The sequence below is a fragment of the Pseudomonas coleopterorum genome (assembly GCF_900105555.1).
Classification (GTDB): Bacteria; Pseudomonadota; Gammaproteobacteria; order Pseudomonadales; family Pseudomonadaceae; genus Aquipseudomonas; species Aquipseudomonas coleopterorum.
On record NZ_FNTZ01000001.1, the window covers coordinates 2,344,023 to 2,400,130 of the forward strand.

The 56,108-nt window shown below is 62.9% G+C and carries 54 protein-coding genes and 1 tRNA gene (2 of these 55 cut by a window edge); 30 read left to right on the forward strand and 25 right to left on the reverse strand.

All coding sequences use genetic code 11. The annotated features are described in order from the left end of the window. The 4 genes from BLV18_RS10510 to BLV18_RS10525 all read left to right on the forward strand — a co-directional run. Positions 1–773 carry the 3' portion of a sugar phosphate isomerase/epimerase family protein gene (locus tag BLV18_RS10510; protein ID WP_090358343.1) on the forward strand. 10 nt of this gene lie to the left of the window's left edge, so 773 of the gene's 783 nt are visible here — the last part of the coding sequence; the start codon falls outside the window, past its left edge; it ends in the stop codon at positions 771–773. Then, positions 766–1,707, forward strand: coding sequence for a sugar kinase (locus BLV18_RS10515; protein ID WP_090358345.1), 942 nt, complete (start codon positions 766–768; stop codon positions 1,705–1,707). Before BLV18_RS10510 ends, BLV18_RS10515 begins: the two co-directional genes overlap by 8 nt. Positions 1,708–1,788: 81 nt before the next feature. Then, positions 1,789–3,093 (forward strand): MFS transporter, encoded by a 1,305-nt coding sequence (locus BLV18_RS10520; RefSeq protein ID WP_090358347.1) that lies wholly within the window; start codon positions 1,789–1,791, stop codon positions 3,091–3,093. A 141-nt stretch (positions 3,094–3,234) separates the two neighbouring features. Then, positions 3,235–3,510, forward strand: a complete 276-nt coding sequence (locus BLV18_RS10525) for a DUF1652 domain-containing protein (RefSeq protein WP_049859541.1) — start codon at positions 3,235–3,237, stop codon at positions 3,508–3,510. On the opposite strand, the gene BLV18_RS10530 is transcribed toward BLV18_RS10525, so the two are convergent. From BLV18_RS10530 to BLV18_RS10540, 3 genes are all read right to left on the reverse strand, one after another. Beyond that, on the reverse strand, positions 3,497–4,561 hold the full coding sequence (locus BLV18_RS10530; protein WP_244156844.1) for a hypothetical protein: 1,065 nt from the start codon (positions 4,559–4,561) through the stop codon (positions 3,497–3,499). The genes BLV18_RS10525 and BLV18_RS10530 overlap by 14 nt on opposite strands. Beyond that, entirely contained in the window at positions 4,554–5,624 is a 1,071-nt protein-coding gene (locus tag BLV18_RS10535; RefSeq protein WP_244156846.1) for a glycosyltransferase family 4 protein, read from the reverse strand. The genes BLV18_RS10530 and BLV18_RS10535 overlap by 8 nt, the downstream gene beginning before the upstream one ends. A gap of 189 nt (positions 5,625–5,813) precedes the next feature. Then, on the reverse strand, positions 5,814–6,866 hold the full coding sequence (locus tag BLV18_RS10540; protein ID WP_049859820.1) for an NAD(P)-dependent alcohol dehydrogenase: 1,053 nt from the start codon (positions 6,864–6,866) through the stop codon (positions 5,814–5,816). A 170-nt stretch (positions 6,867–7,036) separates the two neighbouring features. On the opposite strand from BLV18_RS10540, the gene BLV18_RS10545 reads away from it, so the two are divergent. Continuing rightward, positions 7,037–7,921, forward strand: coding sequence for an AraC family transcriptional regulator (locus BLV18_RS10545; RefSeq protein ID WP_090358354.1), 885 nt, complete (start codon positions 7,037–7,039; stop codon positions 7,919–7,921). A 500-nt stretch (positions 7,922–8,421) separates the two neighbouring features. Here the strand turns inward: BLV18_RS10545 and gntR are convergent, their stop codons facing one another. After that, positions 8,422–9,438, reverse strand: coding sequence for an HTH-type transcriptional regulator GntR (gntR, locus tag BLV18_RS10550; RefSeq protein WP_090358356.1), 1,017 nt, complete (start codon positions 9,436–9,438; stop codon positions 8,422–8,424). Between the two features lie 181 nt (positions 9,439–9,619). Between gntR and BLV18_RS10555 the strand changes: the two genes are divergently transcribed. Beyond that, positions 9,620–10,150, forward strand: a complete 531-nt coding sequence (locus BLV18_RS10555) for a gluconokinase (protein ID WP_049859536.1) — start codon at positions 9,620–9,622, stop codon at positions 10,148–10,150. A gap of 105 nt (positions 10,151–10,255) precedes the next feature. Then, positions 10,256–11,608, forward strand: a complete 1,353-nt coding sequence (locus BLV18_RS10560; RefSeq protein WP_056842757.1) for a GntP family permease — start codon at positions 10,256–10,258, stop codon at positions 11,606–11,608. Between the two features lie 80 nt (positions 11,609–11,688). Here the strand turns inward: BLV18_RS10560 and araH are convergent, their stop codons facing one another. The 3 genes from araH to BLV18_RS10575 all read right to left on the reverse strand — a co-directional run bounded on the left by araH (position 11,689) and on the right by BLV18_RS10575 (position 15,253). Continuing rightward, positions 11,689–12,654: an L-arabinose ABC transporter permease AraH gene (araH, locus tag BLV18_RS10565; protein ID WP_043189427.1), complete on the reverse strand. Its 966-nt coding sequence runs from the start codon at positions 12,652–12,654 to the stop codon at positions 11,689–11,691. 21 nt (positions 12,655–12,675) lie between these two features. Further along, complete coding sequence (gene araG / locus BLV18_RS10570; RefSeq protein ID WP_090358358.1) at positions 12,676–14,175, reverse strand: L-arabinose ABC transporter ATP-binding protein AraG; 1,500 nt, start codon at positions 14,173–14,175, stop codon at positions 12,676–12,678. Between the two features lie 76 nt (positions 14,176–14,251). Continuing rightward, positions 14,252–15,253: a substrate-binding domain-containing protein gene (locus BLV18_RS10575; RefSeq protein ID WP_090358360.1), complete on the reverse strand. Its 1,002-nt coding sequence runs from the start codon at positions 15,251–15,253 to the stop codon at positions 14,252–14,254. Positions 15,254–15,545: 292 nt separating this feature from the next. Here BLV18_RS10575 and BLV18_RS10580 point away from each other — a divergent pair, with 292 nt between their 5' ends. Further along, positions 15,546–16,697 (forward strand): aldose epimerase family protein, encoded by a 1,152-nt coding sequence (locus tag BLV18_RS10580; RefSeq protein ID WP_167375932.1) that lies wholly within the window; start codon positions 15,546–15,548, stop codon positions 16,695–16,697. Positions 16,698–17,018: 321 nt separating this feature from the next. Then, complete coding sequence (locus BLV18_RS10585) at positions 17,019–18,314, forward strand: MFS transporter (RefSeq protein ID WP_090358362.1); 1,296 nt, start codon at positions 17,019–17,021, stop codon at positions 18,312–18,314. Here BLV18_RS10585 and BLV18_RS10590 read toward each other — a convergent pair whose 3' ends face one another. The 3 genes from BLV18_RS10590 to BLV18_RS22605 all read right to left on the reverse strand — a co-directional run bounded on the left by BLV18_RS10590 (position 18,315) and on the right by BLV18_RS22605 (position 19,066). Further along, on the reverse strand, positions 18,315–18,584 hold the full coding sequence (locus tag BLV18_RS10590) for a DUF1652 domain-containing protein (RefSeq protein ID WP_090358364.1): 270 nt from the start codon (positions 18,582–18,584) through the stop codon (positions 18,315–18,317). Between the two features lie 141 nt (positions 18,585–18,725). Beyond that, positions 18,726–18,893, reverse strand: coding sequence for a DUF6021 family protein (locus tag BLV18_RS22355; protein ID WP_167375933.1), 168 nt, complete (start codon positions 18,891–18,893; stop codon positions 18,726–18,728). A 47-nt stretch (positions 18,894–18,940) separates the two neighbouring features. Next, complete coding sequence (locus BLV18_RS22605) at positions 18,941–19,066, reverse strand: hypothetical protein (protein WP_090358366.1); 126 nt, start codon at positions 19,064–19,066, stop codon at positions 18,941–18,943. Between the two features lie 184 nt (positions 19,067–19,250). On the opposite strand from BLV18_RS22605, the gene BLV18_RS10600 reads away from it, so the two are divergent. Both BLV18_RS10600 and BLV18_RS10605 read left to right on the forward strand, forming a co-directional pair. Next, a complete protein-coding gene (locus BLV18_RS10600; protein ID WP_090358368.1) occupies positions 19,251–20,537 on the forward strand; it encodes a DUF2254 domain-containing protein in 1,287 nt (428 codons plus the stop codon). Positions 20,538–20,658: 121 nt separating this feature from the next. Then, a complete protein-coding gene (locus BLV18_RS10605; RefSeq protein WP_090358371.1) occupies positions 20,659–21,198 on the forward strand; it encodes a hypothetical protein in 540 nt (179 codons plus the stop codon). A 100-nt stretch (positions 21,199–21,298) separates the two neighbouring features. Here the strand turns inward: BLV18_RS10605 and BLV18_RS10610 are convergent, their stop codons facing one another. Beyond that, positions 21,299–21,547, reverse strand: a complete 249-nt coding sequence (locus tag BLV18_RS10610; protein ID WP_043189409.1) for a CsbD family protein — start codon at positions 21,545–21,547, stop codon at positions 21,299–21,301. 160 nt (positions 21,548–21,707) lie between these two features. After that, positions 21,708–22,385 (reverse strand): glycosyltransferase family 2 protein, encoded by a 678-nt coding sequence (locus BLV18_RS10615; protein ID WP_049859527.1) that lies wholly within the window; start codon positions 22,383–22,385, stop codon positions 21,708–21,710. Positions 22,386–22,628: 243 nt separating this feature from the next. Here BLV18_RS10615 and BLV18_RS10620 point away from each other — a divergent pair, with 243 nt between their 5' ends. Beyond that, complete coding sequence (locus tag BLV18_RS10620; protein WP_090358373.1) at positions 22,629–23,279, forward strand: DUF2238 domain-containing protein; 651 nt, start codon at positions 22,629–22,631, stop codon at positions 23,277–23,279. Positions 23,280–23,292: 13 nt separating this feature from the next. Here BLV18_RS10620 and BLV18_RS22360 read toward each other — a convergent pair whose 3' ends face one another. Together BLV18_RS22360 and BLV18_RS10625 are read right to left on the reverse strand one after the other, a co-directional pair. Beyond that, on the reverse strand, positions 23,293–23,460 hold the full coding sequence (locus tag BLV18_RS22360) for a hypothetical protein (RefSeq protein ID WP_167375934.1): 168 nt from the start codon (positions 23,458–23,460) through the stop codon (positions 23,293–23,295). 91 nt (positions 23,461–23,551) lie between these two features. Continuing rightward, positions 23,552–23,642: transfer RNA gene (locus BLV18_RS10625), tRNA-Ser, on the reverse strand. 142 nt (positions 23,643–23,784) lie between these two features. On the opposite strand from BLV18_RS10625, the gene BLV18_RS10630 reads away from it, so the two are divergent. Next, on the forward strand, positions 23,785–24,456 hold the full coding sequence (locus BLV18_RS10630) for a Bax inhibitor-1/YccA family protein (RefSeq protein ID WP_043189407.1): 672 nt from the start codon (positions 23,785–23,787) through the stop codon (positions 24,454–24,456). A 159-nt stretch (positions 24,457–24,615) separates the two neighbouring features. After that, positions 24,616–25,980 (forward strand): nucleobase:cation symporter-2 family protein, encoded by a 1,365-nt coding sequence (locus BLV18_RS10635; RefSeq protein WP_090358376.1) that lies wholly within the window; start codon positions 24,616–24,618, stop codon positions 25,978–25,980. 11 nt (positions 25,981–25,991) lie between these two features. On the opposite strand, the gene BLV18_RS10640 is transcribed toward BLV18_RS10635, so the two are convergent. Continuing rightward, positions 25,992–26,858 carry a site-specific integrase gene (locus BLV18_RS10640; protein ID WP_236707060.1) on the reverse strand — a complete coding sequence of 289 codons (867 nt, stop codon included), beginning with the start codon at positions 26,856–26,858 and terminating at the stop codon, positions 25,992–25,994. A gap of 140 nt (positions 26,859–26,998) precedes the next feature. Next, complete coding sequence (locus BLV18_RS10645) at positions 26,999–27,406, reverse strand: SRPBCC family protein (RefSeq protein WP_090358380.1); 408 nt, start codon at positions 27,404–27,406, stop codon at positions 26,999–27,001. Between the two features lie 219 nt (positions 27,407–27,625). Between BLV18_RS10645 and BLV18_RS10650 the strand changes: the two genes are divergently transcribed. Further along, positions 27,626–28,825: a DUF8534 domain-containing protein gene (locus BLV18_RS10650; RefSeq protein WP_090358382.1), complete on the forward strand. Its 1,200-nt coding sequence runs from the start codon at positions 27,626–27,628 to the stop codon at positions 28,823–28,825. Positions 28,826–28,846: 21 nt separating this feature from the next. Here the strand turns inward: BLV18_RS10650 and BLV18_RS10655 are convergent, their stop codons facing one another. Beyond that, positions 28,847–29,980, reverse strand: coding sequence for a glycerate kinase (locus BLV18_RS10655; RefSeq protein WP_090358384.1), 1,134 nt, complete (start codon positions 29,978–29,980; stop codon positions 28,847–28,849). 225 nt (positions 29,981–30,205) lie between these two features. Between BLV18_RS10655 and BLV18_RS10660 the strand changes: the two genes are divergently transcribed. Next, positions 30,206–32,473, forward strand: coding sequence for a heavy metal translocating P-type ATPase (locus tag BLV18_RS10660; protein WP_090358385.1), 2,268 nt, complete (start codon positions 30,206–30,208; stop codon positions 32,471–32,473). On the opposite strand, the gene BLV18_RS10665 is transcribed toward BLV18_RS10660, so the two are convergent. From BLV18_RS10665 to BLV18_RS10675, 3 genes are all read right to left on the reverse strand, one after another. Then, the gene (locus BLV18_RS10665) at positions 32,468–33,436 is read right to left on the reverse strand and encodes an XdhC family protein (RefSeq protein WP_090358389.1); all 969 of its coding nucleotides are present in this window, start codon (positions 33,434–33,436) and stop codon (positions 32,468–32,470) included. The genes BLV18_RS10660 and BLV18_RS10665 overlap by 6 nt on opposite strands. Before the next feature lie 174 nt (positions 33,437–33,610). Further along, positions 33,611–34,012: a hydroxyisourate hydrolase gene (gene uraH / locus BLV18_RS10670; protein ID WP_090358391.1), complete on the reverse strand. Its 402-nt coding sequence runs from the start codon at positions 34,010–34,012 to the stop codon at positions 33,611–33,613. 14 nt (positions 34,013–34,026) lie between these two features. Next, positions 34,027–34,494 (reverse strand): GlcG/HbpS family heme-binding protein, encoded by a 468-nt coding sequence (locus BLV18_RS10675; RefSeq protein WP_090358393.1) that lies wholly within the window; start codon positions 34,492–34,494, stop codon positions 34,027–34,029. A gap of 134 nt (positions 34,495–34,628) precedes the next feature. Between BLV18_RS10675 and BLV18_RS10680 the strand changes: the two genes are divergently transcribed. The 3 genes from BLV18_RS10680 to BLV18_RS10690 all read left to right on the forward strand — a co-directional run bounded on the left by BLV18_RS10680 (position 34,629) and on the right by BLV18_RS10690 (position 37,345). Next, the gene (locus BLV18_RS10680) at positions 34,629–35,303 is read left to right on the forward strand and encodes a heavy metal response regulator transcription factor (protein ID WP_090358395.1); all 675 of its coding nucleotides are present in this window, start codon (positions 34,629–34,631) and stop codon (positions 35,301–35,303) included. Beyond that, positions 35,296–36,720 carry a heavy metal sensor histidine kinase gene (locus tag BLV18_RS10685; protein WP_090358397.1) on the forward strand — a complete coding sequence of 475 codons (1,425 nt, stop codon included), beginning with the start codon at positions 35,296–35,298 and terminating at the stop codon, positions 36,718–36,720. Before BLV18_RS10680 ends, BLV18_RS10685 begins: the two co-directional genes overlap by 8 nt. A 94-nt stretch (positions 36,721–36,814) precedes the next feature. Next, entirely contained in the window at positions 36,815–37,345 is a 531-nt protein-coding gene (locus tag BLV18_RS10690) for a Dps family protein (protein WP_043189385.1), read from the forward strand. Between the two features lie 47 nt (positions 37,346–37,392). Here the strand turns inward: BLV18_RS10690 and BLV18_RS10695 are convergent, their stop codons facing one another. The 4 genes from BLV18_RS10695 to BLV18_RS10710 form a co-directional block, all read right to left on the reverse strand. After that, a complete protein-coding gene (locus BLV18_RS10695) occupies positions 37,393–37,869 on the reverse strand; it encodes a copper chaperone PCu(A)C (RefSeq protein WP_090358399.1) in 477 nt (158 codons plus the stop codon). Beyond that, positions 37,869–38,474 carry an SCO family protein gene (locus BLV18_RS10700; protein ID WP_049859513.1) on the reverse strand — a complete coding sequence of 202 codons (606 nt, stop codon included), beginning with the start codon at positions 38,472–38,474 and terminating at the stop codon, positions 37,869–37,871. The genes BLV18_RS10695 and BLV18_RS10700 overlap by 1 nt, the downstream gene beginning before the upstream one ends. A gap of 206 nt (positions 38,475–38,680) precedes the next feature. Beyond that, positions 38,681–39,589 (reverse strand): glutaminase B, encoded by a 909-nt coding sequence (gene glsB / locus BLV18_RS10705; RefSeq protein ID WP_049859512.1) that lies wholly within the window; start codon positions 39,587–39,589, stop codon positions 38,681–38,683. Positions 39,590–39,826: 237 nt separating this feature from the next. Next, positions 39,827–41,638, reverse strand: a complete 1,812-nt coding sequence (locus BLV18_RS10710) for an ABC transporter ATP-binding protein (protein WP_090358402.1) — start codon at positions 41,636–41,638, stop codon at positions 39,827–39,829. Positions 41,639–41,756: 118 nt separating this feature from the next. Between BLV18_RS10710 and BLV18_RS10715 the strand changes: the two genes are divergently transcribed. From BLV18_RS10715 to BLV18_RS10725, 3 genes are all read left to right on the forward strand, one after another. Next, on the forward strand, positions 41,757–42,830 hold the full coding sequence (locus BLV18_RS10715) for an FUSC family protein (protein WP_090358403.1): 1,074 nt from the start codon (positions 41,757–41,759) through the stop codon (positions 42,828–42,830). A gap of 115 nt (positions 42,831–42,945) precedes the next feature. Further along, on the forward strand, positions 42,946–43,251 hold the full coding sequence (locus BLV18_RS10720) for a DUF6482 family protein (RefSeq protein ID WP_049859509.1): 306 nt from the start codon (positions 42,946–42,948) through the stop codon (positions 43,249–43,251). Positions 43,252–43,428: 177 nt separating this feature from the next. Continuing rightward, positions 43,429–44,559: a lactonase family protein gene (locus BLV18_RS10725; protein WP_090358404.1), complete on the forward strand. Its 1,131-nt coding sequence runs from the start codon at positions 43,429–43,431 to the stop codon at positions 44,557–44,559. Positions 44,560–44,568: 9 nt separating this feature from the next. On the opposite strand, the gene pcsA is transcribed toward BLV18_RS10725, so the two are convergent. After that, entirely contained in the window at positions 44,569–45,288 is a 720-nt protein-coding gene (gene pcsA / locus BLV18_RS10730) for a phosphatidylcholine synthase (protein ID WP_049859507.1), read from the reverse strand. A gap of 413 nt (positions 45,289–45,701) precedes the next feature. On the opposite strand from pcsA, the gene ppnN reads away from it, so the two are divergent. The 8 genes from ppnN to BLV18_RS10780 all read left to right on the forward strand — a co-directional run. Beyond that, entirely contained in the window at positions 45,702–47,075 is a 1,374-nt protein-coding gene (gene ppnN, locus BLV18_RS10740) for a nucleotide 5'-monophosphate nucleosidase PpnN (RefSeq protein WP_090358408.1), read from the forward strand. A 255-nt stretch (positions 47,076–47,330) separates the two neighbouring features. Further along, complete coding sequence (locus BLV18_RS10750; protein WP_090358412.1) at positions 47,331–48,089, forward strand: enoyl-CoA hydratase/isomerase family protein; 759 nt, start codon at positions 47,331–47,333, stop codon at positions 48,087–48,089. Positions 48,090–49,306: 1,217 nt separating this feature from the next. After that, positions 49,307–50,371, forward strand: coding sequence for an ABC transporter substrate-binding protein (locus BLV18_RS10755; RefSeq protein WP_090358414.1), 1,065 nt, complete (start codon positions 49,307–49,309; stop codon positions 50,369–50,371). Between the two features lie 12 nt (positions 50,372–50,383). After that, entirely contained in the window at positions 50,384–51,448 is a 1,065-nt protein-coding gene (locus BLV18_RS10760) for an ABC transporter ATP-binding protein (RefSeq protein ID WP_090358417.1), read from the forward strand. Next, complete coding sequence (locus tag BLV18_RS10765) at positions 51,445–53,148, forward strand: ABC transporter permease subunit (protein WP_090358419.1); 1,704 nt, start codon at positions 51,445–51,447, stop codon at positions 53,146–53,148. The genes BLV18_RS10760 and BLV18_RS10765 overlap by 4 nt, the downstream gene beginning before the upstream one ends. 3 nt (positions 53,149–53,151) lie before the next feature. Beyond that, positions 53,152–54,693, forward strand: a complete 1,542-nt coding sequence (locus tag BLV18_RS10770; RefSeq protein WP_090358421.1) for an AMP-binding protein — start codon at positions 53,152–53,154, stop codon at positions 54,691–54,693. 104 nt (positions 54,694–54,797) lie between these two features. Then, positions 54,798–55,595: an IclR family transcriptional regulator gene (locus tag BLV18_RS10775; protein ID WP_201782759.1), complete on the forward strand. Its 798-nt coding sequence runs from the start codon at positions 54,798–54,800 to the stop codon at positions 55,593–55,595. Positions 55,596–55,715: 120 nt separating this feature from the next. Further along, positions 55,716–56,108: the 5' portion of a substrate-binding domain-containing protein gene (locus tag BLV18_RS10780; RefSeq protein ID WP_090358423.1), read on the forward strand. 918 nt of this gene lie beyond the right edge of the window; only the first 393 of its 1,311 coding nucleotides appear in the window; the start codon lies at positions 55,716–55,718; its stop codon lies beyond the right edge, outside the window.

The window sequence follows — 56,108 nt, forward strand, 5'->3', positions numbered from 1 at the left end:
ATCCCGTCTCCATCAGCCTTTCCAGCTTCGGCGCGGACTCTGTCCGTGCGCAGGGTCAGGCCAGTCTGGCGCCGTTGGTTGCCCAGAGCGGCGCCAGCTACCTGGAACTGCGCGAAGAATTGTTCGACCACTTCGATGCACCTGCCCTGCGCAGCGCAATCGTCGACCAGGGGCTGACCTGCGTCTATTCCTCGCCGCTCGAGCTGTGGCAGCCCGGCCAGGCCGCACCCAATCCACAGCTGCAAGAGGCACTCGCCCGAGCCGTTGCCTGCGATGCAGTGTGGCTCAAGGTGTCGCTGGGCTTCTATTCAGCCATCAGCGACCTGAATCTGCTGCACCAGCAACTGCGCGACCAGCCCGTGCGCCTGCTGATCGAGAACGACCAGACCGCCCAGGGCGGGCGAATCGATCCCTTGGTCAAGTTCTTCACCGCGATCGCCGAACAGGGGCTGCCCGTGGGCATGACCTTCGACATCGGCAACTGGCAATGGCAGCAACAATCGGTGTCGAGTGCGGCGCTGCAACTGGGCCGTTTCGTCGAGTACATCCACTGCAAGGCAGTACAGCGCACGGCGACCGGCAAACTGGTCGCCACACCGCCCGAGCTGACCGACCTGCACCAGTGGTCGCGCCTGCTGCGCCACATGGCGCCGGGCCTGGTACGGACCATCGAGTACCCGTTGCAGGGCGCCGATCTGCTGGCTGTCAGCCAGGTACAAGTGGCAACCCTGGCAGCGCTCAGCCAGGCCGCCCAGGAGGTGGCCCATGGCTGAGTTCGACGTGCTGAGCTTCGGCGAAACCATGGCCATGTTCGTCGCCGAGCAGACCGGCGACCTGGCCGATGTCACCCGCTTTCACAAGCGCATCGCCGGGGCCGACAACAACGTCGCCATCGGCCTGTCGCGCCTGGGTTTCAACGTCGCGTGGCTCAGCCGCGTGGGCGATGACTCGCTGGGCCGTTTCATCGTTGCGGCCCTGCAGCGCGAAGGCCTGGATTGCAGCCACGTCGCCGTGGATCCGCAACACCCCACCGGCTTCCAGTTCAAGTCGCTGCAAGACGATGGCCGCGACCCCTGCGTGGAATATTTCCGCCGCGGATCGGCCGCCAGCCACATGGGCATTGCCGACGTGCCTGCGCGATTGCTCGATGCCCGGCACCTGCATGCCACCGGCATCCCCCCGGCACTGTCGCCGAGCATGAACGCCTTGACCCGAGGCTTGATGACCGCGATGCGTTCGGCAGGCCGCAGCGTTTCGTTCGACCCCAACCTGCGCCCGTCACTGTGGCCCAGCCAGGCCAAAATGATCGAGCAGATCAACAGCCTCGCTGCCCTTGCCGACTGGGTGCTGCCAGGTCTGGCCGAAGGGCAGCTGCTGACCGGGCAAGAACGCTGCGAAGACATCGCCCGCTTCTACCTGGACCTGGGCGTGCAAGCGGTGGTGATCAAGCTGGGCGCGGACGGTGCCTTTTATTGCAGCGCCCAGCAGCAGGGCTACGTGGCCGGACGCCCAGTGGACAAGGTCGTCGACACGGTCGGTGCCGGTGACGGTTTCGCCGTCGGTGTCATCAGTGCCTTGCTCGAAGGCCGCGACCTGCCTCGGGCCGCCGCCCGCGGCAACTGGGTCGGCAGCCTGGCGGTGCAGAGCCCCGGCGACATGGAAGGCCTGCCGACCCGCGCCGCGCTGACGGCGGACGAACACCGATGACCTGAACACACACCACCCCAGACCGTTGATTCAGCACCCTCTACCTGTTGCGACAATTACAAAATGCTCAGGAGTCAGATCATGCAGAGCCAGACCGCGAAACTCGCCAGCCGTCGCTGGTGGTACATCATGCCGATCGTTTTCATCACCTACAGCTTGGCCTATCTGGACCGGGCCAACTATGGTTTCGCCGCCGCCTCGGGCATGGCCGCCGACCTGAACATCACGCCGGGGCTGTCCTCGCTGCTCGGTGCCCTGTTCTTCCTGGGTTACTTCTTCTTCCAGGTACCCGGCGCCATCTACGCGCAACGACACAGCGTCAAGCAACTGATCTTCGTCAGCCTGATCCTCTGGGGCAGTTTGGCGACCCTGACCGGCGTGGTGTCCAGCGCCTACTGGCTGATCGTGATCCGCTTCATGCTCGGGGTGGTCGAAGCCGTGGTCATGCCAGCGATGCTGGTATACCTGTGCCACTGGTTCACCCGTGCGGAACGCTCACGGGCCAACACCTTCCTGATCCTCGGCAACCCGGTGACGATGCTGTGGATGTCGGTGGTGTCCGGTTATCTGATCCAGCATTACAGCTGGCGCTGGATGTTCATCATCGAAGGGCTGCCGGCGGTGATCTGGGCATTCATCTGGTGGCGCCTGGCCGACGACCGCCCGGCGCAGGCCAAATGGCTCAACCAACAGGAAAAAGATGACCTGCAAGCCGCCTTGGCCGCCGAACAGGTGGGCCTCAAGCCGGTGAAGAACTATGCCGAAGCCTTCCGCTCGGGCAAGGTGATCACGCTGTCGCTGCAGTTTTTTCTGTGGAGCGTGGGCGTCTACGGCTTCGTGCTGTGGCTGCCCTCGATTCTCAAGCAGGGCGCGCAGATGGACATGATCGAAGCCGGCTGGCTGTCGTCCCTGCCCTACCTGGCAGCGGTGATCGGCATGTTGGTGGTGAGCTGGTTTTCCGACCGTCTGCAAAAGCGCAAACGCTTCGTCTGGCCGCCACTGCTGCTGGCCGCGCTGGCCTTCTATGGTTCTTACGCGCTGGGCAGCGAACACTTCTGGTGGTCCTATGCGCTGCTGGTGATCGCCGGGGCCTGCATGTACGCGCCCTACGGGCCTTTCTTCGCCATCGTGCCGGAAATCCTCCCGGCCAACGTGGCTGGCGATGCCATGGCGCTCATCAACAGCATGGGCGCCCTGGGCTCGTTCGCCGGTTCCTACCTGGTCGGCTATCTGAACGCCAGCACGGGCAACCCCGGCGCGTCGTACCTGTTGATGAGCGGCGCCTTGCTGCTTTCGGCCCTGTTGACCCTGCTGCTCAAGCCCAGCGGCTGTGATCTGGAGGTAAAACAATCGACGACGGCAGGCCTGAAACCCTGCAAACACTGACCCAGATCATGAAACTCGATGAAATCATTCTGGAATCGCGGCAAACCACACAGCTGTCATCCAAGGGGTGCTACGTTTAATACTCCAAACGCAGCACTCGACAGGCCATCGGTCCGGATAGCCTGTCCCACGGCAGGCGACATGCGACAGGTGGGCGCGATGAACAAGATGACATTCCCCAATGCGTGCCAGGTGATGCGCTGGCACTTTCACCCCATGGGTTTCGAGGGCAGCATGGATGCGCCCAGCAGCATGGTCGCCCGGCTGTTCGATCGCAGCAGCGGCGAAACGCTGCTGACCATCGCCGGTCTGCCCTGCGCGGCCGTCATGAACGCCGCCGACGTGGAGCGCATCATCGAGGCGGTGGAAGCCGAACTCGAGGCCTTCATTCCGCCTCAGGCGCTCAAGGCGGGCTGAGGGCTGTGCCGAAATGACTCCGCACAGTGGCCTGAATGATCCCGGCGGCGGCCTGCGCGGCCTGGTCATTGAGCAGCGCCTGCCAGGCGCTGGGCCCGGGCAGATGCCGGGCTCGCTTCAGCAGGGCCGGCCAGTCCTGCGCAGCCGGCACGCCGTCCACTCCCAGTGCCACCCCCAACCGCTTCAGTTGCATGGCCTGCAGACGTTGCTCATCGAACGGACGCTGCTCGGCGATCGCGATCAGGCGTCCACCCAGGTGGGCCACTTCGGCAACGACGTTATCGCCCGCACTGCCCACCACGATCTCGGCGCGCAGCAACTCGGGCAATGGATCGGCCAACTGCCCCAACAGCGTCAGGTTGACGGGTAATGACAGGTCACTGCTTGGCAGCGGCCCGGCCACGCGAAATCGGTACTGCGGACAGCAATCAGCAATGGCCACCAGGGAATCCACGGTAAACGCCGTGCCGCCCTGCCCAGTGATCACCAGCACGCTGCCCTGCTCGGCCCCCACGTGTGCGCGGTCCTGCCCACTGTAACGGGACACCCAGCCGCAGTGATGGGTCTTGCTCGACACCCAATCGGGCATCTGGCTGCACTCCATGGCCGCCGGATAAGGCGCCAACAGACGCGATGCCGAAGCATAGGCTTGCAAGTGAGCAGTGTCGGTGCGTTCACCGTGCTGACGTATGTACACGCACGGCACACCAAACAGGCGCGCCAGCATCGCCACTTCGACCGATACGTCCACCACCAGCAGGCACGGCCAGGCGTTGCGCATCCAGTCGGCCAAAATCCCCATGCGCTCACGCAGACCGTCGACGGCCAGAGGTGCGTAATGCAGCGCGGGAAAGCTTTCGACGTGCATGCCTGGTGCCGTATCACCGGGCAAGAGCAGGCTTTTGACGTTTGCCGGATACGGACCCTCAGGCAAACGCGAACCGATCAAGGTGACGTCGCAGTCCAGGTGGCGGGCGATGGCCAACGCGCGCATGCCATGGCCCGACCCGTGGTGGTGAACGTAGTAGCCGACCTGCGGACGTTCACGCACCGGCTTGGGCCACCTGCCGCAGCAGCGCATCGTAGCGATCGAGCATGACCTCGTGGCTCCACTGCGTTTCGGCATGCAGGCGGCAAGCCAGGCGCGACTTGCGCCGAGCCAGGCGCAGCGCCTGGGCCAGGCCCTCGACATCGCCGCCCGCAGCCAGCGCACCGGTGGCATCGGTCAGCAGATCGCCAACAGCACCACGGGCAAAGGCGGCCACCGGCGTGCCGCAGGCCAGGGCTTCTGCCACCACCAGACCGAAGGGTTCTTCCCAGCAAGGTGTGACCAGCGCCGCGGAGGCACTGGCCAATTCGATGGCCAGCTCTTCGCGCCCCAGATGGCCAAGGTACTGGCACTGGTCACTCAAGCGCGGCTGGATCTGTTCCTTGAAGTAGCGAGGATCGACCGCCTGACCGGCCAGGCGCAACGGCACACCCGCCAGCTTCGCGGCGTCCATGGCCAAGTGGGCGCCCTTGTCGGGTACCAGTCTTCCGAACCAGATGGCGTGTTCCAGCGGTGCAGCGCGCGGTGACCAGGTCTGCAGGTCGATACCATTGGGAATGATGTGGCACTCGGGTATGACGTCCTTCCACTGCCGTGCATTAGCCTCGGAAATGGTCGAGAAATGCCCCGCACGGCGTTCGCCACTGTAGGCATTGATCAGCTCGAAGAACGGTGGTGTGTGCAATACCGTCAGCATCGGCGTGCGAATCATCGATGCCATGGTCGCGGGCACGTAGTGCAGGCTGTTGTTGAAGATGACATCGAAGCGACGGTCGTCGATGTTCTGCATGGCCTTGAGGTAGGCGTGGTGCTCCTCGATGTACTCGGAACTCAGGCACGCACGGCGACCATCTTTATAGGTGGCGTCGTCCCACACCGGCACGATATTGAGGGCTGGGTCACTGGATGAGCTGGCGAACAGGGTGACGTCGTGCCCACGTTGCATCAGCCCGGACGTCACATCGTGGGTGAACGCTTCCAGGCCGCCGGCGAACGGCTGACGAATGGGATGTTTGATGTGCGTCAGCACACCGATGCGCAACGGGCGAGCGGAAGATGAAGACATCGAGGACGTTCCTGGCACGGATTGCAGCTTTGAGGCTGCGGCACAGGAATGGTTGCATCTAAAGCGCCCCCTTGCCCCCTGTAGCAGCGGCGCGAGCCGCGTCCCGGTCAATGCGGTCACCTAGACACACCGCATTGGCCGCCGACGCGGCTCGCGCCGCTGCTACAGGGCAAGGTCGACGAGACCGTGTCAGGCCTTGAGGCTGGCCATGTCGATCACGAAGCGGTACTTCACATCACCGGCGTGCATCCGCTCGAAGGCTTCGTTGATGTTCTTGATGTCCAGCATTTCGATATCACAGGTGATGTTGTGTTCGGCGCAGAAATCCAGTACTTCCTGGGTTTCCTTGATGCCACCGATCAACGAGCCGGCCAGCACACGGCGCTTGAGCACCAGGTTGGCTGCGTGCAGCGCAGGGTCTACCGGCTGGATCAACCCGACCAGAATGTGCACGCCGTCGAAACGCAGGGTTTCCAGGTAGGGGTTCAGGTCGTGAGGCACCGGAATGGTGTCGAGCAGGAAGTCGAAGGTTTCGGCAGCGGCTTTCATTTGCTCGGCATCGGTCGACACGATGACATGGTCCGCGCCCTGGCGGCGGCCTTCGGCAGCCTTGCTCGCCGAACGGGTGAACAGCGTCACTTCGGCGCCCAGCGCCTTGGCGAACTTGATGCCCATGTGGCCCAGGCCACCCATGCCCAGAATGCCGACCTTGTCACCCGGCTTGACGCCGTAGTGCTTGAGAGGCGAATAGGTGGTGATGCCTGCACAGAGGATCGGCGCAGCGTTGGCCGCATCGAGGCCGTCGGGAATGCGCACCACGAAGTTCTCGCTGACCACGATGCTGTCCGAGTAGCCGCCCATGGTGTTGGTGCCATCGATACGGTCGGGCGTGGCGTAGGTCATGGTCGGACCTTCCAGGCAGTATTGCTCGAGGTCGGCGTGACAGGCATCGCAGTGCTGGCACGAGTCGACCATGCAGCCCACGCCCACGCGGTCACCGACGGCGTACTTCTGCACCTGGTCTCCGACGGCGACCACACGGCCAACGATCTCGTGGCCCGGTACCAGCGGATACACGGCGATGCCCCAGTCGTTGCGAGCCTGGTGCAGGTCGGAGTGGCAGACGCCGCAGAATTCGATGGCGATGCTGACGTCGTCGGGGCGCAGGGCACGACGTTCGAAGCTCAAGGGAGCCAGTGGCGTGGTGGGCGAAAGCGCGGCGTAGCCGAGTGCCTTGGACATGTTGAAACCTCTCGAAACGAAGATGATCAGGCGCCGATTGTGGCCCTCACGCGCGCTCGCGGCCATGTCCGATCCTGCGCGATGCATGCCCATTCCTCCGAGCACCCCGCAAACGGGGCCCGAACGTGCGATCATGGACGACTGATTTCATGCCTGATCCGTGGTATCCCATGAGCCTGACCAAACACCTCGACGCCAACGCCCGCTTGGTGGATCTGATCCGTCCGCTGGCCGTTGCCGATGACTGGATCCCTACCTCCATCGACGGCTTGCGGGTGGTTTCGTGCCGCAGCCATATCGCGCGCACCGCGCAGATCTATGAACCCAGCCTGATGGTGATCGCCCAGGGCAGCAAGCTGGCGTACCTGGGCGAGCGCACCCTGGAGTATGGCGCGGGGCATTACCTGATCCAGGCCCTGCCGGTGCCGTTCGAGTGCGAGACCTTCGCCAGTGAGCAGCTACCTCTGCTCGGTGTGTCGATACCGATCGATCGAACGTTGCTGGGTGAACTGGTGCTGGCCATGGAGCCCGGGCCGAGTCAGGCGCAGACCACCGAGTCGATGACCGCCGTGCCGCTGGACGACCCCATGCGCGGGGCCGTAGAGCGGCTGCTGCAGTGTCTGCACGATTCTCAGGACCGCTTGGCCATGGGCCAGGCTCGCCTGCGCGAAGTCCTCTATACCGCTTTGCGCGGGCCCAACGGACATGTGTTGCGGGCCTTGGTGGAGCAACAGGGGCAATTCGCCCGCATCGCTGGCGCGTTGTCCTGGCTGCATGCGCATTACGAAGAGCCGTTGCAGGTCGACGACCTGGCCCGTCGCGCGAACATGAGTGCCTCGACCTTCCACGAGCATTTCAAGCGCAACACCCTGGCCTCGCCGGTGCAATACATCAAGCGCCTGCGCCTGCTCAAGGCCCGCGCGCTGCTGGTGGCCGACGGGATGAACGTCAGCCAGGTCGCATTGAGGGTGGGCTACCAGAGCAGTTCGCAGTTCAGCCGCGAGTACAAGCGCCTCTTCAACCACAGCCCCGGCCAGGAACGCGACCTGCGCTGAATTCCAGCGCGACATCAAGTACCGCCCCACCCCTGTAGCAGCGCCGCAAGCCGCGTCCGGCTTCACCACGTGGCATCAGACACACCGCATCCACCGCCGACGCGGCTCGCGCCGCTGCTACAGAGGCACCGCGATCCGCTGTGGGAGCGGGCTCTGCCCGCGAAGGGCGCGCTGCGGTACAACAGGCAGACCGCATCCACCGCCGACGCGGCTCGCGCCGCTGCTACACAAGCGCCGCGATCCCCTTGTGGGAGCGGGCTCTGCCCGCGAAGGCCGCGCTGCGGTACAAAAGGCAGACCACACCCACCGCCGAAGCGGCTCGCGCCGCTGCTATACAAGCGCCGCGATCTCCTGTAGCAGCGGCGCAAGCCGCGTCCGGCCTCACCGCGTGGCATCAGACACACCGCATCCTCCGTCGACGCGGCTCGCGCCGCTGCTACAGAGGCACCGCGATACCCTGTAGCAGCGGCGCAAGCCGCGTGACATCAGGCGTTCCGCCGTCAGGTTTCGCGCACGACCAATTCGAAGCCCAGATCGATCGCCTGGGCGCAATGACGCTTGCCATCCATGCTGTCGAGCAGCATCTGCGCCGCCTTGCGGCCGATTTGCGCACGCGGGGTGCGGATCGAGGTCAAGCGCGGTACCAGGTGGGCCGACCCCGGCAGATCATTGAACCCCACCATGCCGACCCGATCCGGAACGGCAATGCCCTGGCGCTGTGCTTCGTAAATGGCACCCTGGGCCAGATCGTCGTTGCAGAAGAACACGCCGTCCACGTCCGGATGCCGACGCATCAGGTCGGCGAACAACTCGCCACCCAGGCCGATCGACGAAGGCTGCGGGCACAGCACTTCAAGTTGCGGATCGTGCACCCCTGCCGTCTCGAGCGCCGCCCTGAATCCCTCGGCCCGCTGCATCACGCGTGGATCGAGCTGTGCTGCCACGTACCCCAGGCGCCGGCGCCCGGCATCCAGCAGATGCCGCGCCGCCACACTTCCGGCCTGCTCTTGGGAAAAACCGACGCAGGCGCCTTGGCCATCAGCACCCAACTCCATCATGTGCACGCACGGCACACCGCTGTTGTGCAACATGACCTGGGAGCGTTCGCTGCGGCTCATGCCCGTCAGCAGCATCCCACCCGGCTTGTAGGCCAGGTAATTGCGAATGAGGTTTTCTTCTTCGTCGACATCGTAATGGTAGTTGCCGATAAGCACTTCCAGCCCACGCGGACGCATCACTTCATGGATGGCTTCCAGTGTGTCGATGAACAATTGGTTGGAGAGAGAAGGAATGAGCACCACCACCGACTGACTCTGCGCCGACGCCAGCGCCCGTGCCGCCGGATTGACCACGTAACCCAGTGCTTGCGCGGCTTCCAGCACTTTGCTGGCCAGTTGTGGAGCAACCGTGGACACCCCGCGCAATGCGCGCGAAGCGGTAATGGGAGAAACACCTGAAAGTTTGGCAACTTCGGCCAGGGTCGGCAGGCCGGTTGCGCGTGAGCCGATTCGCGCCATGATTCTTGTTGTTATCTACTTGCAATGAAAAAGAGTTGAGGTAAGGTAGCGCTGTCTCGAATCCAGAGCAATAATGATTTGTGCCTTGCTATTACTGCAGGCTGCACCAGACTGCTTTGACAAGATCAATAAGATGAGGGCGCCGTATCCATACCCGGTGCGCCCCAGCAGGAGTGACTTGATGAATGCCCCTCTGAACGCTTTGGTGGTGATGGGAGTATCCGGCTGCGGCAAGAGCAGCGTCGGTGCCGCCATCGTCGGTCGCAGCGGCGGCCGCCTGATCGAAGGCGACAGCTTTCATCCCGAAGCCAACATCGCCAAGATGAGCGCCGGCACTCCCCTCGACGACCAAGACCGCGCCGGCTGGCTGCTGCGTCTGGGCGAAGAAATGCGCGCCTGTATCGAATCGGGACAGCGCCCGGTACTGACCTGCTCCGCCCTCAAGCTCAAGTATCGCGAAACCCTGCGCAATGCCGTGCCCGGCCTGGGCTTCGTGTTTCTCGAACTGACCCGCGAAGAAGCCGCCAATCGCGTTGCTCACCGGCCCGGTCACTTCATGCCGGCCAGCCTCATCGACAGCCAGTTCGCTACCCTGGAACCGCCCACCGGTGAAGCATTGACCCTGCCCCTGGATGCCACAGTCCCCATCGTGGAGCTGGCGCAGCAGGTGGAAAACTGGCTGGTCGAGCATGGCGCCTCCACGCTGGCTTGAACGGCTTTTGAAGACAGCGCTGTCTGAGCTTTCCGCGCGGCAGCGCCCGATGTTCCCAACCACAACCGTTGCGCCCACAACAACGACAACACGAGGCAGACCTTTATGTTTGGCTTAGCTCACGACACCTACTTGCTGCTTGATGCACTGGTCACCATCATTGGTCTGATCGTGCTCATCACCCAGTTCAAGGTTCACCCCTTCGTCGCCCTGACCATCGCGGCGATCTTCCTGGGCCTGACATCCGGTCTGCCGGTGGTCAAGGTCATGAAGTCGTTCCAGGATGGCTTCGGTGGGGTCCTTGGCTTCGTCGGCATCATCCTCGCGCTGGGCACCATGCTCGGCAAACTGATGGCCGACTCGGGCGGCGCCGACCAGATCGCGCAGACCTTGATCCGCAAGTTCGGGGTCAAGCGCATCCACTGGGCGATGATGTTCTCCGCTTTCCTGGTGGGCATCCCACTGTTCTTCGAGATTGGCTTCGTGCTGCTGATCCCGCTGGTGTTCATCGTCGCCCGCCGTTCCGGCGTGTCGCTGGTGAAGATCGGCATCCCGCTGCTCGCCGGCCTGTCGGTGGTGCACGGGCTGGTCCCGCCACATCCGGGCCCGCTGCTGGCCATCGGCATCTTCAACGCTGATATCGGCAAGACCATTCTCTACGGCCTGATCGTCGGCCTGCCCACCGCGATGATCGCCGGCCCGATCTTCGGTTCGTTCATCTCCAAATACATTCCGGGCAACCCTTCCAAGGAACTGATGGACCAGATCGCCAAGGAGTCGGACAACCAGAACCTGCCCAGCTTCGCAGTGACCCTGATCACCATCCTGCTGCCCGTGTTCCTGATGATGCTCAAGACCTTCGCCGACGTGGCGCTGCCGGCGGAAAACCTGTTCCGCCAGTGGATGGACTTCATCGGTCACCCGATCACCGCCCTGCTCGCTGCCCTGCTGCTGGCCTTCTACACCTTCGGCGTGGCGCGCGGTTTCGACCGGGCGAAGATCATGAAGCTGCTGGACCAGAGCCTGGCGCCCACTGCGGCCATCGTGCTGATCGTCGGTGCCGGCGGTGGCTTCAAGCAGATGCTGGTCGACACCGGCGTGGGCAACATCATTGGGCAGATGGCCGTGCAGGCCGAGGTCAACCCGATCCTGCTGGCCTGGCTGGTCGCTGCGGTGATTCGCGTCGCGACCGGTTCGGCGACGGTGGCAACCATCACCGGCGCGGGCATCGTGGCCCCGGTCATCGGCATGATGCCCGGCGTCAACCGTGAGCTGCTGGTACTGGCTACCGGCGCCGGCTCGGTGATCCTGTCCCACGTCAATGACGCCGGTTTCTGGCTGGTCAAGCAGTACTTCAACATGACCGTCACCGAAACCCTGAAGACCTGGACCGTGATGGAAACCATCCTGTCGGTGGTAGGCCTGATCTTCATCCTGCTGCTGTCGCTGGTGGTCTGATCCCCAGCCCGCTCCCACACGAGTACAGTTCATTTCACTCTGTGGGAGCGGGTCTCTGCCCGCGAAAGCCGCCCCGCAAATCAACGCCGCTTCAAACGATCGATGATCACCGCGATCAACAGGATCGTCCCGCGAATCACGTACTGATAGAACGTGTCGATGTTCTTCAGGTTCATCGCGTTCTCGATGATCGCCAGAATCAGCACCCCGGCGATCACATGACGGATCATGCCGATCCCCCCTGCCAGCGACACCCCGCCCAGCACACACGCCGAAATCACCGTCAATTCGAAGCCCTGGCCGATCATTGGCTGGCCCGAGGTCATGCGCGACGCCAGTACCACACCGGCCAACGCACCGATCACGCCATGTACGGCGAAGATGATGATCTTGGTGCGATCCACATGCACACCGGCCAACAAGGCAGCTTCCTGGTTGCCGCCGATGGCCATGGTGTTACGGCCATAGGTGGTGTAGTTGAGCAGCCAGCCGAAGAAGATGAAGCAGACGATGGTGATCAGAATCGGCACCGGTACGCCCAGCAACTGACCGTTACCGAAGACGAAGAAGTCCTCCTGCATCACTCCGACCGCTTTGCCGTTGGAAAAGATATAGGCCAGCCCGCGCACGATCTGCATGGTGGCCAGGGTCGCGATCAGCGCATTGATGCGCAGCTTGGCGATGACGATGCCGTTGATCAGACCGACGATCAGCCCCATCAACAGAGCCGCGCCAACGCCCAGCAACACGCTGTCGGTGTCGCGCATGACCACCGCCGCAATCACCCCTGCGCAGGCGATCACCGAACCCACGGACAGGTCGAAGTGCCCCGACGCCAGGCAGTAGAGCATGGTGCAGGCGGCGATCCCGGTGGTGGAAATGGCCAGCCCGAGCCCGCGCATGTTCAGTGGCGAGAGAAAATTGTCGATGAACATCGTGCACAGCACGAAAATCGCCAGCGCCGCGAGCAGCATGACCCACTCGTCCAGAAAGCGGCGCAGGTTGAGCCCTTGGCGGGGCGCCGGCAGCGTGTTTTGCGTAGACATATGCACCTCTATTGTTATTGTTCAGCCGCGAGTGCGCGGCAGTGCCAATTGCAGCAACCTGGATTCCTGCGCCTCTTCGCGCAAAACTTCACCGGTCAGCGCCCCTTCGCTCATCACCAGGATGCGATCGCTGATGCCGATCACCTCCATCAAGTCGCTGGACACCACGATCACCGCGATGCCGTCGGCGGCCAGCCCATGAATGATCTGGTAGATCTCGGCCTTGGCGCCGATGTCGATGCCGCGCGTGGGCTCGTCGAGCAGCAACACTTTCATTGGCATCGACAGCCATCGGCCGAGAATGGCCTTCTGCTGGTTGCCGCCTGAGAGGTACATGATCGGCTGCTCGGCAGACGGGGTCTTGATGTTCAGCGCCTTGATCTGGCGCGCGGCGTTTTCCTTCTCCCACGGGCCCTGCACCAGGCAGCCCAGTGTGAGATGGCGGTCGCGGGCACCGATGTTGATGTTCTCGGCAACGCTGGCCAGCGGCACGATGCCTTCTTTCTTGCGGTCTTCGGGACACAGCAGAATGCCCGCGGCGATGGCGTCCCGTGGGTTGGCCAGGGTCAGCGCGCGGCCGTCCAGGGTCAGGCTGCCGGCCTTGCTCGTCGCCAATCCGGACAGCAGCCGCAAAAGCTCGGTGCGGCCCGCCCCCACCAGACCGAAGAAACCCAGTACTTCGCCTTTGGCAACACTGAAGCTGATCGGCTCCTGCAACCCTGGGCCCAGCAAGCCCTCGACACGCAGTGCCTCGCCCTGGTGAGGACGGGCACGATAGTTGTAGATGTCCTGGATATCGCGGCCGACCATGCAGGTCACCAACTGGTCATGGGTCAGCTGGGCCATGTCGTCGAAGGTGCGCACGTAGCGCCCGTCCTTGAACACCGTCACCGCGTCGCAGATGCGGAATATCTCTTCCATGCGATGGGACACGTACAGCACCACCCTGCCCTCGTCGCGCAGCTTGGCGATGATCGCCATCAGCCGATCGATCTCTCGCGCCGAAAGGCTACTGGTCGGTTCGTCGAAGGCAATCACATGGGCATTGCGCGACATGGCCTTGGCGATCTCCACCAACTGCCGCTGCCCCAGCGACAGACTGCCCAGCCGCTGGCGCGGATCGATCTCGTCGGCCAGCCCGGCCAGCAATTCGCTCGCGCGGCGCAGCATGGCGCCGCGATCGATCAAGCCGAACCGCGACGGCATGTGCCCAAGCAACAGATTCTCGGCAACGCTCATTTCCGGCACCAGATGCAGTTCCTGGTGGATCACCGCCACGCCACTGCCGATGCTTTCCGCTGCGGATTTGAAGACCAGGGTCTGAGCGCCGATCTGCAGGCTGCCGACACTGGGCGGGTAGGCACCGCCGAGTATCTTGAGCAGGGTTGACTTGCCGGCACCGTTTTCGCCCATCAGCGCATGGACACTGCCGGGACGGACTTCGAAGTTGATGTCCGACAGAGCGCGCACGCCTGGAAAATTCTTGCCGATACCGTTGAAACGCAATGACTCTACACGCATGGATACCACTCCAGAGCAGGCATCACGGCAGGCCGTGAAGAAGCGGCCTCTGCCGAGGCAGAGGCCATGGGTCAGATCAGTTCCACAAACCGATCTTTTCCAGTTCCTGCTTGAAGTTCTCGCGCGTGATCAGGGTCACGTCATCCATGGCGGTGTATTTGGGCGGTTCTTTGCCGGTGGTGACCCACTCGAACATCATGCTCGCCGAGTTGTAGCCCTCGGTGTGGGGGCTGGGCAGCATCGAGCCGAAGAAGCCGCTGTTGGCTTTCTTCAGTTCACCGATGGCATCGGTGCCATTGATGCCGATACCGATCACGTTGGCAGCAGCGAACCCGGCGCTTTCGGTGGCGCGCACGCCGCCCAGCACGGTGTTGTCGTTCATGCCGCCGATGATCAGGTTCTTGGCGCCAGCCGGCAGCTTGACCAGGGTCGAGTTGGTGGCGTCCATGCTGCCCGGCACGTCGAGGGTCTTCTGCGGGGCGAAAAGGATGTGATCAGTCGGCAGACCAGCAGCCTGCAAGGCTTTCACCGAACCGTCGGTGCGCTTCTTGCCGGTGTCCAATTCGTTGTAGGTGTTGATGATCGCGTAGGTGTCTTTCCAGTCCCAGCCGCGCTTCTTGGCTTCCCCGGCCATGGCCATGCCTTGTTTCTCTCCGACCTCGAAGGCCGCCATGCCCAGGTAGGGCACATCCTCCATGAACTGACCCTTGGCATCGACGAAGCGATCGTCGACGGCCATTACCTTCATGTCGTTGAGCTTGGCCTTGGCGACGATGGCAGGGCCCAGCGCCACATCCGGCGGGCAGATGACGAAGCCCTTGACGCCGTTGGCGGCCAGGCTGTCGATAGCGGAAAGGGTTTTCTCGCCGTCGGGCACGGCGATCTTGATGACCTTGAAGCCTTTGTCCTTGCCGGCTTTTTCGGCGAAGGCCCACTCGGTCTGGAACCAGGGCTCTTCAGCCTGCTTGACCAGGAAACCGATCTTGACCTCTTCGGCCCAGGAAGCCGCTGAGCCTGCGAACATCGCGGCGGTCAGGGCGGCACAGCACAGGGAACGGATCCCGTGACGACTCAACATAGCTAACTCCTTATTTTTATTGAATAGCTACAGCGTCCAGCAACATCAGCGAATAGTCATACCATATATCAGGATGTGCATTTGTAACGTAACGTCACGTTTATGCCGTCGAGGGCGGCGTGTCTTCGATCCTGTCAGAAATGACACCACGATCGATCTGCTAAATAGTATTACCATTTATTTTTACGGACGTCGAATTTCAGCTATACCTGCCAGTGCCGCCATCGCCGGAGCCCGGTTGTCCAACCCCGGGATCCAGCCATTTCCTATAAAAAACTACGGAACGCCTTACATGCCTATTCATCAAAAACTGCTCAGCGCCATTGGATTGACCCTCATGACTGCTTCTATTTCTGCCCACGCGGCAGGCTTGACTTCGACCCGCGAAAGCTTCGGCGCGCTGCCCGACGGCACGCCGCTGGAAAAAATCACCCTGAGCAACAGCCATGGTATGAAAGCCAGCATCATCACCTACGGCGCGACCCTGCAGGCGCTGCAGGTCCCTGACAAAAAGGGCGAGGTTGCGGATGTGGTACTGGGTTTCGATGACATCAAGGGCTACCAGGCCAACCCCACCGTGTATTTCGGCGCCACCATCGGCCGCTTTGGCAACCGGCTGGCCGACGGCAAGTTCAGCCTGGATGGGCAGACCTATTCGGTGCCGCTCAATGACAAGAGCAATGCACTGCACGGCGGTACCCGTGGTTTCGACAAGCACGTATGGGCCGTGGAGGCCAAACAGGATGCCGACCGTGTCGCTGCGACTTTCACCTATCGCTCGCCCGACGGTGACATGGGCTTTCCCGGCACGCTGGCGACCGAAGTCACCTACAGCCTGAACGAGCGCAACGAGCTGCGCGTGGAGTACAAGGCCACGACCGACAAGCCGACCGTGCTCAACCTGACCAACCACAGCTATTTCAACCTGGCCGGCGCCGGCAGCGGCGATGTGCTCAAGCAGGTTGCGACCCTGCATGCGAGCCGCTACACACCGGTGACGGCGAAGTTGATTCCCACCGGCGAGCTGGCGCCGGTGAAAGGCACGCCGATGGATTTCCTGGCGCCCACTGCCATTGGCAAGAACATCCAGGCCAAGCATGAGCAATTGACCTTCGCCGAGCCCAAACAGGGTGGCTTCGATTTCAACTGGGTACTGGACACCCAAGGCGACCTGAAGCGCCAAGCGGCGAAGGTGACCGACCCGGCATCGGGCCGCACCCTGACCCTGTACACCACCGAACCGGGTGTGCAGTTCTACACCAGCAACTTCCTCGACGGCACGGTTCGCGGCAAAGGCGGCAAGCTGTACCCGCACTGGGGCGCTTTCACCCTGGAAACGCAACACTTCCCCGATGCGCCCAACCAGCCCAACTTTGCCAGCACCCGCCTGAATCCCGGCCAGACCTACACCCAGACCACGGTGTTTGCGTTTTCAGCGCAATGATTGCCCGTTCGCGGCCGCGGATCGTGGCCGCATTTTCGCTGGGCAAAAAAAACCACCGCACTGACGTGAGGTGGCTGAAATTAACCAAAGAGAGTCGAAGCAGAGCACTTGGCCAGTCGCCATGCGGGGGGAAGAATCAGCGCCTGGCCATGTATTCATCTTCGACAGCAAAGATACCAGCGCAGACAACCCGCCACTATTGCGTTCGTCAATAGTCATTATCGACATATCGAGCGCATCTTTCGTAGTCACCATCGCGACTGTACCTGCACACCCCCGACATCATCACGTACACTCAATTACGTTAACATCTTGAAACGTATGCGCTCATTGCGTGACCCATTGACTGGCACAAGAACGTCGACTTTGAAACGCACCTCTACCGCTATCTTTTCCCAGCCCGGTTTCCGCGCTTTCCTCATGGTGCGCCTTGCGGCCATGTTCGCCATGCAGATCCAGGCGATCGTCGTTGCCTGGCACATGTACGACATGACTCGCCATCCGTTGACCCTGGCCTACGTCGGCCTGGCTCAGTTCATACCCATGGTGCTGTTACTGCTGCCAGCGGGCGATCTGCTGGACCGCTTCGATCGACGCCGAATTCTGCAGATCAGTTGGGGGGTGTCTGTGCTCTCCTCGGCCGCCCTGCTCTGGTTGGCCCTGACTGAAACCGTCGACACCTGGCCGTACTATGTCGCGCTGTTCGTGTTCGGCTGCACCCGTGCCTTCACCGGGCCGGCGGTTCAGAGCCTGTTGCCGCAGATCGTCGCCCGCGAACACCTGGCTCAGGCCATCGCCACCAACAGCATGATCATGAAAGTAGCGGTGATCGCCGGCCCATTGCTGGGCGGGCTGTTGTATGCCGCTATCGGCGGCTGGACGTTCGGCGTCTGCCTGCTGGGCTTCGCGATCGGTGTCCTGCTGTTGCAGTGGGTACCCAGCGTGCGCATCGTTCGCCCGGTCGACGATCAGACCACTGCGGTGAGTCGCTTCACCGCCGGTATCCGCTTCATCACCTCACGACCCATCATTCTGGGCGCGATCTCTCTGGACCTGTTCGCAGTGCTGCTGGGTGGCGTCGTCGCTCTGCTGCCGATCTATGCCGCCGAAATCCTGCATGTGGGCCCGGCCGGGCTTGGTCTGCTGCGCAGCGCCATCGCACTGGGCGAGCTGGGCATGGGTTTCTATTTGAGCATCCGGCCGCTCAACGCGCGCATGGGCCAGCGCATGTTCCTGGCTGTGGCGGTGTTCGGCGTGGCCAACCTGGTGTTCGCCTTGTCGACCTGGTTCTGGGTGTCCTGCGCGGCACTGTTCGTCGCGGGTGCAGCGGACATGATCAGTGTGTACATCCGCTCTTCGTTGATCCAGTTCGCCACCCCCGATGACATGCGCGGACGGGTCAGCGCGGTCAATATGCTGTTCATCGGTTCTTCGAACGAGTTGGGCGAGTTTCGCGCCGGCGTCAGTGCTACCGCGCTGGGCACCGTACCGGCGGCGCTGTTCGGCGCCATCAGTACCTTGGTGATCGTGGGGCTGTGGACGCGCTTGTTCAGGCCGCTCTGGACCATCGAGAACAACGAGCAGGCCCTGCCGGAACGTCAGAAGCAGCCAGGCTGATCAAGGCCTGGCGGCACCGCGCGGGGCGTTGCGGCGGAACCACTCTTGATTGGCTTTGAGCTCGGCACGCAGTTGGGCCACCAGTTCCGCGATGGCGCGGCTGTTGGACAGCGGCTGGGTATTCACGCCTACCATCAGCAGGTCGACCTGCCCACTGGCCGGGTCCGATACCTCGACCGTCATGGTGCCGCCGGGATTCAACGTGCAATGACAGCACAGCGGGGCAAAACTGGCTTCGACGATGCGGCGCATTTCGTTGGTGGGAATCATGTCGCGGTTCTCCTGGCAATGTCATGGCTGGAGACTTGTCGCAGCGTGCGTGCGCCGTCACGGGACTTGGAAGGCGCAGACACGCTTCACGCGTGGTCACGGCAGGCACACGGCGAGCGCTGCCTGCACAGGCTAACAGAGTCAGTCCTTGGTGCCATAGGGCGGATACGCGTCTGTGTCACCCGTCTCGTCGGATTGCTCGCTTTCAGGCTTCTTTGCTGGCTTCGGCGGATCGATCTGCGGATCGGCCAGATCGGGTGAGTCCGGGTCGAAACCCAGGTCGTCGTCGGGCTTGGTGTCGTTGCTCATAAATGCTCCGGTCGTGGGTGTGCCAATCGGTGGGATGCCTGGGTGCCTCAGGCCACCCCTGGTGGAATCCCGTCCTTGTTGAAGTCCTTGAGGCGCTCCTTTTCTTCCGGTGTGGAATGGGCAGGGGTCTGATCCTCGGTGTCCTCGGCGGGCGGTTGCTTGTCATCGGCCATGATCGGTTCCTGTCGGTGAGGGCTTCAAGACTGTGAGCCTGCGGACCGATCGTGGGTTCCGTCCAATGTCACAGCGCTGTGACTGACGCATCGGCAGCATGAAACTTTCACCGAGGTCAGGGACTCAATGTGCAGCCGCGCCTCTACGAGCGCTGCAGGCATATGACTACCCGAGGAATACACGATGATCGCTCGCTGGCGCTGGGCCCTGGGTCAGATGACCAAACGCTTGTGGTTTCGCGCGAGCCTGTTTTCCCTCGCGGGCATCGCCACGGCGCTGATCGCCATCGTCTTCAAGGATTTCGTTCCCGCCGACCTGCCGACGCGGATCGGTGCCGACTCGGTCGACAAGATCCTGGCAATCATCGCCTCCAGCATGCTCGCGGTGACCACCTTTTCGCTCAGCACCATGGTCAGTGCCTACAGTGCCGCCAGCAGCGGCGTGACGCCTCGGGCGACCTCGCTGGTCATGGAGGACACCACCACCCAGAACGCCCTGGCGACCTTCATCGGCTCCTTCCTGTTCAGCCTGGTCGGCATCATCGCCTTGAGCACCGGAGCCTATGGCGCGCAAGGGCGGGTGGTGCTGTTCGCCGTCACCATCGTCATGATCATCCTGATCGTCTATACCCTGCTGCGCTGGATCGATCACCTGTCGAAGCTCGGCCGCGTCGGCGAGACCATCGACCGCGTCGAAGCCGCGGCGCTGCAATCACTGAAGAACCGCGCGCAATGGCCGTACATGGGGGCTGCGCCCTACCCTGTCGATCAGGCCCTGACGACGGCCGGTCACAGCGTGCGCAGTGATCAGACCGGCTACGTCCAGCACATCGACGTCGCCGCGCTCGGCGTCCTGGCCGAGAAGCACGGGCTGCGCATCTATATGGACGTGCTGCCCGGCGCATTCCTGCATCTGGGTGCGCCAATCGCCCGACTCGTGAGCGACGAGGGTGCCCAAACCGGGACCTCCGAGGCGCTCGCACCGGCCATCCGCGACGCCGTGACCGTCGGCCTGCGCCGCAGTTTCGAGCAGGACCCGCGCTTCGGCATTTCGGTGTTGGCAGAAATCGCGTCACGCGCATTGTCGCCGGCCACCAACGACTCGGGGACGGTGATCGACGTGATCGGCCGCGGAGTCAGGTGCCTGACCGCCTGGCACGTTCACGGCACCGTTGAGCACCAACCATCCGAGATAGACGCCAACTGCCAACGCGTCTATGTACATGGCCTGCTGATGGCCGACCTGTTCGATGACTTTTTCACCTTGGTGGCGCGCGACGGCGCAGGGCTTCTGGAAGTCGACATTCGCATGATCAAGGCGCTGATCAGCCTGAACGACATCAGCCCCAACGTGTTCGGCGCGCAATGCCGCCTTCATGCCCAGCGGCTGCTGAAGCGAGCAGATCTCGCCCTGACGCTGGATGAAGAAAAACAACGATTGCATAGCCTGGCCAAGCCATTGCTTGACTGAACATGCCTGCGTCCTACCCCGTGCAATCCGCTTGACCAATGCCCCTGAACTTGTCTCACACGTCAGGGGCCTTAGTTGACACTGCACCTGCAGACAACGGCTGTTCAAACAGGAATCGATTATGAAGATAGCTTGCCTGGCGTGGGGATCACTCGTCTGGAAGCCCGGAGTATTACCGGTCTGCGGTCCGTGGCATGAAGATGGCCCGTGCTTTCCCATCGAGCTTTGCAGAGTGGGAGATGGCGGTGAATTGGCCACGGCAATCTGCCTGAATGCACCCTCCCGCCCCGCGCTTTGGGCCCTGCTGGACAGCGTCAACCTCGAGCACGCCTGCGAGGCGCTGCGTGAACGTGAGCAGATCCCGCGCAGCCGCGACGACGGAATCGGCACCTTCATCCGCAGTGAAACGGACACGGGTGTCATTGCCAGATGGGCTCAAGCCAACGAAGTGGACGCAGTAATCTGGACCGCCCTTCCTCCCCGCTTCGCTGGGATCGAGGCACGGGTGCCCAACGTCGATGACGTGATCGGCTATCTGACGGGATTGACGGGGGAAGTCAGTGAACACGCAAGAGAATACATAGAGCGACTGCCGCAACAAATTGATACGCCTTATCGAGAGGCAATCGAGAACTCGCTGGGCTGGAAAAAACAGATATAAGAGGAAGAACATAGCCGCATTAGTGCGGCACTTCCCGACCGTTCGACCGGCACCGAGCCTGGCATCGAACGATCTGGAAGAAGCAGTGCTACATGACAGATCAGCGACGCAGGAAGCGGCTGACCAGTACGAACACGGCGGCGCCGATGGCCAACGAAGCGCCTGGCTTTTCCTTGACGAAAGCGGACACATTGTTCAAAGCGTCGCCATAGGTCTTGGTCAGTTGGCCAGCCGCTTCGCGACCTGCGCCTTCGGCTTGCAGGGAATGGTCACCGACCAGTTTGCCAACGACGCCTTGAGCCTTGCCAGCAATCTTCTCTGCTACGCCTTCGATCTGTTCGCTTTTCATGTTAGTCCCACCTTGATCAATATTGAGTGACAGTATTTAAAGTATGTAAGCGGAAAAGCTACGTACTTATTGCATCATGTTAGGGCGTTGCGTCCTGCAAATAGTTCCAACGCTATTTTCTACTTTCATCCTTGAAAGATTCCTGCGGACAATCCTTGTGTCAGGGACTCACGGCTTCGAGTGGCGCGCTGATCGACAGCGATCGCAGGTAATCGCCGAATCCTTCGCGACAGCGGCAATCCAGACGTGCGCTGGTGGTCACGCAATTCATGGAAGTCCAGGTGATCGAAGCACCCGCCTCGTTCAGGTCCGCTACCAGATGGACGTCTTCGTGAGCTTTCAGAGGTTTGAAACCGCCCACCTGACGGTACGCCCGAGCGCTGACACCCATATTGGCGCCGTGTACGTGCTTGTGGCCTTCGACAGGGGTGTATAGCGCGTCGTAGCGGGTGCGAACTTCTTCGGCGTGCAGCGACCAGTCATCGATCCGGACCGTGCCGCACACCGCGTCGGTCCGAAAGCGCAGCTGATCCACCAACCAGGTGGCGGGTACCACGGTATCCGCGTCGGTGAACGCGAGCCAGCGCGCGCCCTGCCCCAGCATCAGCTCGGCGCCCGCAGCACGGGTGCGACCGACATTGCAGTGGGATACGTCCAGGCTTTGCACCGGATAGCGGCTGACCACCCGTTGAGTCCCGTCGGTGCATTGATCCAGCACGATGACTACGCAGACCTCTTCACCTGCCAAAGCCGGATGCTCACCCGCAATCAGCAACGACTCGATGCATTGGGCAACCACTGCTTCTTCATTATGGGCTGGGACAATGATTCCGATCATGGACAATACCTGTCGTGGAAGGGCCGGCATCCGGCGGCTGTAAGTCTCTTGACCTATCTATCGCGCGTTCGTTGCAGATAGATACGACGGGTGGTAGTGCGCCAAATGTTCATTCTTTTTTTCGATTCGAACGTTTCCAGCGGGCTCCTGCGGATGGCCGGTCACAGGCAGTCACAAGACCGAGCGAATTAATGAGGGGCCAGGGGATCAACCGAATCAGGAACCTTGGTGAGGCAGGCAGCGATGAACACTCGAACGACCGGCGTGGGCTACCTGCACTGCATTGTGCTGCTGGCCCTGATCGTCTCGGGCTGGCAGCCAGTGGACCGGCAGACCTGGTTGATCGAAAACATCCTGGTACTGGTCGGGGCCGTAGCGGTATGGACCACTCGCAAGCAGTTCTACTGGAGCCGTCGATCGTGGGTCATGGTGATCGGCTTCTTGTGCCTACATGAGGTGGGCACCCACTTCACCTATCCCGAGGTGCCCTACAACTGGGCGGTCTATCTGATCAGCGGTATGGATGTGAATGCCGCGTTCGGCTGGGAGCGCAATCAATACGATCGCTTCGTCCACCTGGCCTATGGACTGCTGCTGAGCTTGCCGCTGCGGGAAATCGTCAGCGAAAAGTGCCATTTGAAGGGTGCTTGGGCGTCGCTGATCGCCTGGTCGCTGGTGCTCTCGACCTCGATGCTCTACGAACTGATGGAGTGGGCTGGGGCTGCGTACGCAGGCGGAGGCGACTCGGCCTTCGTCGGCGCTCAGGGCGATGTCTGGGATGCTCAGAAGGACATGGCGGTGGCCGCGGCGGGCTCGCTGGTGGTGTTGATCTGTCGCGGCCACGCCTTGCGTGACAAGGTTTCGGCCCTGCGCGGCCGCCTGACGCCGAACTGACCGGGCCCAACGGTCAGTGCATCAGCACATAACCCAGCATCTGCTTGGCCAGACGCCACGGCTGCCAGACCGAGAGGTGGTCGAAGAGCCTGCCGGAGTTGCCCATCACACCCATGACGGTCACGTAGACGACGCCCTTCCTGATCAATCTCGATAGCTTCTTCTTGCTGTAGCGCAACAATCAGGACACCTGCACAAGTGAAATTCACAACGTGGCATTTCTGCAGGAGCAGAAACGAAAAAGCCCCGCCAATGCGGGGCTTCACGATGTTTGGCGGGAAACCAGGGATTCGAACCCTGGAGACGCTATTAACGTCCGCCGGTTTTCAAGACCGGTGCATTCAACCACTCTGCCAATTTCCCGATGTCTTGCTGGTTGCTTTGCGGGCGCCATAATACCGTAATGAAACACGCTGTCAAACTCTGGATAGAGCGGCTGCACAGGGGTCTGATATGATCTTTGCATCTGAACGTTTCAGACGTGTTCAATCAAAGGAGTCTCGCCATGCGCGAACAGGATTATGCAGTTAATCAAGGCTCGCAGGTGCAGCAGCTAGAAGTTAGCCGCGTCCTGCGCAACACCTACGGCCTGCTGGCCCTCACCCTGGCTTTCAGTGGTGTAATGGCTTACGTCGCGCAGCAGATGCGCGTCGGCTACCCGAACATCTTCGTCGTGCTGATCGGCTTCTACGGGCTGTTCTTCCTGACCAACAAGCTGCGTGACTCGGCCTGGGGCCTGGTGTCCACCTTCGCCCTTACCGGCTTCATGGGCTTCCTGCTCGGCCCGATCCTCAACCGCTACCTGGGCATGCAGGGCGGCGCCGAAGTGGTCAGCTCGGCGTTCGCGATGACGGCGCTGGTGTTCGGCGGCCTGTCGGCCTACGTGCTGATCACCCGCAAGGACATGAGCTTCCTGGGCGGCTTCATCACCGCAGGCTTCTTCGTGCTGCTGGGTGCGGTGCTGGCGAGCTTCTTCTTCCAGATCGCCGGCCTGCAACTGGCGATCAGCGCCGGCTTCGTGCTGTTCTCGTCGGTGTGCATCCTGTTCCAGACCAGCGCGATCATCCACGGTGGCGAGCGCAACTACATCATGGCTACCATCAGCCTGTACGTGTCGATCTACAACCTCTTCGTGAGCCTGCTGCAGCTGTTCGGCATCATGGGTCGCGACGACTGATCCACGGCTGTGAAGTCGAAGCCCGCCTCGTGCGGGCTTTTTCTTGTCTGCAGCTCACAGAGTCTGCGCAAAAAACCGTTTTGCCGCGTCGACGACGCGCCGTAGAATCGCGCTCTTTTTCCAAGAGCCATCGCGCGCTCGTTTTCCGGAGCCCTTGCCATGACCGCCCCATTGCCGCCCAGCGACGAATTGATCCTGGGCCTGGAAGACCGTCCGCGGCCATTACTGGGCCTGCTTGCCGCCCTGCAGCATCTGCTGGCGATCATCGTGCCGATCGTCACGCCGGGGCTGTTGATCTGCCAGGCGCTCGGCGTCAGTGCCCGTGACACCAACATGATCGTTTCGATGTCACTGGTCATCTCGGGTATCGCCACGTTCGTGCAGTGCCGTCGCATCGGCCCGTTCGGCGCGGGCCTGCTGATCGTGCAAGGCACCAGCTTCAACTTCGTCGGGCCGCTGATTGCCGGTGGTGCATTGATGGTTCAACAGGGCACACCCGTAGAGGCGGTGATGGCGGCCATCTTCGGCGTGGTCATTGCCGGCTCGTTCGTGGAAATCGGCATTTCGCGGATTCTGCCCTTCGTCAAACGACTGATCACCCCCCTGGTCACCGGCATCGTGGTGTTGATGATCGGCCTGACCTTGATCAAGGTCGGGCTGATCAGCATGGGTGGCGGTTTCGGCGCCATGGCCAACGGCACTTTTGCCAACGGTGAAAACCTGATGCTGTCTGGCCTGGTACTGGCGATCATCGTGGTGCTCAATCGGATTCCGGTGACCTGGATGCGCAGTGCGGCCATCGTTATCGCATTGGCCATGGGTTACGCCCTCGCCGGCTACCTGGGTCGATTGGACTTCACCGGCATGCATCAGGCCGCGCTGTTCCAGGTGCCGATGCCTCTGCATTTCGGCCTGGGCTTCTCATGGGCATTGTTCATTCCGATGCTGGTGATCTACCTGGTGACGTCTTTGGAAGCCATCGGTGACGTGACGGCTACCAGCAAGGTGTCGCGCCAACCTGTCGAAGGTCCGCTGTGGATGCAGCGCATCAAGGGCGGCGTCCTGGTCAACGGTGTCAACTCGATGCTGGCCGGGTTGTTCAATACCTTCCCCAGCTCCATCTTCGCCCAGAACAACGGCGTGATTCAGCTCACCGGCATCGCCAGCCGACACATCGGCGTGTGGATCGCGGCGATGCTGATTCTGCTTGGCCTGTTCCCCACCGTCGCCGGAGTGATCCAGGCGGTGCCCGAGCCGGTGCTCGGCGGTGCGGCCATGGTGATGTTCGGGGCGGTGGCTGCGTCGGGTATCAATATCCTCGCCAGCGTCGACCTCGATCGCCGGGCGCTGTTGATCATCGCGGTGTCGCTGGCGCTGGGCCTGGGTGTGGCCCAGGTGCCGGAATTCCTGGCGCACATGCCGGGCGCGCTGCGCAACGTGCTGGAATCCGGCGTGGCCACCGGAGGCATCTGCGCCCTGGTGCTGAACTGGTTCCTGCCGGCCGCACCTGCGGCTCGCCAGTAAGCCGCGCCCGCTCAGAGGTCGAAGCGGTCCACGGCACGCCGACGTTCGTTGTCGTCGCGCATGTCGTAGGCCGCCGTGGTCTGGATGTTGGTGTGGTGCGCCAGTTTCTGGGCGATCGACAGGTCGTGCTCTTCGATCACCCGAGTGATGAACGAGCGGCGGAAATCGTGGGGCATGATCTTCACGCCGACCTGAGCACCGCGCTGCCGGGCGATGTAATAGATGGCGTGTTTGGTGATGCGCTCGCGCGTGATGTGCGCGCCGCGGCGGATTCGGTTGAAGAGGAAGTCGTCGTCCGCCTGACCGGCCGGCAGTTGGCTGCGGCGGAACGCCAGCCAGGTCTGCAGGTGGGTAAAGGCCCAGCTGGGCGCGTACTTGATCAGCTCCTTGTTGCCCTTGCCCACGACCCGCAGGCTGCGCTCGGCGAAGTCGACCTGGGTCAGGTCCAGATTGACCGACTCCGACTTGCGCATGCCCGAGCCATACAGAATCGCGATCACGGCTGCGTCGCGCAGGCCCTGCGGCCGGGGATCGCTGGCGCAGACTTCCATCAGGTCGCGGATCAGACTTCGCTTGAGGTTGCGACCATTGCCCAGGCGCGTGCCCTGCATGGGCTTGACCGAGCGGATCTTGAGCAGGTGATCCTGGTCGATCAGGCTCAGCCGCCAGGCTTCGTTCATGACGCCGCGCACAGCGTTGACGTAGAGCGAGGTGGTGTTGGGCGCATAACCGTCTTCGCGCAGCGCGGCCACCAGCGAGGTGACATGCCCCGGCTCCAGCAGATGCCAGGGGACCTCGCGGATATCGGCGTCCTCGAAGCCGAGGCGGTCGGCTGCGTCCTGCAATACATATTGCATGGTCGTACGGCTGGACGGCATCAGCCGGGCGAGGTATTGCAACAGAGGGTTTTGCAGATCAGACAAACCGTGGGGATCCTTTAGAGCGTCGTGGTGAACACCGAACATTCTAACACCCGCATCCCTGCCTGACCTGCACGCCGTCACCCGGTCGGGTGTGATCAGAAATTGTCGCGCAGTGCCTGCAGGCCGCCTTGATAGACGCCGTCGAAGATTTCCACGGCCTCGGCGTCGGAAATACCTGCCGGGGTGAATCGACCGCCCCACTCCACGCGACTGTTGCCGGCGTCCACTTCGATCACCTTGAGGGTGGCGAGGTAGTCGGTTACCGGGAAAGGACCTTCGGTGATCGAATAGCTGTAGGTACGCGCAGCATTGTCGTAGCTTTCCAGGCGCTCGACGATGACCGTGCCATCCACCGTGGTCAGGTGGCGCAACCGACCATGCTCCTGGGCCTCGCTGTGTTGAATCATCGGCAGCCACTGGGCCAGGGAATTGAACCCGGCCACCAGGTTCCAGACCTGATCGGCCGATGCCGGAATGTCGATGCTCGCTTGCGTGATTGCCATGTCATGGCTCCTGTCGATGAGGTGGGGTACAACGGTAGCGAGCGTTCGAGTGTGCAGCAAGCCGTTAGTGCCTTCGTTCTTGCCTTCGATGGTGCCGCCGGTGCGGCCGGGGCAGCGCACCTGGCTGGGGCGCGAGCAACGGAAACATGGCGCCGAAGCGTTGTCCCATACAAGCCAACCCGGCCTGAACCCGTTCGTCGAAGGGGCGTTTGCAGCGTCATGAGAATCATCGAAAAGACCGGCGCCCAAGTGCGCACCCTCACCCCTGCCGAGCAGCAGTTGGTGACCGAGTTCGCCGAAGGCCGCAGCGAAGGTCCGAAACTGCTGCAGGCCAACCAGTGGCTGATGAAGGTCCGCACCCAGGGCCAGTGGCTGGCGTGCGATTGCCGGCCCGGCACGCTGCCGGTGATGAACGTGACGCTCAACAGCAGTACCGGCACCCTGTTCCTGAAGAACAACCCTGGTACGGCCGAGCATGCGCCCGGCTGCCCGTTCATCCATGACGAGCGCGAAAACCCGTCGGCGCGTGGGGACGACGCGCCACTGCCTGCCGCCTGGCTTCCTCCTGACGTGCCGCTCAAGCTGATAGGTGACTTTCGCGCACCTGCTACGCCGGCTGCTCCGGCGAACGCGCTGGCAGCGAGCCAGCGTCGGGAGCAGCACCGGTTGCTGTCGTTGCTGCTGACCTTCATCGAAGCCTCCGGGCTCAACGTGTATGCCACGCACTTGAAGAAGGACCTGAGCCGCCAGTTCTCCGATCTGCGCGCCGTGGCCACGCGTTACCCGCTGATCGATCGGGTGCCGGCGAGCAACTACCTGGAAACCCGCATCGACATGAAGCACATGATGATGCTCAAGTCGCGCCTGAAAGATTCCACCGTGTTCATCGGGCAGCGTCGCTACGGGCTGTTGCTCGATTGCGTGGCAGACGTGGTGGGTCGCAAGGTGATCACCGACCGCAGCAGCGCCGGGTTCGACTTTCAAGGTCATCATCTTCTGTGGGGAGGGGCGCGCAGCAGCGGGCCGTTGCTGGCACTGGCGCTGTACTCGCCGGCCACCGCTGGCAGTCAGTTCTACGAGATGGTCCATGTGGCCACGGTGCCGGTGCTGACCCGCGGGCATCTGTTCCCGGTGTTCCGTGACGAGGAGCGGGAGCCATTGAAGATGCTGGTGTCGCTGATCGACTGGATGGCCAGCAAGGGCGTCAAGGTGGTGATGCGCCGACCGGTCATCGGCGCCATGGTGATGGATGAGCTGGTGCTCAGCTCGGACCTGGACCGGGTGCTCTCGGTCTCGCTGATGAAGGAGCCGCTGGGTCCGGAGCCCAGCTCCGAGACCTTCAAGCGCTTGGCCGACTTCAAGAGCCTGGACACCTTCCGCAAGTACGTGGCCGGTTTCTTCATGCGCGAGCGGGATTGACCGTCGGCGGCGGATTCGCTGCTAGCGGCGCAGTTGCCAGAGCAGGGCGATATCCCGGGCGCGAGCGCTGAGCAGCTCACCTGCATCGCTGCAGGCCTGCTCCAGGGTCATCGGCCCGGAGGCCAGGGAAAAGGCGGCGTCGATCCCGTGGTTGTAAAGCTCTTGATAACCCTCGCCCAGCGTGCCGGCCAACACCACCACAGGGACGCCTGCGTCGCGTGCGATGCGCGCGACACCGAAGGGTGTTTTTCCGCGCAGGGTCTGCGCATCGAAGCGCCCTTCCCCCGTGATCACCAGATCGGCACCTTCCACAGCCTGGGCGAGGCCCACCAATTGCGCCACGACTTCCACGCCTGGGCGGAACGAGGCATCGAAAAACGCCTTGGCCGCGAAGCCCATGCCGCCGGCCGCTCCGCACCCCGGCAGGTTGCGGTGATCGTGGCCCAGTAGCGGTGCGCAGTGATCGGCAAAGTGGTCCAGGGCTTTATCCAGGGCCAAGACCTGTTCGGGCGTGGCGCCTTTCTGCGGACCGAAGATATGCGAGGCGCCATGCGGGCCGCACAAGGGGTTGTCGACATCGGCCGCGACTTCGAACTGCACCTCGGCCAGGCGCGGATCGAGGCCGCTGATATCGAGCGCGCTCAGGTTCGCCAATGCCAGCCCACCACGCGGCAAGTCGGCGCCCTGGGCGTCGGTCATACGCAAACCCAGCGCGCAGAGCATGCCGGTGCCCGCGTCATTGGTGGCGCTGCCGCCGATGGCGAGAATGACACGCCGCGCGCCGGCTTCCAGCGCGGCAGCAATCAGCTGCCCGGTGCCGTAGGTGCTGCTGGCGCAGGCATCGCGGTGCTGCCGTTCGAGCAACTGCAATCCACTGGCTTCGGCCATCTCGATGATTGCGGTACGTTCGCTCGCCAGCCAGCCCCAATGCGCTTCGGTGGGCTGGCCCAGGGGGCCTTCCACGGTAAGGCTGCGCAGCTCGCCCTGACAGGCGGCCATGATGGCCTGCATGGTGCCTTCGCCGCCATCGGCCATGGGCCGTTCGACGAGTTGCGCATCGGGGAGCGCCTGGCGCAGTCCGCGGGCAATGGCCGAAGCCACATCGGCGGCGCTGAGGCTGTCCTTGAATGAGTCAGGTGCGATAACGATCTTCATGGCCGTTCTCCAGTTCTTGTACGTCGATGCTGCCAGTTTCACCGCGCCGGCGCGACTCCCGCAGGAGCGGTCATCGGCCGCGAAAGGCGCGATGCGGTGTGGCTGGGACAACGCGGTGCTCTTTTTGCGGCCACGGACTGCTCCTACGGAGGGTGTTGTCGGGCTTGACCTTCCCATGATGGGAAGGGTCAAAGTCGAGGCTTGGAATGGAAGGAGGATGTGGGCATGGCGGCAAATGAAGGTGCGATCGAGCTGGGCATTCAGGGGATGACCTGTGCGTCCTGCGTGGGTCGGGTCGAGCGGACACTGAGCAAGGTGCCCGGGGTGACGGCGGTGGCGGTCAACCTGGCCACCGAACGCGGCCGGGTGGAAGGCGATGGCGCGCTGGACGTGCAGGCACTCATCGCCGCCATCGACAAGGCTGGCTACACCGCCAGACTGATCGAACACACCCGCGATGAGCTTGATCGAGCCAGCCAGGAACACCTGGAAGACGCCACCCGCCTGCGGCGCGACCTGCGCGGGTCGGTGGCGCTGTCGCTGCCCGTGGTGATCCTGGAAATGGGCTCGCACCTGATACCCGGTTTTCACGCCTGGCTCGACCAGCACCTCGCTCAGCAGAGTAACTGGCTGCTGCAGTTCGCCCTGACCACCTTGGTGCTGCTCCTCTGTGCCAAACGCTTCTACGTCAAAGGCACTCAGGCGTTGCTGCGCGGTGCGCCGGACATGAACTCGCTGGTCGCGGTGGGCACCCTCGCCGCCTACGGCTTTTCCGTGTTATCGACGTTCGCCGCCCACGTGCTGCCCCCTGGCACGGCAACGGTCTACTACGAAGCGGTGTGCGTGATCATCTGCCTGATCCTGCTGGGTCGCACCTTGGAAGCCCGCGCCCGCGGCCGTACTTCCCAGGCGATCAAGCGCCTGTTGAACCTTCAGCCACAGACCGCCTGGGTGCAACGCCAAACCGGGCTGATGGAAGTCCCGCTGGCGCAATTGGTACAGGGTGACGTAGTGCAGGTGCGGCCCGGCGAGCGGATCGCGGTGGACGGCAGCGTAGTGGCAGGCGACAGCTTCGTCGACGAATCGATGCTCACGGGCGAACCCATGCCGGTCCGCAAGGTGCGCAACGACAACGTCGTCGGGGGCACGCTGAACCAGAACGGCACGCTGCAGATACAGGCGACCGCGCTGGGCAGCGCCAGCCTCCTCGCCCGTATTGTGGCCATGGTCGAACAGGCTCAGGGCAGCAAGTTGCCGATCCAGGCGCTGGTTGACCGGGTAACGCTGTGGTTCGTGCCGGTGGTCATGGCTCTGGCGCTGGCCACTTTCGTCGGTTGGTACTGGCTGGGCCCTCAGCCCGCGCTGGGCATGGCGTTGGTGCACGCCGTGGCAGTGCTGATCATCGCCTGCCCCTGTGCGATGGGCCTGGCGACGCCCACCTCGATCATGGTCGGCACCGGTCGTGGCGCCGAGCTGGGCATTCTGTTGCGCAAGGGCGAGGCGCTGCAGCGGCTCAAGGAGGCCCGCGTGGTCGCACTGGACAAGACCGGCACGCTCACCGAAGGCCAGCCGCGCCTGACCGACCTGCAGCTTGCACCTGGCTTCACCCGCGAACGGCTGCTGCCTCTGCTGGCAGCGGTCGAGGTTTTTTCCGAGCATCCGCTGGCCCTGGCCATCGTGGCGGCGGCACAGGAGGAACAGCTGACCTGGCCTCAAGCGCAGGACTTCCAGGCGCACACCGGCTACGGCGTCAGCGCCACGGTGGATGAGCAAAAGGTGGCAATCGGTGCCGAGCGCTACATGGTGCAACTGGGTGTGGATACCACGCCGTTCACCAGCGCCGCGCACGCGCTGGCCGAACACGGCAAGACTCCACTGTATGCCGCAGTGAATGGCCGCCTGGCTGCAGTCATCGCCGTGGCAGACCCCCTCAAGCCCTCCACCCAGGCTGCGATTCAGACGCTGCATGCACTGGGCCTGAAAGTCGCAATGATCTCAGGGGATGACCGCCGCACCGCCCAGGCCATCGCCGCCCAGTTGGGCATCGATCATGTGGTGGCCGAGGTGCTGCCCGAGGGCAAGGTGGACGCCGTTCAGGCCTTGCAGCGCGAATATGGCCTGACGGTCTACGTAGGCGACGGCATCAACGATGCGCCGGCGCTGGCCCAGGCCGATGTCGGCATTGCCGTGGGTAGTGGCACGGACATCGCCATCGAGGCGGCGGATGTGGTGCTGATGTCGGATAATCTGGGCTCGGTGGCCACCGCCATCGCGCTGTCGACGGCGACCCTGAACAACATTCGTCAGAACCTGTTCTGGGCCTTCGTCTACAACGCTGCCCTGATCCCCGTGGCTGCGGGGCTGCTCTACCCGATCAACGGGCTGACCCTGTCGCCGCAATTCGCGGCGGGGGCCATGGCCTTGTCGTCGGTTTTCGTGCTGGTCAATGCGCTGCGGCTCAAAGGCTTTCAGCCCCCCGCCGCGCGGTCATAGGCGCTGCCGGTCGATGCCATTGGCCGCACGCAGGATATCCGCCATGACCGCAAGGGCGATTTCGGCGGGTGTCTTGCTGCCCAGGTTCAGACCGATGGGTGCATGGATACGCTGCTGTGCATCGGCGTCCAGACCGCCGATGCGCTGAAGGCGCTCGAAACGCTTTTCGCTGGTGCGCATCGAACCCATGGCACCGATGTAGAACGCTGGTGTGCGTACCGCTTCGAGCAGGGTGAGGTCGTCGAGTCGAGGGTCGTGGGTCAACGCCACCACCGCTGTCGCCGAATGGCAGCCGCCTTCGGCGATGAACACCGCGGGCAAGACTTCATGGACCTGCACGCCTGGCAGGTCGAGGCGGGCCAGGACTTCGGGGCGTGGTTCGCAGAGGATCACTTCGTAGCCAAGGCTCAAGGCGAACCCGGCACAGAACTCGGCCACCGGCGACAGGCCGGCCAGGATCAGGCGCTGTACGGCGCCGATGCGGATGCGTACTTCTTCATCGCTCACCAGCACCCGCGCATCGCCCATGCTCCCGGGGCGAATGCTGCGCTGATCGCTTCCGGGTATGACCTGGCGAGCCACCAACTGGCCGCCGGCGAAGGCGTGTTCCACCTGTTGCAGGTGCTCCCGCGTCGCGTCACCGGGCGTGAGGTATTCCACCAGCACATCCAGAACGCCGCCACAGGGCAGCGCCATGGTCGGCGCCAGGCCGCCGTCGCCGTAGCGCACCACCTGATTGACCGGTGTGAAAAATCCGGCGGCGACGCGCTCGAGAAAATCGTCTTCCACACAGCCACCCGACAACGAGCCGCAATGTTCGCCATTATCCAGAGCGACCAGCATCGCCCCCGGCCCGCGTGGCGCCGAACCGAAGGTCGACAATACCGTGCACAGCCATACGCCCCGGCCCTGGGCAAGCCAGGCCTGGGCCTGTTGTATGACTTGCAGATCAAGCTGCTTCATCGATGGACACCCGTCATGATCCTGCGCAATTCCCCGGCGCCCTGCCCTGCGGCGCTGCTCTGGTGCAACAGACCGCAGGCAGGGGGCAATAGTTTTCCGGGTATGGCGAAAGCATGGCGGCCATCCTTGCATATGCCCGACCGCAGCCGGGCACTCGCATCACTGCCCGTACGGCTACGAACCGCGATAGGTGCTGAAGCCGTAGGGGCTGAGCAGCAACGGGATGTGGTAGTGCTGCTCGGTGTTCTTGACCTCGAAGATGACCGGAATTTCCGGGAAGAACGTGTCATGACCAACCTTGCGGTAGTAGTCGCCGGTCTTGAACACCACGCGGTATTCACCCGCAGCGAATGGGCGCTGCTGCGGGAACAGCTCGGCGATGCGCCCTTGCTCGTTGGTAACGCCCTTGCCCAGTGCTTGCCACTGGTTGCCCTGATGCTGCTCCAGGGTCACTTCGATACCGGCCGATGGTACGCCGGTTTCCAGGTTCAGTACGTGGACGCTCAGGGGATTGGCAGCCATCGCCAGGCCGGACAGCGAGGCCAGGCTGATGGCCAGAAGAGTCTTTTTCAACATGGTGCAGCGCTCCTTCAAGGGTGAGTGGCCAGACCGACGGATTCGGTGGCCTTGATTGCACAGGCTTCGTCCTGCTCGGCCCCGCCGGCGCCGGCGATGCCAACGGCACCGACCAACTGCGTGCCCTCGTAGACCGGCACGCCGCCGCCGAGCAGCAGCAACTGCCCCAGGGAATTCAGGTTGGCGGCTTCGGGGGTGTTGCGGGCGCGTTCGGCAAAGGCCCGGGTCGGGGTCTTGGTCGAGAGTGCGGTGTAGGCTTTCAACCGCGCCGCTTCGGTGTTGTGCGGCCCCACCGCGTCGCCGCGTTGCTGGACGATGACGTTGCCGCCGCGGTCCAGGACCGCCACCGCGGCCACGCAGCCGCTGCCGTTGGCCAGCCGCTGGGCAGTTGCCAGGTCCAGGTCCGGATGCTGGGCCAGCGCAGCATGGGCCTGCGTGGCCAGCAGACAGCTCAGGGTGAATGTCATGCAAAGGGCTTTCATCGGGCTTCTCCGTGGTCAGTGGCAACCACGTTAACAAGCATGCCCCGACAGAACCCCGTCGCAGGGATTACAACTTTGTAATAGGCAATCGGGCGGCGGAGGCCTAGCCTATGCGCGGGTACAGGAGCTGAACGATGCGTGTGTTGCTGGTTGAAGATGAAGCGAAAACGGCGAATTTTCTCGCCAAGGGGCTGGGTGAATCCGGCTTTTCGGTAGACGTGGCGCTCAACGGGCTGGATGGACGCTATCTGATCGAACAACAGGCTTATGACCTGGTGATTCTCGATGTGATGCTGCCCGGCCTGAACGGCTGGCAACTGCTCAAGCTGATCCGTCAGCGAGGCGCGACACCGGTGCTGTTCCTGACCGCCAAGGACGCCATCGAAGATCGCGTGCGCGGGCTGGAGCTGGGCGCCGACGACTACCTGGTGAAGCCGTTCGCCTTCGCCGAGCTGCTGGCGCGGGTGCGTACGCTGTTGCGTCGGGGCGCGGTACGCGAGGTCGAGCACTACCAGGTGGCCGATCTGGAAGTGGACGTGCTGCGCCGTCGAGTCAGCCGCGGTGGGCAACGCATCAGCCTGACCAACAAGGAGTTCGCCTTGCTGCACATGCTGATCAGCCGGCCCGGCGAGGCGCTCTCGCGCACGTTGATCGCATCCCAGGTGTGGAACCTGAATTTCGACAGCGACACCAACATGGTCGAGGTAGCGATACGCCGCCTGCGCGCCAAGGTCGACGACCCGTTCATGCCCAAGCTGATCCATACCGTGCGTGGCGTCGGTTATCGGCTGGAGCACCAGGATGAGTGAACGCCGCCATTCCCTGGCCTGGCGGCTGGCGCTGGCCGTGGCGGTGGTCTGCACGCTGGCGATGAGTGCGGTCGCGGTGTTTCTGTACCGCTCGCTGGCGGCTGAAATTGCCTACCGCGACGATCTCGCCCTGCTGGGTCGACTCGAACAGGTCCGCACCCTGCTCCACGACAGCGACAGCCTGGGCGCCCTGCAGCAGCGCCCTCAGTTGTACCAGAACATGCTTGGCAATCAGGAGAGCGTGCTGCGCGTGCGCCGCGCCGATGGCAGTCTGGTGTTCGAGATCAACCCCCATGACGAGACATTGGGCGATCCGCCACGCATCGGTGTGAGTCAGCAGCCGAGCCGGACCGACATTCGTCAGGACCGTAACGCCTTGTTGCTGGCCGGTGACGCGGTCGGTCCGGCGGGCGAAGCGCTGACGGTGATGGTCGGCAAACGCCTGCACGAGCGCGAAGCGATCCTGGCCAGCTATCGGCTGCGTCTGTACCTGGCCGTGGCGGCGGGCGCTTTGCTGGCCTGGATCATCGGTCTGCTGCTGGTACGGCGGGCGCTGACCCCCCTGCGCGATATGGCCGACGCGCTGGCCCTCATCGACCTGCGCAATCTGCATCGACGGCTGGCCGATACCGCCGCGCCCCTGGAATTGCAGGCGCCCCTCCAGGCGCTCAATGGCATGCTGGCGCGGCTCGAACAGGGTTTCGAACGGCTCTCACAATTCTCGGCCGATCTGGCCCACGAAATTCGCACCCCGCTCCACACGCTGCTGGCCAGCACGGGCCAAGCCCTGAACCAGCCCCGCAGTTCGGATGAATACCGTGAATTGCTCGGTTCCAACATCGAGGAGTACGAGCGTCTGAATCGCATGGTGGAAAACCTGCTGTTTCTGGCCCGTGCCGACCACGGGCAGCGCCCGGTGCACCTGCAGGCCATCGACCTTGCTCATCTGGGCGAAGAGCTGTGCGACTACTTCCAACTGCTGGCCGACGAGCGCGGTGCATGCCTTGGGCATTCGCTGCATGGGACGTTGAACACCGACCTGCAACTGTTGCAACGGGCCTTGGGCAATCTGCTCGCCAACGCGGTGCGCCACGCCCGCCCCGGCACGACTGTGCGGTTGAGCCGACACGATGACGCGGCGTTCGTGCGCCTGTGCGTACGCAACGAAGGTGACACCATCGCGCCGGAGCATCTGCCGAGGTTGTTCGACCGTTTCTTCCGCATCGATCCGGCACGCACGGAGCCTGGCGACTCCGGTGGCCTGGGGTTGGCCATCGTGCAGTCGATCATGACGTTGGTGAACGGCAAGGTGAGTGCGTCCAGTGGCGACGGCGTGACGACCTTTACTTTGAGCTTCCCGAATTCGGGCAACGTGCGGCTTGATTCCTACGTTGATAGTGACCCTTCATCGGCGTGATTGAAAAAATCTCTGAGCATTCCGGTTCACAGCGCGGTCGATTTAATTAGTGGTTACAAACCCTATCCCGCAAACCTGTACCAGGAGATTTCAAATGGCCGTTGCCAATGTGAAACAGGAACTCAAGACCGTATCGTCCGTCAAGGCCAAGGCCGAAAAAGGCGAAGGCGCCCGCTTGCAGAACCAAGCCGAAGTTGGTCAGGAACTGGCAGTGCTGCTATCTGACGTCTTTGCGCTGTACTTCAAAACCAAGAACTACCACTGGCACATGAAAGGCTCGCATTTCCGCGACTATCATCTGCTGCTGGAAGAGCAAGCCACTCAGATCTACGCCATCACTGACCTGATCGCCGAGCGCGCTCGCAAGATTGGCGAGCCCACCGTTCGCTCGATGGAGCAGATGGTGCAACTCAAGCGCCTGGCCAGCAGCGAAGCTGCCGACCTGTCGCCGGAAGACATGCTGACCGAGCTGCATGACGACAACCAGTCCCTGGCTGCCTACATGCGCACTACCCACGGCGTCACCGACGAAGCCAACGACCTGTCCACCACCAGCCTGCTGGAAGAGTGGATCGACCAGGCGGAAGAGCGCGCCTGGTTCCTGGGCCAGACCGTCGGCAAGTGATTGCGACGATGCAACTGTGATGCCGGCAGCGCCCAGTTGCCGGTCATTCAGTGAGCGTGAGCGTGGTCGGGTGCATTCAGTGCCCTGGCCACGGCGTTTACTTCCAGCGTTTCTTCCTCTCCCTGTGCATTTTTGATCTTCAAGGTCAATGGCACCGCATCACCCTCTTTCACCTGCTTGACCAAGCCCATCAACATCACGTGATAGCCGTTGGCATCGAACACGACCGGTTCGCCGGCGGGCAGACTGACTTCATCCACCGGCAACATGCTCATCACGTCGCCTTTCATGGTCGACTGGTGGATCTGCGTGTCCTTGGCAGCCGGTGACTGCACGCTGAGCAAGGTGCTGTCCGAATCCGCCGTCAGCGTCATGAATGCGCCGGTAGCCGGCTGGCCTGGAACCGTGGCACGCGCCCAGGCATCTTCCACGGTGGTTTGGGCCATGGCATAGCCGGAGAGGCTGAGGGCGACTGCGAGGACGGTGAATGGTCGCAGGGCTTTCATTTTGGCAGCAGGGTTCATCAGCAGACTTCCATTACGGTGAGCAGGTCCTCGGCGCACTCTTGTGCGGTGAGGGAATGGGACAGACCCAGGCGCAGCACGCCTCGGGAGTCGTAGACGTAACTGGTCGAGGTATGGGAGATGGTGTAGGTATCCCCTACCGGGACCTTTTCGTAGAACACCTTGAATTCTTTGGCCACCTCGGCGGTTTGTTCCAGAGTGCCACGCAGGGCCACGAAGGTGGGGTCGAAGAGTTTGACGTAGGCGTCGAGCACTTCCGGCGTGTCGCGCTCGGGATCCAGGGTGATGAAGATCACCTGCAGGCGGTCACCGTCGCGGCCCATGAGTTTCTTGGCCTGGACCGCACGCGCCAAGGTGGTCGGGCAGACGGCCGGGCACTGGGTGAAACCGAAGAACACCATGGGCATCATGCCGCGAAAACTGGACAGGGTCTTTTCGTTGCCCTGCGGGTCCTTGAGCCGAAAGGTGCGGCCAAGGATCTCGTTGCTCAGGTCCTTGCCGTACTTGAACGACAGCGTATTGCTGTCGCCACATCCGGCCAGCGCACCGAGACCGAGAATGCCCATGCCGGCGAGTACTCGGCGGCGGGTCGGGAAATCGTTCATGCCATATCGCCCTCTGAAGAGGGCCGCAGTTTAAGGTCCACAGCGGCGCTTGGGCACTGCAACCTGTCACATTTTGTTTAATCGCGGACGGTCAGGCATACCGTGCCATGTCCTTCGCGGCCGATGACCGCTCCTACGGATCCACGCTGATCGTGTGGGAGCGGTCCGTGGCCGCGAAAAAGCACCTCGGTCATTCGGGCCTCTACCTAAAAAACCGACCAGCCGATCCGCTCGCTGAGCAGCTCCAGGGCAGCCATGCCGGCCAGCGAGTTGCCTGCAGGGTTGAGTTCCGGGGACCAGACGCACACCGTGAACTGCCCCGGCACCACCGCGACGATGCCGCCGCCTACCCCGCTCTTGCCCGGCAACCCGACGCGGTAGGCGAAGTTGCCCGCCTCGTCGTACAGCCCGCTGGTGGCCATGATCGAGTTGACCTGCTGGGTCTGGCGCCGGGTCAGCACCTGTTCGCCACTGTGTTTGCAGTAGCCGTCGTTGGCCAGGAAACAGAAGGCGCGGGCCAGATCGACGCAGTCCATGCGCAACGCGCAGTGGCTGAAATAGCTGCGCAGCACCGCCTCGACGTCGTTGTGGAAGTTGTCGAACGACTTCATCAGGTAAGCCATGGCCGCATTGCGCGCCCGGTGCTGGTATTCCGATTCCGCCACCCGGCCATCGACGATCACCTGAGGGTTGCCCGACAACCGCCGCGCCAGGTCGCGCATCGACAGCGCAGGGGCAGCGAAGCGCGACTGGTTGATATCGCAGATCACCAGCGCACCGGCGTTGATGAACGGGTTGCGCGGCCGACCCCGTTCGAACTCCAGCTGCACCAGGGAATTGAACGGCTGCCCGGACGGCTCGTGACCCAGTCGCTGCCAGATGTCTTCACCCGAGTGGCCGATCGCCTGGACCAGGCTGAACACCTTGGAAATGCTCTGAATGGAAAACGGCGTGTGGGCATCGCCGGCGCTGAACACTTCACCATCGTTGCCGTACACGGCAATACCCAGTTGCGCGGCGGGCACATCGGCCAACGCCGGGATGTAATCGGCCACCTTGCCTTGTCCGATCAGAGGGCGGACGGCATCCAGTATTTCAACCAAAAGCGCTTGCATCGGGCTACTCGCATCAAGGGATCAAGCCGTAGACGGCCGTACTCGCAAACGCATCACAGATCCGCTCTGTCGGGGGTGGCGGTGCATCTGCCGGACCGTGGTGCGCCCTTCGCGGGTAGAACCCGCTCCCACAGGGTCCACATTACACTCACGTTCACCACCACACCTTGTGGGAGCGGGGCGGGCGGCGAGCCCTCTGCCCGCGAAGAAGTCAACGCGGTGCATCTGCTGGACCTCTCAGCGATAACCCCTGGCCTGCAGGTCGAACAGTTCGGCGTAACGCCCCGCCTGGGCCATCAGTTGTTCATGGTTGCCGCGCTCCAGCACCCGGCCCTGTTCCAGGACCACAATATGGTCGGCATTGCGCACACTCGAGAAGCGGTGCGAAATCAACAGGGTCATGCGGCCCTTGGCGTACTCGCGAAAATGCTCGAACACCGCCGCTTCGGCACTGGCGTCCAGTGCTGCGGTGGGCTCATCGAGAATCAGAATGTCGGCATCGCGCCGCATGTACGCCCGGGACAGCGCCAGCTTCTGCCATTGCCCACCGGAAAGCTCCTGCCCACCCGCAAACCAGCGCCCCAACTGAGTGGCATAGCCGTGCTCCAGACGCTCGATAAACGGCTCGGCCGTACCCTGCACCGCCGCCTCGCGCCAGCGCTGGGGGTCATCGAACGCACGGGTGTCACCCACCCCGAGGTTTTCCCCGACGCTGAACTGATAGCGGATGAAATCCTGGAAGATTACGCCGATTCGCTGACGCAGCGCCTCTTCCTGCCAGTCCTGCAGATCGCTGCCGTCGAGCAGGATGCGTCCCTCGTCCGGCCGGTACAAACGCGTCAGCAGCTTGATCAAGGTGGTCTTGCCTGAACCGTTCTCACCCACCAGCGCCAGGCTCTTGCCCGGCATCAGATGCAGGTCGATACCCTGCAAGGTGGCGCGGTTGGCGCCTGGATAGCGAAAGCCCAGCCCTTCACAGCGCAGGCCGTCGCCCGGCTTCACGCCTTGAGTGAGATCGCCTTGGGTGGCCTGCACCGGGTAGGCTAGATAGTCGTACAGGTCCGCCAGGTACAAGCCGTCTTCATACAAGCCGCCGATCGCCGTGAGGCTGCTGCTGACCGCGCTCTGCCCCTGCTTGAACAACACCAGATACATAGTCATCTGCCCCAGGGTGATATGGCCGTTCACTGTGTCAATGACGATCCAGCCATACGCCAGGTAGAACGCCGTCGTGCCCAGCAGCCCCAGCATGAAACCCCAGCCGTCCCGACGCAAGGTCAGACGGCGGTCCTCGGCATACAGCTTGATGAACGTATCCCGATAACGCTGCAGCAAGAGCGGCGCGAAGCCGAACAGCTTCACCTCCTTGATGTAGCCCTCGTGGGAAAGCAGTGTTTCGATGTAGTTCTGTCGACGAGTTTCCGGTGCGCGGCGGCTGAACAGGCGGAAGGCATCGCCGGAAAAATGCGCTTCGGCAAAGAACACCGGCAATGCGCCGATCACCAGGATCACCAACGCCCAAGGCGAGAAATGCACCAGCAACACACCGAAGCTGACCAGGGAAATCAGGTTCTGCACCAACCCCAGCGACTTGCTCACCAGCGCCAGCGGTCGCGTGGACGCTTCACGGCGCACGCGCACCAGCTTGTCGTAGAACTCCGAGTCCTCGAACTGCATCAACGAAAGCGTCTGGGCTTTCTCCAGAATCAGTGTATTGACCTTCTGCCCCAGCTGGACACGCAGCAGCGCCTGTTGCACGGAGAGGCCGCGTTGCGCCGCGGCCAGCAGCGCCAGCACACCGGCTTCCAGCAAGACATAGCGCAGCACCGGCCACAGCGGCGCAGCGCCGGTCTGCTGGTGCAGCTGCATGGCTGATACCACTGCATCGACGATGCGCTGGCCCAGCGAGGCCGCCAGTGCCGGCAAGATGCCTGCGGCTAGCGTGGCGATTACCAGCCCAAGCAACAGGCCGGGTGAAGTCGCCCAAACCAGTTGCAAGGCACGTCGGGCCTGGCCCAGAAAATTATTCAGGCGAGAGAAGTCGAGCATCGACAAAAGCGTTCCTTGAACAAGATATATGGCCGCAGCCATGACACAATTTACCTTCCAGCCCAGAGTCGACAGCTGTGTGGCGGACTTATTCCAGGTACCCATGGTCATTTAACGGATGAATGCATTCAAATCCATTGCTCTACCCTTCTGGTTGCGCCGCGTGCTGCGGCCGTTGCTCGATCCCTACCGTCGTTACCGGCACGCGCGCCTGATCCACGCCGCGCGCATCGTCGCCGCCTTGCTGGTGTCCATCCTGCTGACCAGTGGCTTCAACCTGCCTCACGGCGAGTGGGCATCGGTCACCCTGCTGATCGTCATCGGCGGCCTCCAGCACCATGGCAATATCGGCAAGAAATCAGTGGAACGTGCCTACGGCACCCTCATCGGCGCCGCGCTCGGGCTGGCCGTGGTGGCCCAGCAGAACTACTTCGAACTGCCCATCGTCACTTACCTGCTGATGTCGGTGGCCTGCGGCTTCTTCGCCTACCATGCAATCGGCAAGGGCGGCTACACGGCACTGTTGTCGGCCATCACGTTGTTCATCGTCGCCGGTCATGGCGACAATCCGATCACCGACGGCCTGTGGCGCACCGTCGACATCCTCATCGGCATCGCCCTGGCCCTGGCGTTCTCGTTCGCCCTTCCGCTTTACGCCGTGTATTCCTGGCGCTACAACCTGGCCACCGGATTGCGCGGCTGCGCGACCATCCACAGTCGGATCGTCAGTGGCCAACCGGTGTCGGCCGATGAACACCTCAAGCTGATGGCCAAGCTCAACGCGAACATGGTCCAGCTGCGCTCGCTGCTGCCGTCCGTGTCCAAGGAAGTGAAGATCTCCATGACCGAGCTGGACGCGATCCAGGGTCATTTCCGCATGTGCCTGAGCACCCTGGAAATCCTCGCCAACCTGCGCCCCAGCGGGACCGACCGCAACGCCATGGCGCAATTGCAGCAGTGCCTGAGCGGTGAGCACCGGCACATTCGTCGACAACTGGTAGGCATGGCCCGCGCCCTGCGCGATGGCGCAACCGAGCGACTTGAGCGCAACTACGCCAGCGTCGATGCGGACGCGCCCAACGTGGTGCCCGGTGAGCTGATCGGGTATCGGCTGCTGACGCTGCAATTGGTCAATAACCTCGACGGGCTGCAGCAACGATTGGCCAAGACCGCGAGTCGCTGGAAGATCTGACGCGGCGCGCGCGAGGTGCCGCGCGATGGAACTCCCTCAGCGTGGCCAGCCTCAAACCTTGCATGGGGCAAGAGCGATGGCCATTCCGGTCCATCCCGCCATTTCGAGGTCGCGCATGAACATCGATAAATTGAGTAGCCACGTCAACAATGGCGAAATCCACGAAGTGAACCTGGTCTCCATGGAAGGTGGCTCCTACGTGCTGCATGCCATCCTGGAGGGTGTGTCCCAGCCGGTGGCCAGTGACAATGGCGCAACGATTCACGTCGCCTCGGTCGAGGAAGCACGCAAGGTGCTGGCCGGTGTCGCCGACATCAAGTTGTTCCTGGTGCAGGGTAACGCCCATGACGAGATGATCGGCAACCCCGAGGAAGGCAACCACATCATGCGCGAAGAAATTCCCCTGCGTTCCAGCCTGTAATCCTCACCCCTGTAGCAGCGGCGCAAGCCGCGTCCGGCAACACCGCGATCACACTGACCTGTCGCGGAGGCGACCGAAGCGGCTTGCGCCGCTGCTACAGGGAAAGGTGGAATTCTTTACTTCGGTGCAGTGCACTCATAGGATGACTGATCACAACAACAAAACCGAGGATCATCCATGCGTAAACATTTGCTTCTTGCCGCTGCCATCGGTTGCGCGGGCGGTATGGCCCAGGCCAATACCTTCGCTTACATCTCAAGCCCCGACGACGGCATGATCTCCCAATACCGCCTGGACGAAACCACCGGCTCCCTGACCCTGCTGCACCAGACTCCGGCTGGCGACAAGGTCAATCCCATGGCCCTCAGCCCCGATAATACGACCCTGTATGCCGCATTGCGGGTCGAGCCCTTTCGAGTGATCGCTTACCGCATCGACCCCGGCACTGGCCAATTGACCGCCGCCGCCGAAGCACCGCTCGCTGCCAGCCTGGCCTACCTGAGCACGGATCGCAGCGGCCGCTACCTGATGGGGGCCTCCTACGGGGACAACGTACTCACCGTACAAGCCATCGATGCGGAGCATCGCCCGGCCAAGGAGACCAAGGTCTACCCTACCGGCCCTTATGCCCACTCGGTGCGCAGCGACCCCAGCAACCATTTCGTCTACGCCACCTCGCTCGGGGATGAGAAGGTGATGCAGTTCTCCTTCGACCAGGAGAGCGGCGCACTGGAGCCCATCGGCCCTGCCCATGCGTCGGTGACAGCCGGTAGCGGCCCGCGACACATCGCATTCGCGCCAGGAGGCAAGTTTCTCTACGTAGTGGGTGAGCTGAGCGGTACGGTCGACAGTTTTTCCATCGACTCGCAGACAGGCGCTCTGACCAAAGTGGCCCATGCCGAAGGCGTGCCCAAATCTCTGAATCTGGTACAGGGCGAAATCCGCAACGCGGCCAACAACGACCTCAAGGACGACCCTACGCCGAGGATCTGGGCGGCGGACATTCGCGTGTCGCCGGATGGTCAGTTGATCTACATCACCGAGCGCACCACCAGCTCCGTCTCGGCATTCAAGGCCGATCCGAACAGCGGTACTTTGAGCTTCCAGGGCAATTATCCCTTGCAGGAAAAACAACCGCGCAACATCGCCTTCTCACCCAGTGGACGTTGGTTGCTGGTGACCGGCGAGAAAGCCGACAAGGTGGGAAGTTACGCAGTGGGGGCGCAGGGCGCGCTGACCCGTACCGGGGAGGCGCCTTCAGGCAAAGGCGCCCTGTGGATCGAGATGCTCAACCTGCCCGGCGTTTGAATCCAGGCATCAGGCGCGCAGGCGGCCGAGCCATTCGACCACTGTGCGCCAGACGCAGATGCCCAGGAAGTACGCCGACATCAGGCTCCACAGCCCCATCGCCACCGGGTTGCTGGCCGGATGATTGAGGATCAGCACGAAGGTGCACAGCAGCCAGATCGAGGTTACGGCGATATTGATCGCCATGAAGCGACGAACCCGAAACGGGTGCAGGAACTTCATCTTGGTGACGGTCAGCAGGGCCAGACCGATCACGCTGAGCAGCGCCACCCACGGCGACGGCGAAATGATGTACATGCACAGCGCGACCACGTTCCACGCCGCCGGGAATCCAACGAAGTAGTTGTCCTTGCTCTTCATGTTGACGTTGCAGAAGCAGAACAGCGACGACACCAGGATGATGCTGACGGTGATCAGCATGGTGAATTCGGGCAAGGGAATGTAGCGGTAGATGAACAGCGCCGGAATGAACACGTAGGTCAGATAGTCGATCACCAGATCCAGCGTGGAGCCGTCGAAGTGTGGCAGTACCGACTGCGTGTTGAGCTTGCGCGCCAGCGAGCCGTCGACGCCGTCGACCACCAGCGCCAGGCCCAGCCACAGCAGGCAGATCTTCGGCTGGCCATCGAAAAGCGCCAGTGTGGCAAGAAAGGCCAGCACCACGCCGGTGGCGGTGAAGCCGTGGGCGCCCCATGCTTTGAGCGTGGCCGAGGGTCTGATCAATATCACGGGGTGTTCTCCAGAAAGTAGACGGGCCAAGACAATCGCTGGCAGGTATCCACAGCATTGACCCGAAAGCGGCCTCTGTAAAAGGGTGGGCCGCAGCTATCGACCGGGTGTGCGGGGGTAAGGTTCACGACTCGGTCCCCGTAAGTGTCACAGGTAACGCGGTGCGCTGCCAAGCGATTCACTGCATTGGAGTTTTTCTGGCGACGGACGTTGACCGACGCGCAGCGGCGCGGAGTAAGATGAGACCAGTGTCGATCAGCCCCATGCCCAGGAGGAAACGGTTTTTCATCAACAGGACAAGCAGACCCGGCGCCCAGGTTTGAAAGACAGACAGCCTGGGGCCGGTGAAGTCGCTCATTATCCAGATGGGGCGGCCCGTGTGGCCGCGCTACAGTGCGTTAAGGGAATATAGAATGGCCCCAAGAAATGTGATCAATGCCTCGGTCAGCCCCAAGGGCAGCCTTGAAACCCTCTCCCAGCGTGAAGTCCAGCAACTCAGCGCCGCCGGTTCGGGCAGCACCTACACCCTCTTTCGCCAGTGCGCCCTGGCCATCCTCAACACCGGCGCCCATGTCGACAACGCCAAGACCATCCTCGATGCCTATCAGGATTTCGAGGTGCGCATCCACCAGCAGGACCGCGGTGTTCGCCTGGAACTGCTGAACGCTCCGGCCGATGCCTTCGTCGACGGCGAAATGATCGCCAGCACTCGCGAAATGCTGTTCAGCGCGCTGCGCGACATCGTCTATACCGAAAGCGAGCTGCACAGCCAGCGCATCGACCTGAGCGACTCCCAGGGCATCACCGACTACGTCTTTCATCTGTTGCGCAACGCCCGCACCCTGCGAGCCGGCCTAGAGCCCAAGATGGTGGTGTGCTGGGGTGGCCACTCGATCAATTCGGACGAATACAAGTACACCAAGAAAGTCGGCCACGAACTGGGCCTGCGCAAATTGGACATCTGCACCGGCTGCGGCCCTGGCGTGATGAAAGGCCCGATGAAGGGCGCGACCATCGCCCATGCCAAGCAGCGCATGAGCGGCGGACGCTACCTGGGGCTGACCGAGCCGGGGATCATCGCGGCGGAAGCGCCGAATCCGATCGTCAACGAGCTGGTCATTCTTCCCGATATCGAGAAGCGCCTGGAAGCGTTCGTGCGCGTCGGTCACGGGATCATCATCTTCCCCGGCGGCGCGGGCACGGCCGAGGAATTCCTGTACCTGCTGGGCATCCTGATGCACCCGGACAATCAGGGGCTGCCGTTCCCAGTAATCCTGACCGGGCCCAAGAGCGCCGAGGCGTATCTGCAGCAACTGGATCATTTCGTCGTGGCGACGTTGGGCGAGGCGGCGCGGGAGCACTACCAGATCATCATCGACAACCCGGCCGACGTGGCACGGGAGATGACCGAGTCGTTGAAGAAGGTCAAATCGTTCCGCCGCGAGCGTAATGACGCGTTCCATTTCAACTGGCTGCTGAAGATCGAGGAAAGTTTCCAGCGTCCCTTCGACCCGACCCACGCCAACATGGCCAACCTGGAACTGCGCCGCGCCCTGCCCCCGCATCAGCTGGCGGCCAACCTGCGCCGGGCGTTTTCCGGCATCGTGGCGGGCAACGTCAAGGACAAGGGCATTCGCCTGATCGAAGAACACGGGCCGTACCAGATCCGTGGCGATGCCGCAGTCATGGAGCCGCTGGACAAGTTGCTGCAGGCGTTCGTCGAGCAGCATCGCATGAAACTGCCGGGTGGCGCAGCCTATGTGCCCTGCTACCGCGTTGTGACCTGATCCCCCCTCTCCATGATCCGCTCCCACCCCCCCGCGTGGGAGCGATCATCGGCTGCGAAAATCTCACCGTATAACACCTGATACACCGCACCGCCCTCTTCTCGGCCACTGACCGCTGCCACCGTGTGCGCGTCGATCTGAGTGCGGTGGCCTCTTCGATCGTGCGCGCTTTGCCAATAATCCACACAAACCTGTTGCGCATCCAGCGGGATAATTCTATCGTTATTCCACATCAACTATCGCATTGAGATAAACATGTCAGACATTGTGCTAGAAATAAAAGGCCCCGTCGCTGTCATCACCCTCAATCGTCCGGAGGTACTCAATGCCTGGACCACGCCGATGCGTAACGAAATCATCGAAGCCCTGAACGGATACAACACCGACCCCGCCATCAAGGCCGTGATCATGACCGGCGCTGGCGACCGAGCGTTTTCCGCAGGTCAGGACCTTTCCGAAGCTCATGATTTCGACGGCGATCGCGCCGTGGAATGGGTGGGTGAATGGGAGCGCTACTACGCCACGCTGCGCGGCCTGTCCAAGCCCCTCATCATCGCGCTCAACGGCACGGCTGCGGGTTCAGCGTTCCAGGTCGCGCTGCTGGGCGACATCCGCATCGGCCACCCCGGCGTGCGCATGGGCCAGCCAGAGATCAACTCGGGCATTCCCAGCACCACAGGTCCCTGGATCATGAACAGCATGCTGGGCATGTCGCGCACCATCGAGCTGACACTGACCGGCCGCTTGATGAATGCCGATGAATGCAAGCAGATCGGCTTGATTCACCATTTGGTCCCGGCCGATCAGGTGATGAGCAAGGCGCTTGAAATCGCCGAAGAACTGGCCGCCAAGCCACCGATCGCCATGCGCCTGGACAAGCAGCGATTCCGCGAAATGAGTGAGCCGGGCTTCAAGGACTGCATCGAAGCCGGCCGACGCCTGCAAAAGGAAGCGTACGACTCCGGCGAGCCGGCACGCATGATGGAAGCCTTCTTCAAGGCGCGGGCCAAGTAAAACCTGGCCTACCTTCTGAAAGCAGATTAACAGTGGGAGCGCGCCCACAGGGATCTCTCCCACACTGGGGGAGCGGGCTCTGCCCGCGAAGGCAGCAATGCGGAGGCACTGATACACCGTGGAGGCCCGTTCGCGGGCAGAGACCCGCTCCCACAGGGTTCGCTCTCACACTGTGGGAGCGGGCTCTGCCCGCGAAGGCAGCGACGCGGAGGCACTGATACACCGCGGAGGCCCGTTCGCGGGCAGAGACCCGCTCCCACAGGGTTCTCTTCCATATTGTGGGAGCGGGCTCTGCCCGCGAAGGTGGCGCTGCGGAGGCACTGATACACCGTGGAGGCCCGTTCGCGGGCAGAGACCCGCTCCCACAGGGTTCTCTTCCATATTGTGGGAGCGGGCTCTGCCCGCGAAGGCAGCAATGCGGGGGCACTGATACACCGTGGAGGCCCGTTCGCGGGCAGAGACCCGCTCCCACAGGGTTCGCTCTCACACTGTGGGAGCGGGCTCTGCCCGCGAAGGCAGCGATGCGGAGGCACTGATGCACCGTGGAGGCCCGTTCGCGGGCAGAGACCCGCTCCCACAGGGTTCGCCCCACACTGTGGGAGCGGGCTCTGCCCGCGAAGGCGGCGATGAGGAGGCACTGATACACCGGGGAGGGCCGTTCGCGGGCAGAGACCCGCTCCCACAGGGTTCGCTCTCACACTGTGGGAGCGGGCTCTGCCCGCGAAGGCAGCGATGCGTAGTCATTGATACACCAGGGATGGCCCGTTCGCGGGCAGAGACCCGCTCCCACAGGGTTCGCCCCCACACTGTGGGAGCGGGCTCTGCCCGCGAAGGCAGCGACGCGGAGGCACTGATACACCGTGGAGGCCCGTTCGCGGGCAGAGACCCGCTCCCACAGGGTTCGCTCTCACACTGTGGGAGCGGGCTCTGCCCGCGAAGGCAGCAATGCGGAGTCATTGATACACCAGGGAGGGCCCGTTCGCGGGCAGAGACCCGCTCCCACAGGGTTCGCCCCACACTGTGGGAGCGGGCTCTGCCCGCGAAGGTGGCGACGCGGAGTCACTGATACACCGTGGAGACCCGCTCCCACAGGGATCGCTCCCATAGATCGCACTACGCACGGCGGCGGCCATGTACCTACCCCGGCTTTATGCAACACCTTGACTGCCGACGTCCTGACTACCCAACGATCCATTCGTTTTTTGTAGGAGACTGTCATGCACACACCTTCCAACCCCGGACGCCGTCAGTTGCTCAAGGCCGGTGCCACCGTCGCTCTGGTCTGCGGTCTGCCCAGCGTAGTCCGCGCCGCCGATAAACAGATCATCGTTTCCGATCCCGGTGGCCCCTACACCGAGGCCTACCGCAAGGCCTTCTACGACCCTTTCGAGAAGGCCACAGGCATCAAGATCATCAGCGTCGCCCGCGAATCACAACCCGTGGCGCAGTTTTCGGCCATGGTGAAAACCCGCAACTATGTCTGGGACGTCACCACCCTGACCATTTCCGCCGACATCCCCTACCTCGAAGCCCAGGGCTTTCTCGAACCCATCGGTCTGTCGGCCAGCGAATACCCCGACCTGTTGCCCGAAGCGATCACCCCCAACTTCCTGGGCGTCGATGTGTACTCCACCGTGCTGGCCTACCGCACGGACACCTTCAAGGATGGCAAGGGCCCGCAGAGCTGGGCGGACTTCTGGAACGTCGAGCAGTTTCCTGGCCGTCGCTGCCTGCGCCGCAGCCCCCTGGACACGTTGGAACAGGCACTGCTGGCCGACGGCGTCGGCCTCGACGAGCTGTACCCGATGGACGTCGACCGCGCCTTCAAGAGTCTGGACAAGATCAAACCGCACATCGACCTGTGGTGGACCTCCGGTGCGCAGGCGATGCAGGCCATCCAGAGCGGCGAAGTCGACATGATCTCGGCCTGGAACGGCCGCGCCCAGGCGGCCATCGACAATGGCGCTCCGGTACAGATCGTCTGGAACCAGGGGCTGTACTCCATCGAAGGCTGGGCGATTCCCAAGGGCACGCCACATGCCGACATGGCCAAGCAGTTCGTACGCTTCTGCGCCGATGCCAAGCGCCAGTCCGATTTCACCGACACGCTGGCCTACGGCCCCACCAACCGCAAGTCGTTCGAGTTCATCGCCCCCGAGCGCGCAGCGTTGTTGCCCACTGCGCCGCAGAACCTGGAACACATGCGCCTGCCCAGCCCGGCCTGGTGGGCGGAGCACCGCACCGCCGTGACCGAGCGGTTCAACGCCTGGATCTTGTCGTAAGGGAGTCGATGCATGAGCGTGAAACTTGAAACCCGTGGCCTGGGCAAGACCTATGGTCAGTTCGTCGCCCTGCAACCTACCGATATTCAGGTGCGTGAAGGCGAATTCCTGACCCTGCTCGGGCCTTCGGGCTCGGGCAAGACCACCCTGCTGCAGATGATTTCCGGGTTGGTCCCGCCCGACAGCGGGCAGTTACTGATCGACGGCCAGGAGGCGACCCACATCGCACCCGGCAAACGCGGCATCGGCCTGGTGTTCCAGAGCTACGCGCTGTTTCCGCACATGAGCGTGCGCGACAACGTGGCCTACGGCTTGCGCATGCGCAAGTACCCCAAGGCCGAGGTCAGCCAGGCAGTCGACGATGCCCTGGCCATGGTGCGCATGGAGGACTTCGCCCATCGCTACCCGAACGAATTGTCCGGTGGCCAGCAGCAGCGCATCGCCCTGGCGCGCTGCTTCGCCTATCGACCCTCGATCATCCTGCTCGATGAACCACTGGGCGCGCTGGACAAGAACCTGCGCGAGCACATGCAGCTGGAAATCCGCCGCATGCACAAGGAGCTGGGAGCCACGTTCATCTATGTCACCCACGATCAGGAAGAGGCGCTGACCCTGTCGGACCGCATCTGCCTGATGAATCGGGCGCGGATCGAGCAGCTGGCGACGCCAGCAGAACTGTACGATCGGCCGGCCACACGCTTTGCAGCCGAATTCATCGGTCATTCCAACCTGTTGCAGGGCCAGCGCGACGGTGCTGGTCACCTGCAGGTCGAAGGGCAACGGCTGGATTTGACCGGATGCGCCGGGCACCAGGCGCCCAGCGCAGGGACCGAGGCGTTTCTGCTGATCCGGCCTGAAGCCGCGCGCCTCACCGATCCCGCCGCTGGCCTGCTGCAAGGCACCGTGGATGAATGCGTGTTCCTGGGCAGTGACACCCGCGCCTTGGTCCGACTGCCCTCGGGCAACCGCTTCAGCGTGCGCTGTTCACGCGACCTCAGCCCCCGCATCGGCGACCCGGTGGGCATCGCCTGGGACTCGACCCGGGCTACCCTGCTGCCTGCGCAGGCCGTGTCATGAGCTGGCGCAAGGGCCTGATTCCAGCCATCCCAGCCCTGCTGTTCCTGGCGCTGTTCTTTCTGTTGCCGGTCGCGGAAATGCTCATGGGCAGTTTTCAGAACGCCAGCGGCGAGCTGAGCCTGGGCAACTTCGAACGGATCGCCTCGACCCCGGTGTATGCGCGCGTATTGGGCATCACCTTCTGGATCTCGGCGCTGACGGCATTGTTGTCGGTACTGCTGGCCTACCCGGTGGCGTACCTGCTGACTCGCCTCTCGCCCATGGGCCGCGAGCGCTGGTTGCTGTGGATCATGCTGCCGTTCTGGACCAGCTACCTGGTCAAGACCTACGCATGGATGCTGCTGCTGTCGCGCAAAGGACTGCTGACCACCCTGGCCGCCGATGTGCTGGACAATCCGTCCGGATTGGTCCCGGCACTTTCCGGGGTGCTCATCGGCATGGTGCATTCGATGCTGCCGCTGGCAGTGATCACCCTGCTGCCGATCATGCGCAGCATCGACCAACGCCTGGCGCCCGCCGCGCAGACCCTGGGCGCCAGCGGATCGATGAGTTTCTTCAGCATCTTCCTGCCGCTGTCGGCGCCGGGCATTGCCGCCGCTGGGCTGTTGGTGTTCATCACCAGTCTGGGCTTCTTCATCGTGCCTGCGCTGCTGGGTTCGCCACGGGAAATGATGGTGGCGCAACTGGTGATTTCCTCGGTGCTCGATCTGTTCGACATGAACTTTGCCGGCGCCCTCTCGGTGGTGCTGCTGGCCTGCTCGCTGGTGGTGTTCGTGATCTACGATCGCATCGCCGGGCTGTCGTCGCTGGGCGGCGAGGCGCCCAAGGAGCGCCAGTCCGGGCGCGGCCTGCAGATGCTGATCTGGCTCGGGCATCTGTTTTCGGGCAAGGGCAACGCTCCCCGGCGCAGTGGCGACGGTGTGCTGCTCACGGGCTACAGCGTGTTGTTGGTCATGCTGTTGATCCTGCCAGTGCTGGTGGTCGTCCCGCTGGCCTTCACCAGCAGCCCGTTCATTGCCTTTCCACCCAAGCTGTTCAGCCTGAAGTGGTTCGAAGAATTCTTCACGTCCGCGGTATGGCAGGCGGCGCTGTTGCGTTCGCTGGGCGTCAGTGTGGCCACGGCCTTGTTGGCCCTGGTGCTGGGCTTTGGCGCGACCCTGGCACTGACACGGGTCAGCGCGGGTTGGCGCAAGGGCCTGTTCGCCCTGTTCATCGCACCGCTGATCGTGCCGCGCATCGTCATCGCCCTCGGCCTGCTCTACCTGTTTTCCCGGCTGGGGCTGGCGGGCAAGGATATCGGCCTGGTACTGGGCCATACCGTGCTGGCCCTGCCCTATGTGGTGGTGACCCTGTCCGCGGCCTTCAAGCAATACGACTGGCGTCTGGACGATGCTGCGCGGATCCTCGGTGCCGGCGCATTCACTCGCCTGCGCACGGTGACCCTGCCGCTGATGTCGGCGAGCCTGGTCTCGGCCTTCCTGCTGGCCTTCATCACCTCGTTCGACGACCTGACCATCGCCATCTTCGTCAGTGGCGGCATCAATACCACCTTGCCCAAGCAGATGTGGGACAGCATCCAACTGGCGCTGACGCCGACCCTGGCTGCGGTTTCCACCACCTTGCTGGTGTTCATCGTGCTGTTTGCCGTGATCGCCCAGTGGGTCTCGCGGCGCTCCAACTCCAAACGTCAAGGGCTCTGAACGATGCATCCATACACTCGATTCTTCCCGCATCGCATCAGTCAGGATCAACTGACCACCGCACCGCTTATTCATGCTGGCCTGATGATTGATGACGACGCTGTACGCGTCACGTTCGAAGGTCGTTCCCTGACTACACGGGAATTGCGCCAGCGGGTCGCCGCGCTGCAACAGGTACTGGCCGAACGTGGCCTGCGGGCCGGGCACCGGGTCGCGGTCATGCTGGGCAACAGCGACGACCAGATCGTATTGATCTATGCACTGATCCTCAGCGGCTTGGTGTGGATTCCCATCAACACCAAGCTGCGCGGGCCGGGCCTGGACTACCCGTTCGAACATGCCCGCCCGGACCTCGTGGTGGGCGACGCCGAGTTCGCCGAGCGCCTGGCGAGCAGTGCCGCAGGCGAGCTTGACTGTGTCGACATCACCACGCTGCACGAACAGGCGCTGGCCTGCCCGGCCGCGCCCCTGCGCCTGGAAGACAGTGCGACCGAGGCGACGCTCTGTGTGATCTACACCTCCGGCACCACCGGGGCGCCCAAGGGCGTGGTGTTTACCCACCGCATGTTGCGCATCGCCAGTGAGGCGGTATTGCAGGTCGCCGACGTCAAGGCCGGCGATCGTCTGCTGTTGTGGGAACCGCTGTGCCATATCGGCGGTGCGCAGATGCTGCTGATGCCCTTTCTGGCCGAGGTCAGCCTGAACGTGGTGCAGCGGTTTTCCGCAAGCAAGTTCTGGGCGCAGTGCGTGCAAGTGCAGGCCACGCAATTGCATTATCTGGGCGGGATCATCGATATCCTCATGCAGCAACCCGAACAGCAGTGGCCTGCCCACCATGCTCTGCGCACCCTGTGGGGCGCGGGTGTCAGCCTGGCCAACTGGGCGGCGATCGAGCAGCGTTTCGGCTGCAAGCTGCGCGAATGCTATGGCATGACCGAATGTTCCAGCTTCGCCACCTTGAACCGCACCGGCAAGCCCGGCTCGATCGGCCGCGCCTTGCCATGGCTGAGCCTGGAACTGCTGGACTCCTACGGCAAGCCCGTCGAAGTCGGGCAATTGGGCGAAATCGTACTCGCCAGCGAGGTCGACGGCGTCTTTCTGCCCGGCTACCTCGACAACCCGGAAGCGACGGCCAGCGCCTTGCGCGAAGGCCGCCTGTTCACCGGAGACATGGCTCGCATGGATGCCGAGGGCGACCTGTTCTTCGTCGGTCGTCGTACCGACAGCATGCGCGTGCGTGGCGAGAACGTGTCTGCCTGGGAGGTGGAGCGGGTGTTCAGTGGGCATCCAGCGGTGCAGGCCTGCGCCGCGATCGGGGTCGAGTCGACGGTCGGCGAGCAGGAAATCCTGCTGTACGTGCAACTGCAGACCGATACCCCCTCGGACTGGCCAGCCATGCTCGAATGGGCCGCTCGCCGGTGCGCCTCCTATCAATTGCCACGCTACTACCGGCAAGTGGAGAGGTTCGAGTTGACCCCCAGCGAACGCATTAAGAAACACTTGCTGCCCAAGGACGCCAGCCTGGCCTGGGACAGCCGCAGTTGAATGCGGGACCAGGCCCGACGTGCACAGTAACGTTCTAGTGAATAGCGATAGAAAGTACCAGGCATCTGCCGGATAATCGGTTTTTTCACCACTGTGTTGCGTTCATGGCCCGTACCCCGAAGACCCCACCTGCCGATCCCACGGCCTCCTCGCTCTACGTGCAGTCCGTCGACAAGGCCATGAAAGTGCTCATGGCCTTCGACGGCAGCCAGCGCCAGTTGTCGCTGTCCGACATCGCCGCACTGACCGGCATGGACCTCAGCGCTGCCCAGCGCTTCACCCACACCCTGGCGACCTTGGGCTATCTGAACAAGGACAGCAGCAAGAAGTACGAGCTGTCGCCGCGGCTGCTGGATTTCACCTATCACTACCTGACGTCCAGCGAACTGGTGACCCGCGCCGCACCCTATCTGCAACAGTTGAGCGCGGATACCGAAGAGGCGACCAACCTGACGGTGCTCGACGGCACCGACATCGTCTACGTGCAACGCATCGTCAGCCGGCACGTGTTCAACGCCAGCGTCATCATCGGTACCCGTCTGCCGGCCTGGTGCACCGCGCCCGGTCAGGCGTTGCTGGCGACCTACAGTGACGATGAAGTGAACGATATCTTCGACCGCAGCCAGTTCGTCCAGCACACACCGGCCACCATCACCGATCGTGGGCAGATCTGGGCCAGCATCGAGCAGATTCGCCAGCGGCGCTATGCACACACCGAAGACCAGTTCTTCTATGGCGATGTTTCCACCGCGGCGGCCATCGTCGATGGCAACGGCCGCGGGATCGGCGCGGTGAACCTGGCGGTCTCTCGCTCGCGATGGGTCCCGGAGCGCGATACCAAGCGCTATGCCGATCTGGTGATCAGCGCGGCATCGTCGATATCGGTCAAGCGCAAGGTGTGATCCTGATGCTCCCGTAGGAGCGGTCATCGGCCGCAAACCACGCGCGCAGCAATAGCGGCTGTCATCGCTCTGCAACATGACTGACTTAATCTGCGAGGCTTCCCGACCCGGTAGTCCGCCATGCGCCGTCTGTTTTTCATGCTGTGCATCCTGAGCCTGTGCAGCGGCGCCCTCGCCGGCCCGGACACGGTGCGCATCCAGGGCTCCAATACCCTCGGTGCGGCGCTGCTCCCAGCCCTGGTGCGCGGCCTGCTCGAAGCCCGCGGCCTGCAGGATATCCAGACGTTCACCCCGGCTCCGGGCGAGCAACTCATTACCGCGCACGAGCCGAATGGCTCACCGCTGCGCTTTGCCATCGCCGCCCACGGTTCCAGCACCGGCTTCGACGGTCTGCTGGGCGGCCAGGCAGATCTGGCCGCTTCATCCAGACCGATCAGTGACCTGGAGCGTGCCCGATTGGCGCCTCTGGGTGACCTGACCAGTTATGCCGCTGAACACGTGATCGCCATCGAT

What these genes read in the sequence shown, in the direction of transcription:
- araG (WP_090358358.1), bottom strand. Translation starts at nt 14,175, where the DNA reads ATGCGTGTAGAGTCATTGCGTTTCAACGGTATCGGCAAGAATTTTCCA.
- glsB (WP_049859512.1), bottom strand. Translation starts at nt 39,589, where the DNA reads ATGCAAGCGCTTTTGGTTGAAATACTGGATGCCGTCCGCCCTCTGATC.
- BLV18_RS10710 (WP_090358402.1), bottom strand. Translation starts at nt 41,638, where the DNA reads ATGCTCGACTTCTCTCGCCTGAATAATTTTCTGGGCCAGGCCCGACGT.
- BLV18_RS10715 (WP_090358403.1), top strand. Translation starts at nt 41,757, where the DNA reads ATGAATGCATTCAAATCCATTGCTCTACCCTTCTGGTTGCGCCGCGTG.
- BLV18_RS10560 (WP_056842757.1), top strand. Translation starts at nt 10,256, where the DNA reads ATGTTTGGCTTAGCTCACGACACCTACTTGCTGCTTGATGCACTGGTC.
- BLV18_RS10695 (WP_090358399.1), bottom strand. Translation starts at nt 37,869, where the DNA reads ATGAACCCTGCTGCCAAAATGAAAGCCCTGCGACCATTCACCGTCCTC.
- BLV18_RS10515 (WP_090358345.1), top strand. Translation starts at nt 766, where the DNA reads ATGGCTGAGTTCGACGTGCTGAGCTTCGGCGAAACCATGGCCATGTTC.
- BLV18_RS10535 (WP_244156846.1), bottom strand. Translation starts at nt 5,624, where the DNA reads ATGTCTTCATCTTCCGCTCGCCCGTTGCGCATCGGTGTGCTGACGCAC.
- BLV18_RS10760 (WP_090358417.1), top strand. Translation starts at nt 50,384, where the DNA reads ATGAGCGTGAAACTTGAAACCCGTGGCCTGGGCAAGACCTATGGTCAG.
- araH (WP_043189427.1), bottom strand. Translation starts at nt 12,654, where the DNA reads ATGTCTACGCAAAACACGCTGCCGGCGCCCCGCCAAGGGCTCAACCTG.
- uraH (WP_090358391.1), bottom strand. Translation starts at nt 34,012, where the DNA reads ATGTTGAAAAAGACTCTTCTGGCCATCAGCCTGGCCTCGCTGTCCGGC.
- BLV18_RS10635 (WP_090358376.1), top strand. Translation starts at nt 24,616, where the DNA reads ATGACCGCCCCATTGCCGCCCAGCGACGAATTGATCCTGGGCCTGGAA.
- BLV18_RS10645 (WP_090358380.1), bottom strand. Translation starts at nt 27,406, where the DNA reads ATGGCAATCACGCAAGCGAGCATCGACATTCCGGCATCGGCCGATCAG.
- BLV18_RS10600 (WP_090358368.1), top strand. Translation starts at nt 19,251, where the DNA reads ATGATCGCTCGCTGGCGCTGGGCCCTGGGTCAGATGACCAAACGCTTG.
- BLV18_RS10555 (WP_049859536.1), top strand. Translation starts at nt 9,620, where the DNA reads ATGAATGCCCCTCTGAACGCTTTGGTGGTGATGGGAGTATCCGGCTGC.
- BLV18_RS10620 (WP_090358373.1), top strand. Translation starts at nt 22,629, where the DNA reads ATGAACACTCGAACGACCGGCGTGGGCTACCTGCACTGCATTGTGCTG.
- BLV18_RS10590 (WP_090358364.1), bottom strand. Translation starts at nt 18,584, where the DNA reads ATGATTCCCACCAACGAAATGCGCCGCATCGTCGAAGCCAGTTTTGCC.
- BLV18_RS10665 (WP_090358389.1), bottom strand. Translation starts at nt 33,436, where the DNA reads ATGAAGCAGCTTGATCTGCAAGTCATACAACAGGCCCAGGCCTGGCTT.
- BLV18_RS10755 (WP_090358414.1), top strand. Translation starts at nt 49,307, where the DNA reads ATGCACACACCTTCCAACCCCGGACGCCGTCAGTTGCTCAAGGCCGGT.
- gntR (WP_090358356.1), bottom strand. Translation starts at nt 9,438, where the DNA reads ATGGCGCGAATCGGCTCACGCGCAACCGGCCTGCCGACCCTGGCCGAA.
- BLV18_RS10660 (WP_090358385.1), top strand. Translation starts at nt 30,206, where the DNA reads ATGGCGGCAAATGAAGGTGCGATCGAGCTGGGCATTCAGGGGATGACC.
- BLV18_RS10640 (WP_236707060.1), bottom strand. Translation starts at nt 26,858, where the DNA reads ATGCCGTCCAGCCGTACGACCATGCAATATGTATTGCAGGACGCAGCC.
- BLV18_RS10580 (WP_167375932.1), top strand. Translation starts at nt 15,546, where the DNA reads ATGCCTATTCATCAAAAACTGCTCAGCGCCATTGGATTGACCCTCATG.
- BLV18_RS10610 (WP_043189409.1), bottom strand. Translation starts at nt 21,547, where the DNA reads ATGAAAAGCGAACAGATCGAAGGCGTAGCAGAGAAGATTGCTGGCAAG.
- ppnN (WP_090358408.1), top strand. Translation starts at nt 45,702, where the DNA reads ATGGCCCCAAGAAATGTGATCAATGCCTCGGTCAGCCCCAAGGGCAGC.
- BLV18_RS10575 (WP_090358360.1), bottom strand. Translation starts at nt 15,253, where the DNA reads ATGTTGAGTCGTCACGGGATCCGTTCCCTGTGCTGTGCCGCCCTGACC.
- BLV18_RS10750 (WP_090358412.1), top strand. Translation starts at nt 47,331, where the DNA reads ATGTCAGACATTGTGCTAGAAATAAAAGGCCCCGTCGCTGTCATCACC.
- BLV18_RS10615 (WP_049859527.1), bottom strand. Translation starts at nt 22,385, where the DNA reads ATGATCGGAATCATTGTCCCAGCCCATAATGAAGAAGCAGTGGTTGCC.
- BLV18_RS10700 (WP_049859513.1), bottom strand. Translation starts at nt 38,474, where the DNA reads ATGAACGATTTCCCGACCCGCCGCCGAGTACTCGCCGGCATGGGCATT.
- BLV18_RS10685 (WP_090358397.1), top strand. Translation starts at nt 35,296, where the DNA reads ATGAGTGAACGCCGCCATTCCCTGGCCTGGCGGCTGGCGCTGGCCGTG.
- BLV18_RS10720 (WP_049859509.1), top strand. Translation starts at nt 42,946, where the DNA reads ATGAACATCGATAAATTGAGTAGCCACGTCAACAATGGCGAAATCCAC.
- BLV18_RS22605 (WP_090358366.1), bottom strand. Translation starts at nt 19,066, where the DNA reads ATGGCCGATGACAAGCAACCGCCCGCCGAGGACACCGAGGATCAGACC.
- BLV18_RS10725 (WP_090358404.1), top strand. Translation starts at nt 43,429, where the DNA reads ATGCGTAAACATTTGCTTCTTGCCGCTGCCATCGGTTGCGCGGGCGGT.
- BLV18_RS10605 (WP_090358371.1), top strand. Translation starts at nt 20,659, where the DNA reads ATGAAGATAGCTTGCCTGGCGTGGGGATCACTCGTCTGGAAGCCCGGA.
- BLV18_RS10680 (WP_090358395.1), top strand. Translation starts at nt 34,629, where the DNA reads ATGCGTGTGTTGCTGGTTGAAGATGAAGCGAAAACGGCGAATTTTCTC.
- BLV18_RS10630 (WP_043189407.1), top strand. Translation starts at nt 23,785, where the DNA reads ATGCGCGAACAGGATTATGCAGTTAATCAAGGCTCGCAGGTGCAGCAG.
- BLV18_RS10540 (WP_049859820.1), bottom strand. Translation starts at nt 6,866, where the DNA reads ATGTCCAAGGCACTCGGCTACGCCGCGCTTTCGCCCACCACGCCACTG.
- BLV18_RS10520 (WP_090358347.1), top strand. Translation starts at nt 1,789, where the DNA reads ATGCAGAGCCAGACCGCGAAACTCGCCAGCCGTCGCTGGTGGTACATC.
- BLV18_RS10655 (WP_090358384.1), bottom strand. Translation starts at nt 29,980, where the DNA reads ATGAAGATCGTTATCGCACCTGACTCATTCAAGGACAGCCTCAGCGCC.
- BLV18_RS10690 (WP_043189385.1), top strand. Translation starts at nt 36,815, where the DNA reads ATGGCCGTTGCCAATGTGAAACAGGAACTCAAGACCGTATCGTCCGTC.
- BLV18_RS10650 (WP_090358382.1), top strand. Translation starts at nt 27,626, where the DNA reads ATGAGAATCATCGAAAAGACCGGCGCCCAAGTGCGCACCCTCACCCCT.
- BLV18_RS10770 (WP_090358421.1), top strand. Translation starts at nt 53,152, where the DNA reads ATGCATCCATACACTCGATTCTTCCCGCATCGCATCAGTCAGGATCAA.
- BLV18_RS10525 (WP_049859541.1), top strand. Translation starts at nt 3,235, where the DNA reads ATGCGACAGGTGGGCGCGATGAACAAGATGACATTCCCCAATGCGTGC.
- BLV18_RS10675 (WP_090358393.1), bottom strand. Translation starts at nt 34,494, where the DNA reads ATGAAAGCCCTTTGCATGACATTCACCCTGAGCTGTCTGCTGGCCACG.
- BLV18_RS10775 (WP_201782759.1), top strand. Translation starts at nt 54,798, where the DNA reads ATGGCCCGTACCCCGAAGACCCCACCTGCCGATCCCACGGCCTCCTCG.
- BLV18_RS22355 (WP_167375933.1), bottom strand. Translation starts at nt 18,893, where the DNA reads ATGAGCAACGACACCAAGCCCGACGACGACCTGGGTTTCGACCCGGAC.
- BLV18_RS10765 (WP_090358419.1), top strand. Translation starts at nt 51,445, where the DNA reads ATGAGCTGGCGCAAGGGCCTGATTCCAGCCATCCCAGCCCTGCTGTTC.
- BLV18_RS10545 (WP_090358354.1), top strand. Translation starts at nt 7,037, where the DNA reads ATGAGCCTGACCAAACACCTCGACGCCAACGCCCGCTTGGTGGATCTG.
- BLV18_RS10585 (WP_090358362.1), top strand. Translation starts at nt 17,019, where the DNA reads ATGCGCTCATTGCGTGACCCATTGACTGGCACAAGAACGTCGACTTTG.